This is a genomic window from Kitasatospora sp. SUK 42, from assembly GCF_015776785.2.
Classification (GTDB): Bacteria; Actinomycetota; Actinomycetes; order Streptomycetales; family Streptomycetaceae; genus Kitasatospora.
Genome location: NZ_LFMD02000003.1, coordinates 1,729,862 through 1,785,380, shown reverse-complemented (window position 1 = coordinate 1,785,380; position 55,519 = coordinate 1,729,862). Strand labels below are relative to the sequence as shown.

Annotated in this window: 53 protein-coding genes, 1 tRNA gene and 1 pseudogene (2 of these 55 cut by a window edge); 33 read left to right on the top strand and 22 right to left on the bottom strand. The window is 74.1% G+C overall.

Features of this window, described 5'->3' with window-relative positions; translation table 11 throughout:
• A protein-coding gene (locus tag RZ50_RS17760) for a LysR family transcriptional regulator (protein ID WP_196948824.1) crosses the window boundary here: on the top strand, positions 1-433 show its final stretch. It extends 554 nt beyond the left edge of the window; 433 of the gene's 987 nt are visible here — the last part of the coding sequence; its start codon lies off the left edge, out of view; its stop codon occupies positions 431-433.
• 123 nt (positions 434-556) lie between these two features.
• On the opposite strand, the gene RZ50_RS17755 is transcribed toward RZ50_RS17760, so the two are convergent.
• Positions 557-1,168 carry a YceI family protein gene (locus tag RZ50_RS17755; protein ID WP_196948823.1) on the bottom strand — a complete coding sequence of 204 codons (612 nt, stop codon included), beginning with the start codon at positions 1,166-1,168 and terminating at the stop codon, positions 557-559.
• Positions 1,169-1,351: 183 nt separating this feature from the next.
• Between RZ50_RS17755 and RZ50_RS17750 the strand changes: the two genes are divergently transcribed.
• The 8 genes from RZ50_RS17750 (at position 1,352) to RZ50_RS17715 (ending at position 8,521) form a co-directional block, all read left to right on the top strand.
• Entirely contained in the window at positions 1,352-4,528 is a 3,177-nt protein-coding gene (locus RZ50_RS17750; protein ID WP_217680601.1) for a DEAD/DEAH box helicase, read from the top strand.
• 13 nt (positions 4,529-4,541) lie between these two features.
• Entirely contained in the window at positions 4,542-4,769 is a 228-nt protein-coding gene (locus RZ50_RS17745) for a hypothetical protein (RefSeq protein ID WP_196951626.1), read from the top strand.
• A gap of 34 nt (positions 4,770-4,803) precedes the next feature.
• Positions 4,804-4,992 (top strand): hypothetical protein, encoded by a 189-nt coding sequence (locus tag RZ50_RS17740; RefSeq protein WP_196951625.1) that lies wholly within the window; start codon positions 4,804-4,806, stop codon positions 4,990-4,992.
• A gap of 34 nt (positions 4,993-5,026) precedes the next feature.
• Complete coding sequence (locus RZ50_RS17735) at positions 5,027-6,127, top strand: MerR family transcriptional regulator (protein WP_196951624.1); 1,101 nt, start codon at positions 5,027-5,029, stop codon at positions 6,125-6,127.
• A 58-nt stretch (positions 6,128-6,185) separates the two neighbouring features.
• The gene (locus RZ50_RS17730) at positions 6,186-6,998 is read left to right on the top strand and encodes an alpha/beta fold hydrolase (RefSeq protein ID WP_196951623.1); all 813 of its coding nucleotides are present in this window, start codon (positions 6,186-6,188) and stop codon (positions 6,996-6,998) included.
• An 81-nt stretch (positions 6,999-7,079) separates the two neighbouring features.
• The gene (locus RZ50_RS17725) at positions 7,080-7,487 is read left to right on the top strand and encodes a helix-turn-helix domain-containing protein (protein WP_196951622.1); all 408 of its coding nucleotides are present in this window, start codon (positions 7,080-7,082) and stop codon (positions 7,485-7,487) included.
• 2 nt (positions 7,488-7,489) lie between these two features.
• The gene (locus RZ50_RS17720) at positions 7,490-8,038 is read left to right on the top strand and encodes a hypothetical protein (protein WP_196951621.1); all 549 of its coding nucleotides are present in this window, start codon (positions 7,490-7,492) and stop codon (positions 8,036-8,038) included.
• Positions 8,039-8,170: 132 nt separating this feature from the next.
• On the top strand, positions 8,171-8,521 hold the full coding sequence (locus RZ50_RS17715; RefSeq protein ID WP_196951620.1) for a DUF2516 family protein: 351 nt from the start codon (positions 8,171-8,173) through the stop codon (positions 8,519-8,521).
• 81 nt (positions 8,522-8,602) lie between these two features.
• On the opposite strand, the gene RZ50_RS17710 is transcribed toward RZ50_RS17715, so the two are convergent.
• Positions 8,603-10,123, bottom strand: a complete 1,521-nt coding sequence (locus RZ50_RS17710) for a PP2C family protein-serine/threonine phosphatase (RefSeq protein WP_196951619.1) — start codon at positions 10,121-10,123, stop codon at positions 8,603-8,605.
• A 235-nt stretch (positions 10,124-10,358) separates the two neighbouring features.
• Between RZ50_RS17710 and RZ50_RS17705 the strand changes: the two genes are divergently transcribed.
• A complete protein-coding gene (locus RZ50_RS17705) occupies positions 10,359-10,922 on the top strand; it encodes an O-acetyl-ADP-ribose deacetylase (protein WP_196951618.1) in 564 nt (187 codons plus the stop codon).
• Between the two features lie 216 nt (positions 10,923-11,138).
• Here RZ50_RS17705 and RZ50_RS17700 read toward each other — a convergent pair whose 3' ends face one another.
• Positions 11,139-11,972, bottom strand: a complete 834-nt coding sequence (locus RZ50_RS17700; protein WP_196951617.1) for a class I SAM-dependent methyltransferase — start codon at positions 11,970-11,972, stop codon at positions 11,139-11,141.
• A 262-nt stretch (positions 11,973-12,234) separates the two neighbouring features.
• Between RZ50_RS17700 and mshA the strand changes: the two genes are divergently transcribed.
• Together mshA and RZ50_RS17690 are read left to right on the top strand one after the other, a co-directional pair.
• On the top strand, positions 12,235-13,602 hold the full coding sequence (mshA, locus tag RZ50_RS17695; RefSeq protein ID WP_374199938.1) for a D-inositol-3-phosphate glycosyltransferase: 1,368 nt from the start codon (positions 12,235-12,237) through the stop codon (positions 13,600-13,602).
• Between the two features lie 91 nt (positions 13,603-13,693).
• Positions 13,694-14,239, top strand: coding sequence for a YbjN domain-containing protein (locus RZ50_RS17690; RefSeq protein ID WP_196951616.1), 546 nt, complete (start codon positions 13,694-13,696; stop codon positions 14,237-14,239).
• Positions 14,240-14,249: 10 nt separating this feature from the next.
• On the opposite strand, the gene RZ50_RS17685 is transcribed toward RZ50_RS17690, so the two are convergent.
• Positions 14,250-15,563, bottom strand: a complete 1,314-nt coding sequence (locus tag RZ50_RS17685) for an MFS transporter (RefSeq protein WP_196951615.1) — start codon at positions 15,561-15,563, stop codon at positions 14,250-14,252.
• Between the two features lie 149 nt (positions 15,564-15,712).
• On the opposite strand from RZ50_RS17685, the gene RZ50_RS17680 reads away from it, so the two are divergent.
• A complete protein-coding gene (locus RZ50_RS17680) occupies positions 15,713-16,471 on the top strand; it encodes a phosphoglyceromutase (protein ID WP_196951614.1) in 759 nt (252 codons plus the stop codon).
• Between the two features lie 81 nt (positions 16,472-16,552).
• On the opposite strand, the pseudogene RZ50_RS17675 reads toward RZ50_RS17680, so the two are convergent.
• A pseudogene (locus RZ50_RS17675) lies at positions 16,553-17,792 on the bottom strand (tyrosine-type recombinase/integrase).
• A gap of 1,221 nt (positions 17,793-19,013) precedes the next feature.
• Positions 19,014-19,172, bottom strand: coding sequence for a hypothetical protein (locus tag RZ50_RS17670; RefSeq protein WP_196951613.1), 159 nt, complete (start codon positions 19,170-19,172; stop codon positions 19,014-19,016).
• Positions 19,173-19,217: 45 nt separating this feature from the next.
• On the opposite strand from RZ50_RS17670, the gene RZ50_RS17665 reads away from it, so the two are divergent.
• The gene (locus RZ50_RS17665; RefSeq protein WP_308271708.1) at positions 19,218-20,081 is read left to right on the top strand and encodes a protein phosphatase 2C domain-containing protein; all 864 of its coding nucleotides are present in this window, start codon (positions 19,218-19,220) and stop codon (positions 20,079-20,081) included.
• Positions 20,082-20,254: 173 nt separating this feature from the next.
• Here the strand turns inward: RZ50_RS17665 and RZ50_RS17660 are convergent, their stop codons facing one another.
• A complete protein-coding gene (locus tag RZ50_RS17660; protein WP_196951612.1) occupies positions 20,255-20,572 on the bottom strand; it encodes a hypothetical protein in 318 nt (105 codons plus the stop codon).
• Between the two features lie 529 nt (positions 20,573-21,101).
• Here RZ50_RS17660 and RZ50_RS17655 point away from each other — a divergent pair.
• Positions 21,102-21,698: a lytic polysaccharide monooxygenase gene (locus RZ50_RS17655; protein WP_196951611.1), complete on the top strand. Its 597-nt coding sequence runs from the start codon at positions 21,102-21,104 to the stop codon at positions 21,696-21,698.
• 110 nt (positions 21,699-21,808) lie between these two features.
• Here RZ50_RS17655 and RZ50_RS17650 read toward each other — a convergent pair whose 3' ends face one another.
• Both RZ50_RS17650 and phoU read right to left on the bottom strand, forming a co-directional pair.
• A complete protein-coding gene (locus RZ50_RS17650) occupies positions 21,809-21,988 on the bottom strand; it encodes a hypothetical protein (RefSeq protein ID WP_196951610.1) in 180 nt (59 codons plus the stop codon).
• A 172-nt stretch (positions 21,989-22,160) separates the two neighbouring features.
• The gene (gene phoU / locus RZ50_RS17645) at positions 22,161-22,850 is read right to left on the bottom strand and encodes a phosphate signaling complex protein PhoU (RefSeq protein ID WP_196951609.1); all 690 of its coding nucleotides are present in this window, start codon (positions 22,848-22,850) and stop codon (positions 22,161-22,163) included.
• A gap of 306 nt (positions 22,851-23,156) precedes the next feature.
• Between phoU and RZ50_RS17640 the strand changes: the two genes are divergently transcribed.
• Positions 23,157-24,545, top strand: coding sequence for a cell wall metabolism sensor histidine kinase WalK (locus RZ50_RS17640; protein ID WP_196951608.1), 1,389 nt, complete (start codon positions 23,157-23,159; stop codon positions 24,543-24,545).
• Between the two features lie 2 nt (positions 24,546-24,547).
• On the top strand, positions 24,548-25,243 hold the full coding sequence (locus RZ50_RS17635; RefSeq protein WP_030061050.1) for a response regulator transcription factor: 696 nt from the start codon (positions 24,548-24,550) through the stop codon (positions 25,241-25,243).
• 90 nt (positions 25,244-25,333) lie between these two features.
• On the opposite strand, the gene RZ50_RS17630 is transcribed toward RZ50_RS17635, so the two are convergent.
• Positions 25,334-26,023, bottom strand: a complete 690-nt coding sequence (locus RZ50_RS17630) for a DUF461 domain-containing protein (RefSeq protein ID WP_196951607.1) — start codon at positions 26,021-26,023, stop codon at positions 25,334-25,336.
• Between the two features lie 427 nt (positions 26,024-26,450).
• Between RZ50_RS17630 and RZ50_RS17625 the strand changes: the two genes are divergently transcribed.
• From RZ50_RS17625 to RZ50_RS30160, 7 genes are all read left to right on the top strand, one after another.
• Positions 26,451-26,933: a CarD family transcriptional regulator gene (locus RZ50_RS17625; protein ID WP_030244332.1), complete on the top strand. Its 483-nt coding sequence runs from the start codon at positions 26,451-26,453 to the stop codon at positions 26,931-26,933.
• 258 nt (positions 26,934-27,191) lie between these two features.
• Positions 27,192-27,947: a 2-C-methyl-D-erythritol 4-phosphate cytidylyltransferase gene (gene ispD, locus RZ50_RS17620; protein ID WP_254802824.1), complete on the top strand. Its 756-nt coding sequence runs from the start codon at positions 27,192-27,194 to the stop codon at positions 27,945-27,947.
• 19 nt (positions 27,948-27,966) lie between these two features.
• Entirely contained in the window at positions 27,967-28,497 is a 531-nt protein-coding gene (ispF, locus tag RZ50_RS17615) for a 2-C-methyl-D-erythritol 2,4-cyclodiphosphate synthase (RefSeq protein WP_196951629.1), read from the top strand.
• Between the two features lie 145 nt (positions 28,498-28,642).
• Positions 28,643-29,041 (top strand): PPOX class F420-dependent oxidoreductase, encoded by a 399-nt coding sequence (locus RZ50_RS17610; protein WP_196951605.1) that lies wholly within the window; start codon positions 28,643-28,645, stop codon positions 29,039-29,041.
• Positions 29,042-29,135: 94 nt separating this feature from the next.
• Complete coding sequence (cysS, locus tag RZ50_RS17605; RefSeq protein ID WP_196951604.1) at positions 29,136-30,530, top strand: cysteine--tRNA ligase; 1,395 nt, start codon at positions 29,136-29,138, stop codon at positions 30,528-30,530.
• A 135-nt stretch (positions 30,531-30,665) separates the two neighbouring features.
• Positions 30,666-31,655: a 23S rRNA (guanosine(2251)-2'-O)-methyltransferase RlmB gene (gene rlmB / locus RZ50_RS17600; RefSeq protein WP_196951603.1), complete on the top strand. Its 990-nt coding sequence runs from the start codon at positions 30,666-30,668 to the stop codon at positions 31,653-31,655.
• A gap of 252 nt (positions 31,656-31,907) precedes the next feature.
• Positions 31,908-33,500, top strand: coding sequence for a DoxX family membrane protein (locus tag RZ50_RS30160; RefSeq protein WP_217680599.1), 1,593 nt, complete (start codon positions 31,908-31,910; stop codon positions 33,498-33,500).
• Between the two features lie 115 nt (positions 33,501-33,615).
• On the opposite strand, the gene RZ50_RS17590 is transcribed toward RZ50_RS30160, so the two are convergent.
• The 3 genes from RZ50_RS17590 to RZ50_RS17580 all read right to left on the bottom strand — a co-directional run bounded on the left by RZ50_RS17590 (position 33,616) and on the right by RZ50_RS17580 (position 36,160).
• Entirely contained in the window at positions 33,616-34,395 is a 780-nt protein-coding gene (locus RZ50_RS17590; protein ID WP_196950420.1) for a nucleotidyltransferase family protein, read from the bottom strand.
• 49 nt (positions 34,396-34,444) lie between these two features.
• The gene (locus tag RZ50_RS17585; RefSeq protein WP_196950419.1) at positions 34,445-34,891 is read right to left on the bottom strand and encodes a hypothetical protein; all 447 of its coding nucleotides are present in this window, start codon (positions 34,889-34,891) and stop codon (positions 34,445-34,447) included.
• A 177-nt stretch (positions 34,892-35,068) separates the two neighbouring features.
• Complete coding sequence (locus RZ50_RS17580) at positions 35,069-36,160, bottom strand: ABC transporter ATP-binding protein (protein WP_196950418.1); 1,092 nt, start codon at positions 36,158-36,160, stop codon at positions 35,069-35,071.
• A 283-nt stretch (positions 36,161-36,443) separates the two neighbouring features.
• On the opposite strand from RZ50_RS17580, the gene RZ50_RS17575 reads away from it, so the two are divergent.
• Positions 36,444-36,517: transfer RNA gene (locus RZ50_RS17575), tRNA-Thr, on the top strand.
• Between the two features lie 65 nt (positions 36,518-36,582).
• Here RZ50_RS17575 and RZ50_RS17570 read toward each other — a convergent pair.
• From RZ50_RS17570 to RZ50_RS17545, 6 genes are all read right to left on the bottom strand, one after another.
• The gene (locus RZ50_RS17570) at positions 36,583-37,788 is read right to left on the bottom strand and encodes a HAMP domain-containing sensor histidine kinase (protein WP_196950417.1); all 1,206 of its coding nucleotides are present in this window, start codon (positions 37,786-37,788) and stop codon (positions 36,583-36,585) included.
• The gene (locus RZ50_RS17565) at positions 37,785-38,570 is read right to left on the bottom strand and encodes a response regulator transcription factor (RefSeq protein WP_196950416.1); all 786 of its coding nucleotides are present in this window, start codon (positions 38,568-38,570) and stop codon (positions 37,785-37,787) included. Before RZ50_RS17565 ends, RZ50_RS17570 begins: the two co-directional genes overlap by 4 nt.
• On the bottom strand, positions 38,567-39,439 hold the full coding sequence (locus RZ50_RS29910; protein WP_305853037.1) for a hypothetical protein: 873 nt from the start codon (positions 39,437-39,439) through the stop codon (positions 38,567-38,569). The genes RZ50_RS17565 and RZ50_RS29910 overlap by 4 nt, the downstream gene beginning before the upstream one ends.
• 155 nt (positions 39,440-39,594) lie before the next feature.
• Positions 39,595-40,176: a class F sortase gene (locus RZ50_RS17555; RefSeq protein ID WP_308271702.1), complete on the bottom strand. Its 582-nt coding sequence runs from the start codon at positions 40,174-40,176 to the stop codon at positions 39,595-39,597.
• Positions 40,177-40,438: 262 nt separating this feature from the next.
• Complete coding sequence (locus RZ50_RS17550; protein WP_217680597.1) at positions 40,439-40,912, bottom strand: hypothetical protein; 474 nt, start codon at positions 40,910-40,912, stop codon at positions 40,439-40,441.
• A 347-nt stretch (positions 40,913-41,259) separates the two neighbouring features.
• Complete coding sequence (locus tag RZ50_RS17545; protein WP_196948498.1) at positions 41,260-42,075, bottom strand: hypothetical protein; 816 nt, start codon at positions 42,073-42,075, stop codon at positions 41,260-41,262.
• Positions 42,076-42,276: 201 nt separating this feature from the next.
• Between RZ50_RS17545 and RZ50_RS17540 the strand changes: the two genes are divergently transcribed.
• From RZ50_RS17540 to RZ50_RS17530, 3 genes are all read left to right on the top strand, one after another.
• Positions 42,277-43,548, top strand: coding sequence for an MFS transporter (locus tag RZ50_RS17540; protein ID WP_196948497.1), 1,272 nt, complete (start codon positions 42,277-42,279; stop codon positions 43,546-43,548).
• A gap of 183 nt (positions 43,549-43,731) precedes the next feature.
• Entirely contained in the window at positions 43,732-43,965 is a 234-nt protein-coding gene (locus RZ50_RS17535; protein ID WP_196948496.1) for a hypothetical protein, read from the top strand.
• 335 nt (positions 43,966-44,300) lie between these two features.
• Positions 44,301-44,846, top strand: a complete 546-nt coding sequence (locus tag RZ50_RS17530) for a methylated-DNA--[protein]-cysteine S-methyltransferase (protein WP_308271699.1) — start codon at positions 44,301-44,303, stop codon at positions 44,844-44,846.
• A gap of 8 nt (positions 44,847-44,854) precedes the next feature.
• Here the strand turns inward: RZ50_RS17530 and RZ50_RS17525 are convergent, their stop codons facing one another.
• Positions 44,855-45,916: an ATP-grasp domain-containing protein gene (locus tag RZ50_RS17525; RefSeq protein WP_254802519.1), complete on the bottom strand. Its 1,062-nt coding sequence runs from the start codon at positions 45,914-45,916 to the stop codon at positions 44,855-44,857.
• A 329-nt stretch (positions 45,917-46,245) separates the two neighbouring features.
• Between RZ50_RS17525 and RZ50_RS17520 the strand changes: the two genes are divergently transcribed.
• Positions 46,246-47,667 carry a family 2B encapsulin nanocompartment shell protein gene (locus tag RZ50_RS17520; RefSeq protein WP_196948495.1) on the top strand — a complete coding sequence of 474 codons (1,422 nt, stop codon included), beginning with the start codon at positions 46,246-46,248 and terminating at the stop codon, positions 47,665-47,667.
• Between the two features lie 181 nt (positions 47,668-47,848).
• A complete protein-coding gene (locus RZ50_RS17515; protein ID WP_196948494.1) occupies positions 47,849-48,898 on the top strand; it encodes a family 2 encapsulin nanocompartment cargo protein polyprenyl transferase in 1,050 nt (349 codons plus the stop codon).
• A 61-nt stretch (positions 48,899-48,959) separates the two neighbouring features.
• Here RZ50_RS17515 and RZ50_RS17510 read toward each other — a convergent pair whose 3' ends face one another.
• The gene (locus RZ50_RS17510; RefSeq protein WP_196948493.1) at positions 48,960-50,000 is read right to left on the bottom strand and encodes an NAD-dependent epimerase/dehydratase family protein; all 1,041 of its coding nucleotides are present in this window, start codon (positions 49,998-50,000) and stop codon (positions 48,960-48,962) included.
• Between the two features lie 248 nt (positions 50,001-50,248).
• Here RZ50_RS17510 and RZ50_RS17505 point away from each other — a divergent pair, with 248 nt between their 5' ends.
• Together RZ50_RS17505 and RZ50_RS17500 are read left to right on the top strand one after the other, a co-directional pair.
• On the top strand, positions 50,249-51,586 hold the full coding sequence (locus tag RZ50_RS17505; protein WP_196948492.1) for a DUF1254 domain-containing protein: 1,338 nt from the start codon (positions 50,249-50,251) through the stop codon (positions 51,584-51,586).
• Positions 51,587-51,661: 75 nt separating this feature from the next.
• Positions 51,662-52,999: a DUF1254 domain-containing protein gene (locus RZ50_RS17500; RefSeq protein WP_196948491.1), complete on the top strand. Its 1,338-nt coding sequence runs from the start codon at positions 51,662-51,664 to the stop codon at positions 52,997-52,999.
• A gap of 137 nt (positions 53,000-53,136) precedes the next feature.
• On the opposite strand, the gene RZ50_RS30155 is transcribed toward RZ50_RS17500, so the two are convergent.
• Positions 53,137-54,981 carry a hypothetical protein gene (locus RZ50_RS30155; protein ID WP_217680595.1) on the bottom strand — a complete coding sequence of 615 codons (1,845 nt, stop codon included), beginning with the start codon at positions 54,979-54,981 and terminating at the stop codon, positions 53,137-53,139.
• Positions 54,982-55,122: 141 nt separating this feature from the next.
• Here RZ50_RS30155 and radA point away from each other — a divergent pair, with 141 nt between their 5' ends.
• Positions 55,123-55,519 carry the 5' end (the start) of a DNA repair protein RadA gene (gene radA, locus RZ50_RS17490; protein WP_196946990.1) on the top strand. The gene runs 1,115 nt beyond the window's last position, so 397 of the gene's 1,512 nt are visible here — the first part of the coding sequence; its start codon is at positions 55,123-55,125; its stop codon lies off the right edge, out of view.

Sequence of the window (55,519 nt, the reverse complement as noted above, 5' to 3'; positions counted from 1 at the left end):
GCTGGCCGGCCGCCCGGTGCTGAGGCTCGCCGAACTGGCCGGGCACCCCGTCGACATCTGCGCGGGCAACCCGGCCACCACCGAGTGGACGGACCTCGGTGCCGGGCTGCTGCGCGAGCACGGCCTGACCGCCGCCGCGCCGTACGTGCCGCCGGTCGGCGTGGACGAGACCGCCCGCTACCTCGCCCGGCACGGCGATCCGATGCTGACCACGGTCGGCGGGCCGAGGATCCCGGGGGCGGTGAACGTGCCGCTGGTGGAGCCGGTGCCGCTGAGCCTGGTCAGCCTGGTGCACCGGCCCGGCGAGCGCCACCCGGGCCTGCGGGCGCTGGCCGGTGCGGCGGGCGGGCTCGGCGCGGCCGAGGGCTGGCTGCGCCGCCCGCCGGGCAGCTGGCTGCCGTCGGCGGACGCCGAACTGCTCGTCGGGCCGTAGGGCTCACGGCTCGAACCGCCGGAGCGGAGGAGTGGAACACACCGCCCCTGCCTCGGGGGGATCGGCAGGGGCGGTGGGTCGGGGGTCCGGCGGCACGGGCCGCCGGGGCCGTGGACGGCCGGGTCAGGCCGCCTTGACGGCGGAGATGTCGAAGCTGAGCTTGACCTTCTCGCCGATCAGCACGCCGCCGGTCTCCAGCGCCGCGTTGTAGGTCAGGCCGAAGTCGGTGCGGTCCACGACGGCCTTGCCCTCGAAGCCGACCCGCTCCGCGCCGTAGGCGTCGGTGGCGCTGCCGGTGTACTCCAGGTCCAGGATGACCGGGCGGGTGGTGCCCTTGATGGTGAGGTCGCCGTGCATCCGGTAGGCGTGGTCGCCGAGCGCCTGGGCGGAGGTGCTGCGGAAGTGGATCTCCGGGTGGGTCTCGACGGCGAAGAAGTCGCTGGTGCGCAGGTGCTCGTCGCGCTGGGCCTGGTTGGTGTCGATGCTGCCGACCTTGATCACCAGGTCGGCCGAGGAGTTGGTCGGCGTGGCGCCGTCCAGGTGCAGCTTGCCCTCGTACTCGGCGAAGCGGCCCTTCACGTTGGTCACCATGGCGTGGCGCACCGAGAAGCCGATCTCGCTGTGGGTGTTGTCGATGTTCCAGTCGCCGGTCAGGTGCGACAGGTCCGGGCCGGCCGGGGTCTGGACGGCGGCGGGGGTGGTGACGGCGTTCTTGGTGCGGTTGAACAGGCCCATGGCTTCTCCTCGGGTTCGAAGCCGTTTGTTTAGGCTTCAACTTGTTGGCTCCACCATAGGACGACTTCGTTCAATTTTCAACCACGAGTGTCGAGCACCCCCCGAACGGCTCAGCGGACCGGCCCTGTCGGACCGCCCGGCTAGGCTGCGAAGGACGGTTCCACCCGCCCCCGAGAGGCCCCCATGTTCGTCCTGCACGCACTCTGGCGGGCGGACGGACGGCTGGCGCTCTGGGCCGAGGACGCCCGCGCCCACCCCGGCGCCACCGAGCCCCACCCCGACCGGCCCGCCCCGCGCGCCCACCCCTACGCCTGCCCCGCCGCCGAACTGGCCGCCGTCCTCGGCGGCATCGGCCCCGGCCTCGGCTGGCTCGCCGGGCAGGCCCCCGAGCGCTGGGCCACCCTGCGGCTTCCCACCGTCGGCGCCCTGCCCGCCCCCTCGCCCGACCTGCCGGTCACCCCGCCGCGCGGCGGCGCCGTACTCACCCCCTGGCGGGTCCCCGCGCTGCTCTTCGACGCCGGGGCCGCCGCCCAACTGCTCGGCGAGGTCCACGACCCGCACTGGGCCGTCACCGACACCGACCTGCCCGGCACCGGCCGGGTCGAGGTGGTGTACGGCCCCTCGCTGCGCTGGCTCACCGGCGTGCACGACCTCGCCTGGCGGGCGGTCGGCCGGGGCCGGCTGCTGCCGCTGCCCGTCCTCGCCGACGGCCGCCCGCAGGCCCGCTGGCGGCCCGACCTCACCCCGGCCGGCCGCCGCGAGGCCGCCGAACTGGCGGCGGGCTGCCCGCCCGTCCTGCTGGGGGAGTGGCCCACCGGCGCCGGTACCGGCGAGGCCCTGCTGGACGCCGCCCTCGGCACCCTGGTGGACGCCGAGGCCCGCGCCGCACTGGCCGACCCGCCCCTCCCGGCGCCCTCCCCGGCCTCCGGCACGGCCGCCGCCGACCGCTGGCTGCATGCCCTCGCCACCCCCTCCGGCGAACTCGGCGACGTCCCGCCCGAGGAGTTCGCCGAACTGCGCCACCGGATCGCCGCCTGGTACGCCGCCGCCGAGCCCTCCGAGCCCGCGCTGCGCCTCTGCTTCCGCCTGCTCGAACCGCTCGGCCCCGACCAGGACGACCCCGAGGGCCGCCCCTCCGACGACGCCTGGCGGCTGGAGTTCCTGCTCCAGGCCGTCGACGAGCCCTCCCTGCTGGTCCGCGCCGCCGACCTGCACGAGGGCGGCGCCGGGTACGCCACCCTCGCCCGCAAGGCCGCCGACCCGGTCGGCGCGCTGGTCGCCGAACTCGCCCGCGCCGCCCACCGCTGGCCCGCCCTGGACGGGCTGCGCCACCGCTCCCGCCCGTCCGCCCTGCCGCTCGACCGGGCCGGTGCGCTGGACTTCCTGCGTACCGCCGCGCCCGCCCTCGCCGAGAGCGGCTTCGGTGTGCTGCTGCCCGCCTGGTGGCGCCGCCGCCCCCGCCTCGGCCTCGCTCTGAGGGCCACCACCCCGCCCGCGCCCGGCTCGCTCGCGGTCGGCAGCCAGGTCGACCGGGACACCGTGATCGCCTTCCGCTGGCAGGCCGCGCTCGGCCCGGACGGCACCCCGCTCACCGAGCAGGAACTGGCCGAACTCGCCGCAGCCAAGCAGGGGTTGGTGCGGGTCCGGGGCACCTGGCTGGAGGCCGACCCGGAGCAGATCGCCGCCGCGCTCGCCTTCCTCACCGACCGCCGCGACGGCGTGCTGGCCGCCGCCGACCTGCTGCGGCTCGCCCTCGACCCCGAGGCGACGGTCGCCGGACTGCCGGTCACCTCCGTCCGTGCCGACGGCCCGCTGGGCGAACTGCTCGCCGGGCGGGCCGAAGCCGCCCCCGCGCCGGCCCTGCCGCCCGACTTCCGCGCCGAGCTGCGCCCGTACCAGGAGCGTGGACTGGCCTGGCTGCGGACGATGTCCGGGCTCGGCCTCGGCGCCGTCCTGGCCGACGACATGGGCCTCGGCAAGACCGTCCAGACCCTCGCCCTGCTGGCCGCCGAGCGGGCCGAGCAGGCCGAGCAGGCTGAGCAGGCCGACGGCGCCGATGGTGCCGACGGCCCCACCCTGCTGGTCTGTCCGATGTCCCTGGTCGGCAACTGGCAGCGCGAGGCCGAACGCTTCGCCCCCGGCCTGCGGCGGTACGTCCACCACGGTTCCGGCCGCCTCGGCGCGGAGCGGCTCGCCGAAGCCGTGCGCGGCGTGGACCTGGTCATCACCACCTACGGGCTGGTCCAGCGCGACCTCGCCGCGCTGCGGACGATCCGCTGGCGCCGGGTGGTCGCCGACGAGGCGCAGCACATCAAGAACGCCGGCACCGCGCAGTCCCGGGCGATCCGCGCGCTGCCCGTCACCCGGCACCGGATCGCCCTGACCGGCACCCCGGTGGAGAACCGGCTCGCCGAGCTGCACGCCGTGCTCGACTTCGCCAACCCGGGCCTGCTCGGCCCGGCCGAGCGCTTCAAGGAGCGCTACGCGATCCCGGTCGAACTGCACCGCAACCCCGAGCGCACCGCCGAACTCCGGCGCCGCACCGCCCCGTTCGTGCTGCGCCGGCTCAAGTCCGACCCGGCGGTGGCGGCCGACCTGCCCGCCAAGCAGGAGATGACCGTCTGGTGCAACCTCACCGCCGAGCAGGCCGGCCTCTACCAGGCCGTGGTCGCCGACCTGCTGCGGCGGGTCGAAGGCGTCCGGGGTGTGGAGCGGCGCGGCACGGTGCTGGCCGCGATCGGAAAGCTCAAGCAGGTGTGCAACCACCCGGCCCAACTGCTGCACGACGGCTCGCCGTTGGGCGAGCGCTCGGGCAAGGTGGCCCGGCTGGCCGAGCTGCTGGAGGAGGCGCTGGCCGAGGGCGACCGGACGCTGGTCTTCACCCAGTACGCCGAGTTCGGCACGATGCTCCGCCCGTACCTGGAGCGCCGGCTCGGCGAGGAGGTGCTCCACCTGCACGGCGGCGTCCCGCGTGCCCGCCGCGAGGAGCTGGTCCGGCGCTTCCAGTCCCCGGACGGGCCAGGGGTGTTCCTGCTCTCGCTGCGGGCCGGCGGCACCGGCCTCAACCTGACCGCCGCCAACCAGGTGATCCACCTGGACCGTTGGTGGAACCCGGCGGTCGAGGAGCAGGCCACCGACCGCGCCTTCCGGATCGGCCAGCGCCGCGACGTCCAGGTCCGCCGACTGGTCTGCGTCGGCACCGTCGAGGAGCGGATCGACGAACTCCTCGCCGCCAAGCGCTCGTTGGCGGAGACCGTGGTGGGCGAGGGGGAGCACTGGCTCACCGACCTGTCGGCCGGGGCACTGCGCGAACTGGTCGCCCTCACCCGCGAGGACGCCGTCGCCGAGGAGGACGCATGACGAAGGAGGACGGATGACAACGGAACCAGCCGACCGAGGAGGGCACGCGACCGGGCAGCCCAAGGCCCCGGTGGTCAACGTCGCCGCCTACTGGCGCGGCGACTTCACCCTGCGGCCCGCCCCGCCGCAGGAGGACCCGGACGAACCCTCGCTGCGCCGCCTCGGCCGCTCCGGCATCACCGTGCACGGCCGCGACCTCGCCACCCTGCTCGCCCCCGCGTACGACGCCTTCCGCGGCTGAACCCGGCCGCGTACCGTGCGGTAGCGTCCCGAGGGTGACCGACACCCCCGACACCCGGCTCGCCGACTTCGAACAGCACCGCCGGCTGGTCACCGTGGACGGCGCGGTCGCCTCCGTCCCGGTGCTGGACTTCGTCGAGGGGCCGGACGGCGGGCCGCTGGTCTCCGCGGTCCGCGCCGTCCGCAACCCGCACAAACTCGCCCACCTCGCCGGCCCGGCTTGACCCTCGACCAGGTCGAGCCCGCAGAGTCACCGGAATGGAGAGCGAGCTGCACAGCATCGGCGAGCTGGCCCGCGCCAGCGGCCTGGGCGTCGGCACCCTGCGTTACTACGACGGCGCCGAGGTGCTCACCCCCGCCTGGGTCGACCCGCAGACCGGCTACCGCTGGTACCGGCCCGCCCAACTCGCCGACGCCCGGCTGCTGGCCCGGCTGCGCCGGGTCGGCCTGCCGCTGGCCGGCATCCGCGCCGTGCTCGCCGCGGCCCCCGGCAGCGGCGAGGCCCGGCAGGTCCTCGACGCGCACCTGCGCCGGCTGGAGGACGGCCTGGCCGACGCCCGCCGCGAGCTCTCCCTGATCCGCACGATGATCGAGCAGAGGGAGCAGTCGATGACCACCACCCCCGCCGAACTCCGCCTCACCCTCCCCGCCGACGGCCTGGCCGCCGCCCTGGACGCGGTCCGCTTCGCGGTCGGCGGGGACCCGGAACCGCCCTCCCTCGCCGGGGTGCTGTTCGAACCGGACGGCCCGGTGCTGCGCCTGGTCGCCACCGACCGCTACCGGATGGCCCTCGCCGAGGTGCCCGCCACCGGTGCGCCGGAGCAGCCGGCCCCCGGCACGGTCGTCCCGACCGCGCTGGTGGACGCCCTGCGCGCCCTGCTCTCCGGCGGCCCGGCCGAGGCCGTGCTCACCCTGGGCGGCGGTACGTTCCGCGCCGAGACCGGCGGGCACCGGATCGAGGGCGCCGCACTGGACTTCGACTACCCCGACCACCGCGCCGTCACCCGGCTCGACCCCCGGCACCGGATCACCCTGACCGCCGCCGAGCTGCGCGCCGCCGTCGAGACCGGCGCCACCCGCACCCTCCCCTCCGGCCCGCAGGGCGCCGAGTGCCAGGTCACCGTCCTGACCCTCACCGCGGACGGCCGCCTCGCCGTCGCCGACGACCTCGCCCCCGGGGACTTCCGGGTGGCCGTCAACCGCGACTACCTCCTCGACGCCCTCGGCGCCGGTCGGCCCGGACAGCTCCTGCTCGAACTCGGCGGCCCGATCGCCCCGCTCGCCTTCCGCACCCCCGACCGCGCGGGCACCTTCTCCGTCCTCATGCCCATCCGCCTCCCCGACGCCGACCCCGCGTGACCCCTGACCCCGTGCTGTGAGCCGAGCCGGCACCGGCCGGTCTGGAAGGATCGTCCGCATGAGCACCGATCCGGCTCCCGCGTACGAACTCCAGGTCCCCGCCCCCGGCGGCGGCCGGCTCTGGGCCGAGCGCCGCGGCACCGGCAGCCCGGTGGTGCTGCTGCACGGCTCCGGCATGGACTCCCGGCTCTGGGACGCCGTCGTTCCGGAGCTGTCCCGCCACCACGAGGTGATCCGCTACGACGCCCGCGGCCTCGGCCGCTCCGCGCCGCCGGACCGGACCTTCGACGACCTCGACGACCTGCGCGCCGTGCTGGACCACCTCGGCCTGCACCGCGCCGCGCTGGTCGGCCTGAGCATGGGCGGGGAGACCGCGCTGGACCTCGCCCTCGCCCACCCGGAGCGGGTCGGCGCCCTGGCCCTGGTCGGCGCCTCGGTCAGCGGCCACGACTGGCCGTCCTCCCCGGAGACCACCGCCTACGCCGAGGCCCGCCGCCGGGGCGACGCGGCGGCGCTGGCGGAGCTGGAGCTGTCCGTCTGGGCCGCGATGGGCCGCACCGCGCCCGGGGGAGAGCTGATCCGGGCGATGGTGGAGCAGAATGCGGCCCGCCGGATCATCAGCGAGCGGCACCTCGCGGGCGCCCCGGTCCGGGACGCCGAGTCGCAGCTCGACCGGGTCGCCGCCCCCACCCTGGTCGTCCACGGCGACCGCGACCACCCCGAGATCGCCGCGATCGCCGAGCGGCTCGCCGCCGACATCCCCGGCGCCCGCGCCCACCGCCTCCCCGACGCCGACCACTACCTCCCCCTGCGCACCCCCGAACGCCTCACCGGGCTGCTGCTGACCCACCTGTCGGCCCACCCGGGCTGACCCGCCTGCCACACGGGCACCGTGTTTGCAACCGCTAGCATTCCGCTTGCAAATGCAAGCGCGGTGTTGCAGGCTGATCACATGGCCTCACTGAACGTCGGCTCGCTGGGCGAGTACATCCGGGAGCAGCGGCGCAACGCGCAGTACTCGCTGCGCCAGTTGGCGGAGGCCGCCGGCGTGTCCAACCCCTACCTCAGCCAGATCGAGCGAGGGTTGCGCAAGCCGAGCGCGGAGATCCTGCAGCAGATCGCGAAGGCGCTGAGGATCTCGGCGGAGACGCTGTACGTCCAGGCCGGGATCCTGGAGGAGCGGCGGGGTGAGGGCCTGGAGCTGCGGGCTTCGATCCTGGCCGATCCGCTGATCAACGAGCAGCAGAAGCAGGCGCTGCTCGCGGTCTACGACGCCTTCCTCAAGGAGAACGCCGCTTCGGCCTCCGGTCCGACGACCGACGGCGCAGCCACCCAGAACACTCACCGGGAGGACCGGTAGCCATGCCCATCACCGACGAGATCAAGAAGACCCTCACCGACCCGACCCCGCTGTACGCCCTGGCCGGCGCCGGGGACCTCGCCTACGAGAAGCTGCGCGAGGTGCCGGGCCGGGTCGAGGCGCTGGCGGCGGACCGCAAGGGCGCCCAGGAGAAGGCCACCGCGCGGCTGCACGAGGCGCAGACGCTGCTGGCCGGGGCTCCGGCCAAGGTCACCGAGGCCGTCACCACCCTCCCCACCGACCTGAAGGCCCTGCAGGAGCGGGCCCAGGGCTTCGCCCTGCAGCAGGTGGCCCGTGCGGTCGAGCTGGCGGTGAAGGCCAAGGAGACCTACGACGAACTGGCCGAGCGCGGCAAGGTCGTGGTGGACAAGACCCGCCCGCAGGACGGGGCCGGCGAGCCTGCCGTCGAGTCGTCCCACACCGAGTCGTCCTACGCCGAGCCGGTCCCGGCCGAGCCGGTCGAGGCCGAGCTGGTGGAGGACAACGGCTCCGAGCCGGAGCCGAAGAAGTCCGCCCGGGCCCGGAAGGGCGGCTCCGACCGCGCGGAGTGACCGCGGGGCCGCCCGGCCGCGCCCCCTGGGCACAACCGGTGACGGCGGGACGTTGACACGATGCGGAGGGCCGCCGTGCCAGGATGGGCGGCGGCCGGGCGCGGCAAGCCGAGAGAGACGTAGGAGAGCGCGATGACCGGAGTGTTCCAGATCCTGGCCTTTTCCTACCTGAACCCGTTCTGGTGGATGGCCGTCGCCATCCTGGGCTACAAGTTCTTCGCGCTGGTCGACGCGGCCACCCGCCGGGAGGACGCCTACCGGGCGGCGGACAAGAAGACCAAGGGGTTCTGGCTGGCGGTCCTCGGCATCAGCTTCGGCTGGGACCTGCTGTTCGGGGCCAACTTCCTCGGCAGCATCGGCACCCTGGCCGGCCTGGTCGCCTCGATCGTCTACGTGGTGGACGTCCGCCCCGCGATCCGGGCACTGACCGGCGGCAACGGGCGGGGCGGCCGGAGCAACACCGGCCCGTACGGCCCCTGGTAGCCCGAGGGCACGCAACGGGGACAGGCAACACCGCAGCCCGGGACGGGAGTTCACCCGCCCGGGCTGCTTCGTGCGTGCCGCTCAGCCGAGGATCAGCTGTACCGGGTTGCGTTCCAGCAGCAGCACCGCGACGTCGTCGGTCAGCGCCCCGCCGTTCAGCTCCTCGACCTCGGCGATCGCGCTGTCGACCAGCCGGCCCCGGGTCAGTCCGGCGGACTGGTGATCGGCGATCAGATCGGCGAGCCCGTCCTGGCCGAGGCGGCGGGAACCGGCCCCGACCCGGCCCTCGATCAGTCCGTCGGTGTAGAGCAACAGCCGCCAGCCGGGCTGGAGTTCGACCTCGTGGGCGGGCCAGGCGGCCTGCCCGTCGTGGCAGGGCAGCAGGCCGAGCGCGGGCCCGGCGAGGTCGGCGGGCAGGGTGAGCGGGGCGTGGTCGCGGCCGAGCAGCAGCGGCGCCGGGTGCCCGGCGAGGTAGAGCCGGACCCGCTCACCGGCACCGAGCGAGTCGAGGCCGGTGTCGCCGCCGCCGGGCTCGATGACCAGCATGCAGAGCGTCGCGAAGATCTCGTCGCTGCGCCGCTCGTGCTCCAGCACGTGCTGGAGGGTGGTGAGCAGGGCTTCGCCGGTGAGGCCCGCGAAGACCAGGGTGCGCCACGCTATCCGGAGCGCGACGCCGAGCGCGGCCTCGTCCGGGCCGTGGCCGCAGACGTCGCCGATCACGACGTGGACGGCGCCGTCGTCGGTGCGCACGGCGTCGTAGAAGTCGCCGCCGAGCAGGGCGCGGCGACGGCCGGGGCGGTAGCGGCGGGTGAAGGACAGCCCGGCGCCGTCCAGCAGCGGGGTGGGCAGCAGGTGGCGCTGGAGACGGGCGTTCTCCTGGCCGCGCAGCTCGGCCTCGACCAGGCGGCGCTGGGACTCGTCGGCGCGCTTGCGCTCGACGGCGTAGCGCAGCGCGCGGGCCAGCAGCGGGCCGTCCGTCTCGTGCTTGATCAGGAAGTCCTGGGCGCCCGCGGCGACGGCGGCCGCGCCGAGTTCGGCCCCGGCGGCGTCGGTGAGCACCACGACCGGGGTGTGCGGGGCCCGGCGGAGCAGTTCGTGCAGGCCCTCCAGGCCGTCCGACGGGTCGGAGGGGTGCGGCAGGTCGGCCGGGGAGGCCAGGTCGAGCAGCACGCAGCCGAACTCGGAGCCGCGGGAGCGCCCGCGCCGGGTGGCGGAGGAGGGCGGGGCCAGCAGCCGGGTGGCCTGGTCGAGGCCGCGGACCCAGTGGATCTCGATCGAGGTGCCGCTGTCGGCGACCGCGGCCTTGATCAGTTGGGCGTCCGAGGCGTCGTCCTCGATGACCAGCAGCCGCAGCGGCGCGGTGCCGCCGTCGGCGGGCGCCTCGCCGGCCGACGGGAGGTTGCCGGCCTCGGCCACGTGCGAGGGGTGGTGCGGTCCGTGCCCGGCCCGGGCCGCCTGCGACCGGGGGTGGGGTATCGGGGGAGCGGCCGTCGCCGGACCGGTCGTGACCGGGCGCTTACGGGCATGGCCGACGGGGGCGCCGTCATGGGCGCCCGGCAGGTCCGCGGCACCAGGTGCCCGCCCGTCTCCCGTTGCGGGCATCGGTGGTTCCTCCCTTTCCCCGACTGCGTAACGGCCGACGTCCGTCCGCAGTGCCCGCCTGGCACCGTGCGTCAGGGAACTTCTCGCGACCATAACGTGATCTCCGGGGATTTCTCTGGCCGACCGGCGCCGTTGTGGTTATTGCCACGCCGGTGGCGGTGTGGTGGTTTGACTCGAACGGGAAACGGGAGCCTGCTCCGGCGGCTGCCGGGCAGGTCGAGGAAGGGGGTCGACGATGGTGACGCGCATCACCCTGGTCGAGGGTGACATCACGGAACAGCGGGTGGACGCGGTGGTGAACGCCGCCAACACGTCCCTGCTGGGCGGTGGCGGGGTGGACGGCGCGATCCACCGCAGGGGCGGGCCGCAGATCCTGGAGGAGTGCCGCCGGCTGCGCGCCTCCCACTGGGGCAAGGGCCTGCCCGTCGGGCGGGCGGTGGCGACCACGGCCGGGCGGCTGCCGGCCCGCTGGGTGGTGCACACCGTCGGGCCGGTGTACCTGGCGGAGGAGTACGAGGAACGGGCTGGCCTGCTGGCCTCCTGCTATCGCGAGTCGCTGCGCACGGCGGCGGAGTTGGGCGCGCGCACGGTGGCCTTCCCGGCGGTGTCGGCCGGGATCTACGGCTGGCCGCCGGCGGACGCCGCCCGGATCGCGCTCGGCACCGTCGCGAGGGTGCTGGACGGCGGTGACGCGCGGGCGGGCGCGGAGCTGGCGGCGGTGCGGTTCGTGCTGTTCGGGGAGGAGATGTACGGGGTGTTCGAACGGGCCCGGAGGGAGCTGCTCGGGCAGGACGAGTGACGAACGGGTGGGCTGACGAACGGGTGGACCGGGCTGGGTGAGCGCCGAGTGGCGCGTGGTGTCGCCGACCGGTGGCCTCCATCGTGACGTGACGAGGCGTCAACACGCCAGAGATATTCGATAACTCGTTCGAGTGAATGTGTCGCTTCGCCCACCGGCTCCGGAGCGACGGAACGAGCGGTGCGCGGGCGCAGGGGAGCCCCCCGCGGGCGCGCCCTACGGTGCGAGCGCCGTCCAGGGCACCGTGACCTCGCCCTGCCGCCACCGCCCGCGCGCGTCCACCAGCGGCCAGCTGCCCGCCAGCGCCGTGCAGGCCGCCACCCAGCGCTGCCGCGCCCCGAACGCCCCGTAGGGCGCGGCCGCCGCCCAGGCCCGGTCGAAGTCGGCCAGGAAGGTGTGCACCGGCCGCCCGGGCACGTTGTGGTGGATCAGCGCCTTCGGCAGCCGCTCGGCCAGGTCGGAGGGCTGCTCCAGGCCGCCCAGCCGCGCCGCGAAGGTCACCGTCCGGGGGCCCTCCGGGCCGAGCGCGACCCAGACGTGCCGCCGCCCGATCTCGTCGCAGGTGCCCTCGACCAGCAGCCCGTCCGGGGCGAGCCGGGCACACAGCCGCTCCCACACCCCGGCCACCGCCGACTCCTCGTACTGCCGCAGCACGTTGGCCGCCCGGATCAGCTGGGCCGGCGCGCCGCCGTCCAGCGGCACCTCGAAGCCGCCGCGCCGGAAGGTGAGCAGCGGCGGCTCGGCGTACGGCAGCGCGGCCGCGACCCGCTCCGGCTCGATCTCGATCCCGACCACCCGGACGTCCGGCCGCACCGCGCGCAGCCGTCCGGCCAGCTCCACGGCCGTCCAGGGCGCCGCGCCGTAGCCGAGGTCGACCGCCACCGGGGGGCGCCCGGCGGCGCGCAGCGCACGGCCCAGGGTGTGCGCGATCCAGCGGTCCATCCGACGCAGCCGGTTGGTGTTGGTGGTGCCCCGGGTGACGGTCCCCACCGGCCGTCCGGTGCGCCCGCGGGCGGGCACGGCGGTGCTGGGGTCGAAGGAGGCGGCCATGCCCAGAAGGGTAGTCGGACCGCCGGAACGGCCACCCCGGCCGGTCGGTGCCGCCGCCCCGGCCGGGCGCCGCGGAGCCGCTGCGGAGCAGGTCGCAGGCCCGCCCGGCCGTCCCGCCCCTCGGACCGGGAATGCCGGACGACCGCCGTGGGGTTGGCACACTGGTGGTGATGTGTGCCCGGACGGGGCAGCGCACACCGGACATGGGGCGGCCCGTACGCGGACCGCCGAGACGGGCCGCACACGAGGAGGCTTCAGCCAGGTGATCCAGCACCCCGTCCGCTCGGTGCGCCGGGCCCAGTCCGCCGCGCCCGCGCGCGGCAGGCTCCAGTCGCTCGTCCCGGCCCGCCGCCGCCCGCGCCGGATAGCCATGCTGAGCGTGCACACCTCGCCGTTGCACCAGCCCGGCACCGGGGACGCCGGCGGTATGAACGTCTACATCGTCGAGCTGGCCAAGCGCCTGGCCGAGCTCGACATCGAGGTCGAGGTGTTCACCCGGGCGATCTGCTCGGACGACGCGCCGACGGTCGAGCTGGCCCCGGGCGTGCTGGTGCGTCACGTCACCGCCGGGCCGTACGAGGGCCTGGTCAAGGAGGACCTGCCGGCCCAGCTCTGCGCCTTCACCCACGGGGTGCTGCGGACGGAGGCGGGCCACCGCCCCGGCCACTACGACCTGGTGCACTCGCACTACTGGCTCTCCGGGCAGGTCGGCTGGCTGGCCGCGCAGCGCTGGGGGGTGCCGCTGGTGCACACCATGCACACCATGGCGAAGGTCAAGAACGCCGCGCTGGCCGAGGGCGACACGCCCGAGCCCGCGGCCCGGGTGATCGGCGAGACCCAGGTGGTCGAGGCGGCCGACCGGCTGATCGCCAACACCACCGAGGAGGCCGCCGAGCTGGCGCTGCACTACGGCGCCCGGCCGGACCAGCTGGCCGTCGTCCACCCCGGGGTCAACCTGGACGTCTTCCGCCCCGACGGCCCGCAGGCGGCGGTCGCCGCCAGGGCCCGGCTGGGTCTGCCGCAGGACGCCGCCGTGCTGCTGTTCGCCGGCCGGATCCAGCCGTTGAAGGCGCCGGACGTGCTGCTGCGCGCGGTCGCCGAGCTGCTGGCGCGCCGCCCGGGGCTGCGCGAGCGGCTGGTGGTGCCGGTGGTCGGCGGGCCGTCCGGCACCGGGCTGGCCCGGCCGGAGAGCCTGCACAAGCTCGCCGCCCAGCTGGGCATCGGCGACGTGGTGCGCTTCCGCCCGCCGGTCGGCCAGGCGCGGCTCGCGGATTGGTACCACGCGGCGACGGCCCTGGTGATGCCCTCGTACAGCGAGTCCTTCGGGCTGGTCGCGCTGGAGGCGCAGGCCTGCGGCACCCCGGTGGTGGCGGCCGCGGTCGGCGGCCTGCCGGTCGCGGTGCGGGACGGCGAGTCCGGCACGCTGGTGCGCGGCCACGACCCGGTGGAGTGGTCGTACGCGCTGGAGGCGTACGCCACCGACCCGGAGCTGGTGGCCCGGCGCGGCGCGGCGGCGGCCCGGCACGCGGCCGCCTTCGGCTGGGACACGGCGGCGGCGACCACCGCCGAGGTGTACGCCGGCAGCATGGCCCGCCCGTCCGGCCGGCTGGCCGTGGCCCGGCGCCGCTGACGGCGGACCGCTGACGGCCGACCGCCGCGCAGGGCGACCGCCGCGTCGGCCGGGCTGCGCTCCACGGGTACCGGCGAGTAACGTCACCCCCATGGCAACCCGCACCAAGGACGAGGCCCTGACCCTCCTGCGCACCGCCCTGGACGAGGCCGGGGTGGCGTGGGAGCCGGCCGCCACCGACCCGTACACCCTGGTGGCGGCCCTCCCGGGCACCCGGAAGCTGAGCACGACCTGCGCCCTGCGGGTCGGCGACCACACCCTGTCGGTGAACGCCTTCGTGATCCGCCGCCCGGACGAGAACCACGAGGGCGTCTACCGCTGGCTGCTGGAGCGCAACACCCGGCTGTACGGCGTCGCGTACGCGGTCGACCGGCTCGGCGACGTCTACCTGGCCGGCCGCCTGCCGCTGGAGGCGCTCACCCCGCAGACGGTGGACCGGCTGCTCGGGACGGTCCTGGAGAACGCCGACGAGCCGTTCAACACCCTGCTGGAGCTCGGCTTCGCCTCGGCGATCCGGCGCGAGTGGGAGTGGCGGACCAAGCGCGGGGAGTCCACCCGCAACCTGGCCGCCTTCGCCCACCTGGCCGCCCCGGCCGCCACCCCGGACACCCCGGAACCCGCCCCGGCCGCCGACTGACGGAGCCGGCTCAGGCGCCCGCGGGGGCCTTCGCGGCCTGCCCCGCCGGCTCCACCGCGGGCGCCGGGACCTCCGTCACGACGGGCCTGCGCCGCCCCGCCGCGCCGGTCCGGCGGGCCAGCACCACGTACCCGAGCGCGGTGACCGTGCCGACCGCCCCGCAGGCCGTCCAGAGCACCGCGGGTCCGGCGTGCTGGAGCAGCAGGCCGCCGCCCGCCGGGCCGACGAACGAGGCGAGCGACCAGGAGAGGGTGTGGACGCCCTGGTACCGGCCGCGCCCGTGGGTCGGCGCCAGCTCGGCGACCAGGCCCATCATCACCGGGGTGTTCAGGATCTCGCCGACCGTCCAGACCGCCACCGAGAGCGCGAACAGCCAGGCCGAGGAGCCGGCCAGCGCGGCCAGCCCGAAGCCCCAGCCGGTGAGCAGGCAGCTGGTGATCAGCAGTCCGGTCCGCGAGCGGCCCTCCATCCACCGGGTGAGCGGGATCTGCAGGACCACGATCAGCAGCCCGTTCAGGCCGATGACCAGTCCGTACTCGGTGGAGGTGATGCCGGAGGCGCCCATGTCCACGGCCAGCGTGGTGCTGCCCTGCTGGAAGACCAGCGCGAGCAGCAGGGTCAGCCCGACCAGCGCCATGAACGGGGCGTCCCGGAACACCGAGAGCAGGCTGACCTGGGGTTCGGCGGAGCCGTCCGCCCGCTCGGGGGAGGCCTGCGGCTTGGTCTCGGGGATGCGGACGAAGATCACCACCGCGCAGATCAGGGTGGAGAGCGAGTCCAGCAGGAAGAGCGTGAGGTAGCCGTGGGTGGCGATCAGGCCGGCCACCGCGGCGGAGAGGCCGAAGCCGATGTTGATCGCCCAGTAGTTCAGCGAGTACGCGCGGACCCGGTCCTCGGCCGGGACGAGGTCGGCGATGATCGCCGAGGTGGGCGGCCGGGTGGCGTTGTTGCACAGGCCCACCAGGAAGGCCACTGCGGCGATGGCCACCTGGCCGTCCGCGAAGCCGAGCACGGCGGTGAACAGCGCGGTGCCGAGCTGGGCGGCGACCAGCGTGGGGCGGCGGCCGATCCGGTCGGCCAGCACGCCCGCGAGGACCGCCGCGATCGCCGAACCGAGGCCGAACAGCGAGGCCACCAGGCCCGCGTAGGAGGCCGAGTACCCCCGGTCGACCGTCAGGTAAAGGGCCAGGAACGTCACCACGAACGCGCCGAGCTTGTTCACCAGCGTGCTCACCCAGAGCCACCAGAACTGCCGGGGCAGCCCGCCCACCGTCTCGCGTACCACTCTTCGGATCCGGGGGTTGGCGGCCAGGGCGACGAGCATGTGGGGGCTCCCGAGGGCAGGCGTCCGCTGAGCGGCGCGGGCAGGCCCGGTCAGCCGACGCGCGTAAGTGGCAGATGCGCGGTGCACACATTACACACGGGTCGAACCGCCCCACCAGGGGTTTTCCGCCCTCCACTAAGCTGGGGGCCATGGCTGACACGACGTACCGACTCATCCTGCTCCGCCACGGCGAGAGCGAGTGGAACCAGAAGAACCTGTTCACCGGTTGGGTTGATGTCGACCTCAACGAGAAGGGGGAGAAGGAGGCCGCCCGCGGTGGCGAGCTCCTGGCCGCCGAGGGTCTGCTCCCCGACGTGGTGCACACCTCGCTGCTGCGCCGCGCCATCCGCACCTCGCAGATCGCCCTGGACAAGGCCGACCGGCACTGGATCCCGGTCAGCCGCAGCTGGCGCCTGAACGAGCGCCACTACGGCGCGCTCCAGGGCAAGGACAAGGCCCGGACCCTGGCCGAGTTCGGCGAGGAGCAGTTCCAGCTGTGGCGCCGCTCCTACGACACCCCGCCGCCGGTGCTCGCCGACGACGACGAGTTCTCGCAGGCCGGTGACGCGCGCTACGCCGAGATCCCGAGCGAGATCCGTCCGCGCACCGAGTGCCTGAAGGACGTCGTCGAGCGGATGCTCCCGTACTGGTACGACGCCATCGTCCCGGACCTCGCCGCCGGCCGGACCGTCCTGGTCACCGCCCACGGCAACAGCCTGCGCGCGCTGGTCAAGCACCTCGACGGCATCTCCGACGCGGACATCGCCGGCCTGAACATCCCCACCGGCATCCCGCTGGTCTACGAGCTCGACGCCGACTTCAAGCCGGTCGTCAAGGGCGGCCGCTACCTCGACACGGAGGCCGCCGCGGCCGCCATCGAGGCGGTCAAGAACCAGGGCAAGAAGTAACCCACTTGCCGAAACGGCCCCTCACCTGCGCGTTTGGCGCTGGTGAGGGGCCGTCTTCATTCCCGGGCCGTCTGTGGGCCGTCAGCCTTCGTGATCTTGGGGCTTGAAGATGCCTTCGATCGCCTTCCGGGCCCGGTGTCGGCTGTCCGGCATGAGGTGGGCGTAGACCCGCAGGGTCAGCCCCCGGGTCGGCGTGGCCCAGGTACTCGCTCACGGCCTTGATGCTCTCCCCGGCGTCCAGCAGCACCGACGCGAAGAAGTGCCGGAGCGCGTGCATCCCGTGCTCCCGGGCGGACGCATAGGACTCGCCCTTGCCCGGCGTCGGGATGACCCCGGCGGCGGCCAGTGCAGGCTTCCAGTGGTCTTCGTTGAGCATGCCGCGCCAGACGATCGAGTCGGAGAGGCTGGTGAAGATCAGGTGCTTCGTGACCGGCGGTCCACCCACCTTCATCCACGGCAGCGTGATCTCCACCGCCGGGAACCGCTCCATGTGGGCCCTGAGCGCGTCGCCCACCGGCCGGGGCAGCGGCACGCTCCGCAACGTCCCGCCCTTCGGCGGCGCGAACACCGGCTTGCTCCGGCTCAGCTTGAGCTGCTGGGTGACGTGCATCGTGTTGGCGTCGAAGTCCAGCGCATCCACGGCCAGCCCCAGGATCTCCCCTTGCCGCAACCCGCAGCCGGCGCCCACGTCCACCGTGGCCCGGTACCGCTCCGTCATGGCTTCCCGGACGGCGAACACCCGCTCCGGCTCCCACGGGACGACCCGCCGGGCCCCGACGACCGGCGGGCGCACGGTTCGGGCGACGCACGGGTTCCGGGGCAGGATGCCGTCGTCCACGGCCGCGCTCAGCACGGCCCGGACGTTGGAGAAGATGACCCGGGCGTACGACCCCGACATGCCGGAGGTCTCCAGCTCCGCCACGAACTCCCGGATGTGGCTGGGCTGGAACGACGTGAGCGGCCGGGCCCCGATCCGGGGGAAGGCGTGCCGCCGAAGCTGCGACTGCATCGAGGCCTGCGTGTTGGGGTCGCTGGTCTGGCTCCTCAGCCAGTGCTCGGCAAACTCCTGGAAGGTGGTCTTCGCCGTCGCCGGGTCGAGGTACTGGCCGCGCGACATGTCCGCCTCGATCCGGGCCAGCCACTCCTCCGCCTGCCGCTTCTGGCGGTCGGGGAAGCTCTTGCTCTTCTCGGTGCCGTCCGGGGCGACGTAGCGGGCCCGGTAGCGCTTGCCGGTGCCGTAGCGGTCGGTGCGGACGCGCCGCGGCTTGCCGTCGGGGCCGTGCTCGGTCTTGTACCAGCGGTCTTGGATGTGGCCGGCCATGGGGCCGCTCCTTTGTAGTCGGGGCTGTAGTCGGCGTGTAGTCGAGGTGTAGTCGGGCCTGTAGTCGAGGCGTTTCCGCAGGTCACGCGGAGGGTGTAGTCGAGGGGGCGGGCGCCCGGCGGTCCTTGGGGGAGGGGCCCGGGGCGGCCCGGTGGACGATGGCCGGTGCGGCCTCGGGCAGGGCGTCCGGGGCCGCACCGGCGGGGGTCGGGGCGGCGCCCGGTCGGGTGGGGGCTTCGTGCCCACCGGCACCGGCGCGGTGGAGGGTGGTGGGGGCCGCCCGGTGGGGTCTCGGGGCGGGGTGCGGTGGGGCAGGGAGGGAGGTGCCCGGCGCCGGGAGAGGGCCGTCTTTGGGGTGTCCGGCGGGGACGCGACGGTTGGCCATGGGCCTCTCCTGTGGGTGAGGGCGGGGTGTCAGACCAGGTGTCAGGCGCGGTGTCGGGGAGGGCTGGAGGAGGCGCCGGGGACTTGAACAGCCTTGCGGGGTGTAACGGAGGGTGATCTCCCACCCACCCCCCACCCGCCCCGAGAACGGCCCCCCAGCCTCCTGAGTAGGTGGGGGAGAGGCTTTTCCGGTTGGGGGTGGGTGGGGGGAGGTTACGGACCGTTGCGGAGGTCGACGCGCGGGCTGCTCGGCAGGCGGGTCCGGCGGGCGTCTGGCGCGGCTTGAAGAGGCCACCTGCCGGGCGGGCGCCGGGGCCGTCTCACGCCCCCGGCCGGGTCGACCGACTTTTGATCGACATCCGCTCTCGGGGCGGCGGTAAATGGGGCGGTAAAGGTAAACGGTTAACCGGTGACCTGCGGGTTTACCGTCTACCTGGTGGCGGTGCGGGTGGCGGGGGAGGGGTTCCGAGAGGGGTCTCCCCCGGCTTGCTGGTCCTGGTCCTCGGTCGGGTCGGGCACGTGGTGGGGAGCGGGCCCGGGGCTCCGTGGTGGCCGGTGGGGCGTCCGGTCGTGTGGCCGGTCGGGCGGTTCGGATGGTGGTCGGGCGGGTCATGGGGTGGTCTCCGTTCGGGCCGGGGGTGGTCCGGAAAGGCCGGAAAGGCTGGAAAGGGGTCTGAGCTGGGGCTTTGTGTGGCGGAAAGTGGTCCGGAAAGGGGCCGGGAAGGCGGGCGGCCGGGGTTCGCGGACCCCTTCGCGGACCATTCCGGACCACTTTCCGCCAGGTGTTTTCGCTGGTCAGATGGCCTTACGGCCTTTCCGGCCTTTCCGGACCGCTCCTCAGTTGGGCGGGGCGTAGAGGTAGACGGTCTGGTGGCGTCCGCCGGTGGAGAGCTGGGCGGCGGCGAAGCCGGGCAGCTGCACCAGGCGGGCGGTGACGTCGGCGCGCTGGGTGGCGTTGAGCCGCTTCAGGAGCACCTGCACCTGGCTCTGCGTCATGCCGGAGGGTCCGGCGGTCTTCACCGCGTTCAGGAGCTTGTCGAGGTGTGGGTCGCCGGTGCTGGCGGCGGCGGTCGGGCCGAGGATGTGGGCGGCGCTGGCGCGGGCGTACCGGACCAGGGCCCAGGCGGCGCGAACCCGAACGAAGACTGGGTGGCGGCCACGCCCACGCTCGCCGTCGTCCTGGACGGCCTGAGCACGGCCGGGCTCGACACCGGCTGTCGGCACGGCGTCCCGTGGTACGTCTCCCAGCTCGGTGGCCACCTGGTGGCCGCACTGGCAGAGCCCGGCCGGCCACTGACTGACGGGCTGGCTCAGGCCCTCGACCAGGTCGCCGCGCTCCACCCCGGGTGTGATCTCCGCAACCCCGGTACGCCATCGGCAACGGTCTCGATCCTGCGGGCCGGAGCCGACAGCTTCGACTACCTGGTTCTCGCCGACTCGCCGATCGTCTTCGAGCGGGCCGACGACTACCAGGTGGTCACCGACCTGCGCGTGGACACCGTGGTGCCCGAACTCCGCACCGAGACGGAACGCTTCGCCACCGGGACGCCCGAGCACACCGAGGCCGTCCGCCGGATGGTCGAGGCCCAGCGGCTCACCCGGAACACCGTGGACGGCTACTGGGTGGCCGCCTCGAACTCTGAAGCGGCAAGCCACGCGGTGGTGGGTGCGGCGCCGTTGGCCGATGTCAGTGCCGCAGCAGTTATGTCGGACGGCGTGTCGAGATTCGTCACAGAGTACCGCGCTGCGTCGTGGGCGGATGCGTTCACAACGCTTCGGGAGGGTGGCGCGGACGGGCTGATCTCGGCCGTTCGCAAGGTGGAAGCTACTGATCCAGACGGCCTTCGTTGGCCTCGATACAAGGTCAGCGATGATGCCGCCGTGGCGTTCTGTCAGCTTCCGTAGCCGGAGCCCGCCGGTGCTCGGTGTGTCTGACTTGGGTGGGCTCGGATTGTGAGCCTCGATCAACCGGTTCGAGCACTCTCGGACTGTGGTCACCCGCTACGGACAAGCGACGCGGCGTCTTCGCTTCCACAGCATGGCCATGGTGGCCTCGATCCGCTTGTGGCCCCGGCCGATCAGCCTGCTTCCTCGGGCGAGGCCAGACGATGCTTGTCGTAGAAGCTGTTGAGCCACCTGGCTGCAGCGACCTGCTTCTCGGTGGCGTCCGGTTGCATGGCGCCCGCGATCCAGAAGAGCTGGTCGAGCGGCGGTGTAACGCCGTCGACCCACGAAGCGAGTCTGTACAAGTCGCCACTGCTCAAGGCGACTACCGCTCGATGAACTCGGTCTGCTTCTTCCCCGTCGTAGGTGTCCAGGACCCGCAGGGCGGAATCGATCTCTTTGGGGGCGAACAATGCGATGCACATTGCTCGCACTTCATCGGACACGGCCATGTCGTCAGCATGCGGCTGGTGCCCCTCTGACACAAGGCCGCAACCGAGGATGCTTGTGATCCGCCAGGCATGCTTTGGGTGGAGGCCGGAGCACTTGCCGGGCGATAGTTGATGGTCAGACCTCCGGGCCGTCTGTGGGCCGTCCGACGTCGATCAAGGGCGGCCAATGATGACAACTGGCGACCGCTCAGCCCCAGGTCAGACGCCCTTGATCAGGCCCGAAAAACCGACAGGCCAGACCCAGGGCAAGAAGTAAGCCCACGGACGGTACGGCCCCGTCTCCCGGTTCGTCCGGGGGCGGGGCCTTCGTCGTTCAACGGGCCTGTGTGGAGGCGGAGTTGGCGGCCCGACCGGGGGTGTCTCAATAATGGTTCAGACCATTGACGGGTGGTGGCGGCGGCTCCTACCGTGAGGGCACCGGACTGCCGCAGGCATGCCAAGGGTCCTTCCCCGTCCCCGGCCGCCGCACCCCCACGCGCGCGCGTCTGCCGCCCGGCGCACTCTCCATCCACCCCCACGGAGGAGCACCATGCGCACACGCCATCTGGTCGGGGCGGCCGTCGCCGCGCTCGCCATCCCGCTCACCCTGGCCTTCCCGGCCCAGTCCCACGGGTACATCTCGACGCCGCCCAGCCGGGCCGCGCTCTGCGACGCCGGCACCAACGCCGTCCCGTGGGACTGCGGCGACATCCAGTGGGAGCCGCAGAGCGTCGAGGGCCCGAAGGGCTTCCCGGACGCGGGGCCCTCCGACGGCACCATCTGCGCCGGTGGCAACTCGCGCTTCGCCCAGCTGGACGACCCGCACGGCGGCGCCTGGCCGACCACCCCGGTGACGGCGGGCCAGCAGCTCACCTTCACCTGGACCTTCACGGCCCGGCACGCGACCACCGACTTCGAGTACTACATGACCAAGCCGGGCTACGACGCGAGCCAGCCGATCACCCGGGACAACCTGGACCTGACGCCCTTCCTGGTCGTCCCGTACGGCGGGGTGCAGGTGCCCAGCACGCTCAGCCACACCGCGACCATCCCGAGCGGTCGCACCGGGCACCAGGTGGTCGTCGCGGTCTGGACGATCGCCGACACCGGGAACGCCTTCTACTCCTGCACCGACGTCCAGTTCTGACGCCGGGAACAGCAGGGAACAGCCGGAAACAGCCGGAAACAGCCGGAACGAGCGACGAGGTGCACGGCCGTCGGCCGTGCACCTCGTGTGCCTCGTGCGGCCCGTGTACCTCAGTTCCCGCCGCAGCAGCCGCCGTGCGCGCCGCCGCACTGGCAGGGCGCGCCGGCCTGGCAGCCGCAGCCGCAGCCCGGGCTGCAACCGCAGCCGGCCGCGAGGACGGGCAGCAGCTTCGGGGTGGGTGGCTCGACGGGGTGGTGGGCGGGTGCCGGTCGGGTCGGGTTGGCCTTCATCGAGCTCTTCCCTCCTAGTGACGGGCACACTCCCGTGCACCCAACTTCGAGTGAAGCCGCCGATCGGCGGGAGCGTCAACGGGCGCGCAGTGGTGGAGCGCACGGGGGCCGTGCGCCCGCACCACCCTCGCCGCAGGTTTACTCACCCCTGGGGGTGAGCCGCGGTCGGCGGTCAGTCGACGGGCGAGGCCTCGGTCGCCTCCGTCGCGGCCACGAACTCGTCCACGTGCTCGCCCGTCACCAGGTACACCACGCGCTTGGCGATCGACACCGCGTGGTCCGCGAAGCGCTCGTAGTAGCGGCCGACCAGGGTGAGGTCGACGGCGGTCTCGATGCCGTGGTGCCAGCGCTCGTCGATCAGGTGCGACAGCAGCTCGCGGTGCAGGCTGTCGATCGCGTCGTCGTCCTGCTCCATCTCCAGGGCCTTGTCCACGTCCTTGGTGGCGATCACCAGGCCGGCCTTGGCCACCAGGCGCTGGGCGAGCTGGCCCATCTCCAGGACGGTGGAGTGCAGGTCGGCGGGGACGGCCGACTCGGGGTAGCGCATCCGCGCGACCTTGGCGACGTGCCGGGCGAGGTCCCCGCAGCGCTCCAGGTCGGCGCTCATCCGCAGCGAGGTGACCACGATGCGCAGGTCGGTCGCGACGGGCTGCTGCCGCGCGAGCAGGTCGATGGCGCGGTTCTCCAGCTCGTGGTGGAGCTCGTTGATCTTCTGGTCGGCGGCGATCACGCTCTCCGCCAGCGCAAGGTCCGCATCGAGGAGGGCGGTGGTGGCCCGGCCCAGGGCGGAGCCGACCAGCCGGGCCATCTCGACCAGGCTGTCGCCGATCCCGTCCAGTTCCTCGTGGTACGCGTCGCGCATGTTCTCTCCTCAGTAGCTGTGTCGGTGGCGGTGCCGACCGGTCAGCCCGTCCGACCATCGTTCCGGTGTCCGGGCGGCCGCTGCTGGTGGCGCGAATGGTACGCGCACACCCGAGACGGCGGCCGCTGTTCGGCACACCGTTCTCTCCCACACGGGCTGCGTGGCCAACTCTGTGCCGTTCGGGCGACGATGCACGGCCGGTGTGGTGAATCGGCAGCTACGTGAAGGTGAATTCTCGGCAACGCGTGGTCGATGCCTTGACCCAGACCTTGGGGAGTGGGCTGGCCGTGCGCTTACGCTGGCCACATGGACGTGAACGTGGCCGCTGCCGCTGCCTGCGCCATAGCCGGGCTCGGCGTCGGTCTCACCGCCTCCATCGCCTTCCGCTGGAGCGAGCGCGAGCAGGCCAAGGGCAGGTACAACACCGGCGGCAGGCACTACGGCCGGCACCAGGGACTGGGCGCCGGCACCACCGAGCCCCCGCTGCCGCCGGGGGTCGACACCGTGCTCTCCGTGCTCCGCTCCTGCGCGATCGTGCTGGGCGAGGGCGACGAGGTGGTCAAGGCCAGCTCGGCGGCGTACGCGATGGGCCTGGTGCGGGGCGGCGCGGTCGCCGTCGACCCGATGCTCGCGCTGGCCCGCTCCACCCGCCGGGACGGCGAGATCCGCCAGGTCGAGCTGGAGGTGCCACGCCCCGGCGCGGCCCGCGCGGCCGAGCCGCTCGCGGTGTCGGTCCGGGTCGCCCCGCTGGGCTCCCGGCTGGTGCTGGTGCTGGTCGAGGACCAGACCGAGCGTCGCAGGGTGGAGGCCGTCCGCCGGGACTTCGTGGCCAACGTCAGCCATGAGCTCAAGACCCCGGTCGGGGCCTTGTCGCTGCTCTCCGAGGCGGTCGCCGACGCGTCGGACGACCCGGAGGCGGTGCAGCGCTTCGCCGGCCGGATGCAGGTCGAGGCGACCCGGCTGGCCAGCCTGGTGCAGGAGATCATCGACCTCTCCCGGGTCCAGGACGACCGGCTGATGGTCGACCCGGAGCCGGTCGCGGTGGACGAACTGATCGCCGAGGCGATCGACCGCTGCCGCCAGCAGGCCGCCGCCAAGCAGATCCTGATCGCGGCCGGCGGCATCGCCGGGCTCTACCTGCACGGCAACCGCGGCCAGCTCGCCGCCGCGCTCGGCAACCTGGTGGAGAACGCCGTCAACTACAGCCCGCCCCGCACCCGGGTGGCCATCGCCACCCGCCGGATCTCCAGCGCCGCGGCGCTCGGGGAGGCGGACGGCGAGCTGATCGAGATCTCGGTCACCGACCAGGGCATCGGCATCTCCGAGAAGGACCGCGAGCGGGTCTTCGAACGCTTCTACCGGGTCGACCCGGCCCGCTCCCGGGCTACCGGCGGGACCGGCCTCGGCCTGTCCATCGTCAAGCACGTGGCCGCCTCGCACGGCGGCACCGTCTCGGTGTGGAGCGTCGAGGGCCAGGGCTCCACCTTCACCATCCGCCTGCCCGCCGGGCAGGCGCCCGCCGAGGACGAGCCCGACGAGGACCCGGACGGCTTCGACGCCGGGGATCCCGTCGTGCGCGCCGCAGCACCCCGAACCCCCACCACGGGCCGCACCGACGGTACGGCCCGTTCGCTCCCCGCCGGGGAGCGGGCAGTACCCCTGACAAAGACAACCCAGCTTGCCCCGGAGGCCTGATCGTGACCCGAGTACTGGTGGTCGAGGACGAGGAGTCGTTCAGCGACGCCCTCTCGTACATGCTCCGCAAGGAGGGCTTCGAGGTGGCCGTCGCCGCCACCGGCCCCGACGCCCTGGAGCAGTTCGAACGCAACGGCGCCGACCTCGTCCTGCTCGACCTGATGCTGCCGGGCCTGCCGGGCACCGAGGTCTGCCGCCAGCTCCGGGTGCGCTCCAACGTCCCGGTGATCATGGTGACCGCCAAGGACAGCGAGATCGACAAGGTCGTCGGCCTGGAGATAGGTGCGGACGACTACGTCACCAAGCCGTACTCCACCCGGGAGCTGGTCGCCCGGATCCGCGCGGTGCTGCGCCGCCGCGGCGAGGACGGTGGCGCGGGCGAGAACGGCGGCGGCCCGGGCGCCCTGGAGGCCGGCCCGGTCCGGATGGACGTGGACCGGCACGTGGTGACCGTGGACGGCGCCAAGGTCGACCTGCCGCTCAAGGAGTTCGACCTGCTGGAGATGCTGCTGCGCAACGCCGGCCGGGTGCTCACCCGCATGCAGCTGATCGACCGGGTCTGGGGCGCGGACTACGTCGGCGACACCAAGACCCTGGACGTCCACGTGAAGCGCCTGCGGGCCAAGATCGAGCCCGACCCGGGCGCGCCGCGCTACCTGGTCACCGTCCGCGGCCTGGGCTACAAGTTCGAGCCGTAAACCGCGGGCGCCCCGACGCGGAAGGCCCCCGCCGGCAGTAGCCGGAGGGGGCCTTCGCGGTGTCCGCCCCCATGGGGGCGGCGCGGTGGGTCAGTGGGCGGCCGGGACGCCCGGGGTGGCGGCGCCGGACGGCGTGGCCGCACCGGTGGTCGGAGCGCCCGGGACGACCGGGGCACCCGGGGTGGTGGCACCGGCGACCGGAACGGTCGCGGCGGCCGTCGCGCCGGGGGTGGCCGGCTTGGCGGGCACGGCGGCCGCGGTCGGCGTCGGGCCGAAGCCCTTGTACAGGCTGGCGTCCGGGCTCACGGCGGCCTGGGTCTCGACCTTCTGGCCGTCCTTGAAGGTGAACACGGTCTTGGCGAAGCCGCCGATGTGGACGGACGCCGAGGCGGCGGTGGCGGACGGGTTGCCCTGGCCGCCGATCACCACCGAGCCGCCCGCGGGGACGACGATGGTGGACAGCGGGGCGCCCGCGGCGTCCTCGAAGGTGGCGGGGGCGGCGTTGTCGCCGACGGTGATGGACTGCAGCTCGGCCGGGGTGTTCGCGGTGTTGGCGATGTTCAGCACCACGTTGGCGGGGCCGGTGTGGTCGCCCGTGGTGCCAGCCCCGGTGACGATCACGATGTTGTTCAGTCGGAGGTTGGTGCCGATGGTCGCCGCCGCGTTGTCGGGCTTGATCTGCAGGGTGTCCGGCGTGTTGCCGGCGGCGCAGGACGACAGCGAGGCGATGGCGATGGCGGCGATGGCGGCGATGCTGCCGCGTCGAAGGCTGCGGCTCACGGCGGCGGCTTCTCCTAGGTCACGTGTCGATAGGTCAGGTCTCAGATTATCGACCTCGCTTATGCGCTCCTCACGGGGTGGTCCCCGTGTCGCACTCCCGAGGGCCCGCGGGGGCCGTCCGGCGGTACCGGTGGCGCGTCCGGGTCAATCCGAGGACAAGCTTCGACCAAGATCGAATAACGATCCGGCCACGACGCGGAAGAAGGTGAAAGCTCAAGATCCAATCATGGTTGCGGGGGTGTTGCGCAAGGGTTTCGTCGAGTGCCGGAACCGCCTCCGACCTGCGGGAAGCCCCTCTCGAACATCGGTCGCAGCACGTCATGGGGGTCCTTGTCAAGCCCCGAGACCGGCCCTGACCTGCGAAAACGCCCTTCGAGTGCGCCGCAAGCCGTGTTATTCTGGAAAGCCACGGAAGGGGTCCTGTCACATGACGTTCAAGGTTGGCGACACGGTGGTCTACCCCCATCACGGGGCCGCGCTGATCGAGGCCATCGAAATTCGCCAGATCAAAGGTGTGGACAAGACCTACCTGGTGCTCAAGGTGCAGCAGGGAGACCTGACGCTCCGCGTGCCCGCCGAGAACGCGGAGTTCGTCGGCGTGCGCGATGTGGTCGGCCAGGAGGGTCTGGACCGGGTCTTCGAGGTGCTCCGCGCACCGTACACCGAAGAGCCGACCAACTGGTCCCGTCGCTACAAGGCGAACCTGGAGAAGCTCGCCTCGGGCGACGTTATCAAGGTCGCCGAGGTCGTGCGCGATCTCTGGCGTCGCGAGCGCGAGCGCGGCCTCTCGGCCGGCGAGAAGCGGATGCTCGCGAAGGCGCGCCAGATCCTCGTCAGCGAGCTCGCGCTGGCGGAGAACACCAACGAGGACAAGGCGGAGACGCTGCTCGACGAGGTCCTCGCCTCGTAGTGCAGTCGGGCTGCCGCCCACCGCTCACAGCGCCCGGTGCCGGCGCGCCGCTCCCAGGACGGAACGTCCGGGAGTGGTGCAGTGGCACTTCGGGCGCTGAGGCGTGTCCGGACGACGCCTCCCGCCCGAGCCGGTCCAGGCCTGCAAGACCGTTTCTGCGGAGTCACGCGGCGGGCAGTGGACCGTGGATCTTCGGAAGGGGTCCGAGCGCCCGCCAGGCACGCCATGGCCATACCCACTTCGCCGAAGGAGTGAAACCTGAACGCCTCAGCAGCAGTCGCAGCAGCAGTGGTGCCCGCCGCCGGTCGCGGTGAGCGGCTGGGGCCCGGCGCCCCCAAGGCCCTGCGGGAACTGGGCGGCGTGCCGCTCCTGGTGCACGCCGTACGGGCGCTGGCCCGCAGCCGGGCGGTCGGCCTGGTCGTGGTCGCCGCGCCCGCCGACGGGGTGGCCGAGGTGGTCGCCCTGCTGGACAGCCACGGGCTGGACGACAAGGACATCCGGGTGGTGGCCGGCGGCGCGACCCGCCAGGAGTCGGTCCGGCTGGGCCTGGCCGCGATCCCGGACGACGTCGGGATCGTCCTGGTGCACGACGCGGCCCGCCCGCTCGTCCCGGTCGAGGTGGTGGACGCCGTCGCGGCCGCCGTCCGTGCCGGGGCCCCGGCGGTGGTGCCCGCGGTGCCGCTGGCCGACACCGTCAAGCGGGTCGAGCCCAACCCGGGCCACCCGGAGCCGGTGCTCGACACGCCCGAGCGGGCCACCCTGCGCGCGGTGCAGACCCCGCAGGGCTTCGACCGGGCCACCCTGGTCGAGGTGCACGCCAAGGCGCTGGCCGAGGAGGCCGCGGGCGGCGCCGACGCCGTGCCCGTCACCGACGACGCCGGCCTGGTCGAGCGCTACGGCGGCACGGTCGTCGTGGTGCCCGGCCACGAGGAGGCGTTCAAGGTCACCCGTCCGTTGGACCTCGTGCTCGCCGAGGCCGTACTCGCCCGCCGGAGGGCCGCCGATGCCTACTGATCCGATGCCCGCTGCTCCGATGCCCCCGGAGTCCGCGCCCTCGACCGCCGCGCCCGCCGTGTCGCAGGCCCCGGTGATCCCCCGGGTCGGGATCGGCACCGACGTGCACGCCTTCGAGGCCGGCCGCCCGCTCTGGGTGGCCGGACTGGAGTGGCCGGGCGCCGAGTCCGGGCTCTCCGGGCACTCGGACGCCGACGTCGCCGCCCACGCCGCCTGCGACGCGCTGTTCTCGGCCGCCGGGATCGGGGACCTGGGCGCCCACTTCGGCACCGACCGCCCGGAGTGGGCCGGCGCCTCCGGGGTGAAGCTGCTCGGCGAGGCGGCCCGGCTGGTCCGCGCGGCGGGCTTCGAGATCGGCAACATCGCGATCCAGGTGGTCGGCGTGCGGCCGAAGATCGGCAAGCGGCGGGCGGAGGCGCAGGCCGCGCTGTCCGGGGCGGCCGGCGCGCCGGTCTCGGTCTCCGGCACCACCACCGACGGCCTGGGCCTGACGGGCCGGGCCGAGGGGCTGGCCGCGATCGCCACCGCCCTGGTGTACGAACGGCGTTGAACCGGCTCCGGTCGGCGGGCGGGAACAATCCGCTGCTGACGGGTGTTCAACGGGTGCTGCGGGGGCCCGAGTCGATAATGTCGGGTTCGGGCTCGCGCGGGGCTTTCGCTCGGGCCGTACCGCCGCCGACGAGAAGAGGTTCTCGATGAGCTCCGCCCAACTCTCCGACCGCGCCAAGGCGTTGATCGACGGCAAGAGCTTCGCCGTGGTCTCGACGATCCAGCCCGACGGCAGCCCCCAGTCCTCGGTGGTCTGGGTCAAGCGGGACGGCGAGGACATCCTGTTCTCGACCGTCGAGGGCCGCCGCAAGCACCTCAACCTGGTGCGGGACCCGCGGATCTCGCTCGTGATCAACCCGCCGGAGGAGCCGTACGAGTACCTGGAGGTGCGCGGCGAGGTCACGCTGACCACCGAGGGCGGCCGGGAGCTGATCGACGAGCTGGGCTTCAAGTACCGCGGCGAGGAGAAGTACACCTACGACGGTCCGGACGACGTCCGGGTGATCGTCCGGCTCACCCCGCGCAAGGTGGTCGGCAGGATCTGACCACCGCTCGCGACCTGCCGTTCCCCGGGAGCGCGGCCTGCCATTCCCGGGGAATGTCGCGGGGCACCCCCCGCTGCCCACTACGCTTGACGCTGTGAGCATTCGTCTGTACGACACCAGCACCCGCCAGGTACGCGACTTCGTCCCGCTTGTACCGGGCTGTGTCTCGATCTACCTGTGCGGCGCTACCGTCCAGTCGGCGCCTCACATCGGGCACATCCGGTCAGGCCTCAACTTCGACATCATGCAGCGGTGGTTCGCCTACCGCGGCTACCAGGTGACCTTCGTCCGGAACGTCACCGACATCGACGACAAGATCATCGCCAAGGAGCGCGAGCTCGGCACGCCGTGGTGGCAGATCGGCTACGCGAACGAGCGCGCCTTCAACGACGGCTACGACGCGCTGGGCTGCCTGCCGCCGACCGTCGAGCCGCGGGCCACCGGGCACGTCCCCGAGATGGTCGAGATGATGCAGGTCCTCATCGCGAAGGGCCACGCCTACGCGGCCGAGGGCAACGTCTACTTCGACGTCCACTCGTACCCGGACTACCTCTCGCTCTCCAACCAGAAGCTGGCCGACCTGCGCCCGGCCGTCGGCGACGCCGAGACCGGCAAGCGGAACCCGGCCGACTTCGCGCTGTGGAAGGCCGCGAAGCCGGGCGAGCCGAGCTGGGAGACCCCGTGGGGGCGCGGGCGCCCGGGCTGGCACCTGGAGTGCTCGGCGATGGCCCACAAGTACCTCGGCACCGCCTTCGACGTCCACGGCGGCGGGCTGGACCTGATCTTCCCGCACCACGAGAACGAGATCGCCCAGTCCAAGGCCTACGGCGACGACTTCGCCAACTTCTGGGCGCACAACGCCTGGGTCACCATGGCCGGCGAGAAGATGAGCAAGTCGCTGGGCAACTCGGTGCTGGTCTCCGAGATGGTCCAGCGCTGGCGCCCGATCGTGCTCCGCTACTACCTGGGCTCCCCGCACTACCGCTCGATGATCGAGTACAGCGAGGAGTCGCTGCGCGAGGCCGAGGCCGGCTTCGGCCGGATCGAGGGCTTCATCCAGCGTGCCGTCGAGCGCTGCGGCACGGTCGACGCGGCGCCCGAGGTGCCGCCGGCCTTCGCCGAGGCGATGGACGACGACTTCGGCGTGCCGCAGGCGCTGGCCGTCGTGCACACCGCCGTCCGCCAGGGCAACAGCGCCCTGAACGCGGACGACAAGGAGAGCGTGGTGGCGCGTCTCGGCGAGGTCCGTGCGATGCTCGGAGTGCTGGGCCTCGACCCGCTCGACCCGCACTGGGCCGGGGCGGAGCGCGGCGAGGACCTCCACGGCGTGGTCGACTCGCTGGTCCGTCTGGTCCTGGACCAGCGGCAGGCCGCGCGTCAGCGCAAGGACTTCGCCACCGCGGACGCCATCCGCGACCAGCTCGGCCTGGCCGGGCTGGTGATCGAGGACACCCCGTCCGGCCCGCGCTGGACGATCAACAGCCAGTAACCCCGTCCGACGATCGGGGTGATGGGTGGGCCGTACCGGACCGGTGCGGCCCTCCCGCATGAGGTAGCGCATGCCGCGGCCGCCACCGCACCGAGCGGGGCGGCCGGGCATGCCGGACAGACAGGAAGTACAGCCATGGCCGGCAACAGCCAGCGCAGGAACCGCCGCAACCCCGGATCGAAGAAGGGCGCGTCTGTCGGTACCGGCGGGCACAGCCGGAAGGCGCTCCAGGGCAAGGGCCCGACGCCGCCCGGTGAGGAGCGCAAGGGCCACCCCAAGCAGCGGGCCGCCAACGCCGCGATCAAGCGCGAGCGGGACGCCAAGGCCCGGGCCGGCATGCGCCGGGCCGGCACCGCCCGGGGCGGCCGCGGAGGTGCGGGCAGCGCCGAGCTGGTCTTCGGCCGCAACTCGGTGGTCGAGGCCCTGCAGGGCGGTGTCCCGGCCAACGCGCTGTACGTCCAGCAGTTCATCGACAGCGACGACCGGGTGCGCGAGGCCTTCCAGGCCGCCAACGACCGCGGTATCCCGCTGATGGAGGCCCCGCGCCCGCAGCTGGACCAGATGACCGGCGGGCTCAACCACCAGGGCCTGGTGCTCCAGGTCCCGCCGTACGAGTACGCGCACCCCGAGGACCTGCTGGTCGAGGCCTCGGACGCCGGTCAGGACGCGCTGATCATCGCGCTGGACGGGGTCACCGACTCCCGCAACCTGGGCGCCGTGGTCCGCTCCGCCGCCGCCTTCGGCGCGCACGGCGTGGTCATCCCCGAGCGCCGCGCGGCCGGGATGACCGCCGGTGCGTGGAAGACCTCCTCCGGCGCCGCGGCCCGGCTGCCCGTCGCCCGCGCCACCAACCTGACCCGCACCCTGGAGGCCTACCAGAAGGCCGGTCTGATGGTGGTCGGCCTGGCCGCGGACGGCGAGGCCGAGCTGGGCGACCTGGAGCTGCTGACCGGTCCGGTGGTGATCGTCGCGGGCAGCGAGGGCAAGGGCCTGTCCCGGCTGGTCTCGGAGACCTGTGACATGCGGGTGCGGATCCCGATGTCCGGGCTGACCGAGTCGCTGAACGCCGGTGTCGCGGCGGGCATCGTGCTGTACGAGGCCGCGCGGCTGCGCGCCAAGCGCTGACCACGGGCGGTCCTCCGTCCGCAGCGGATCTCCTGAATTCTCCGCAAACCGAGTGGAAAGCGATCGGGCCCGACCGGGTCCGATCGCTTTTCGCATGATCATTTCAAGCATGCGCCGGACGTCCACCCGGGAGAGTGTCCTAAGCGGCCGTCACCCGGTTAGACGGGCGTGGACACCAGAACACCTCGGCGCCCCCTGTTCGGCGGCGGCAGCACCGGGATAGACGCGGGCCCAGGGCTCGACACCGTCAAGGTGCCGTCGGACCCCTCGCGCCTCAGCAGCACCCAGGCGAGCTTCCGGCTCCGGCTCGGCACCCCGGTGGCGCCGCTGATCGAGGCCCCGGTCGGACTGCTCTCCACCGGCGCCGCGTTCGGCGACCCCTACGCCAACCAGGGCCTGATCCGCCGTCCGCTGGTCACCCCGCAGGTCGTCGTGCCCGCCTCCGCCGTACCGGCACTGGCCGGGGCGGGCGCCGGGGGCGGTGGCGCACCGCGCCGCAAGGGCCGGGTCACCGCCGTCACCTGGACCGGCCAGGCACCCCCCGGGGACCTCGCGGCCACCCGGCTGCTGGAGGCGGTGCGGCTGAACGGCCCCGGAGGCGGCGTCGGCCTCGCCGAGGCGGACACCCAGGTGCTCCCCGCCTACGCGGGCGCCCGCACCCTCCCGCGCCAGCCGCGCGAGGGCACCGGCACCGCCACCCACGCGGGCGTCGGCCCGGTCGGCGAGCCGCACGGCTGGACCCCGAGCGGCGAACTGCCCGAGGTCTCCGCCGTCGACGCCGAGGGCCGGCAGCCCTGGTACCCCGGCCGACGGGTCGACCTCGGCCTGGTGCTGCTGCCGCTGCGCGCGGTGCTCGGCTCGCTCTCGGTCTACGCCGGGTTCAGCAAGCTCTGCGACCCGGTGTACTTCGACGGCGGCGAGCGCGGCTCGATGATGCGCTGGCTCTCCTCGCTGCACCCGTGGAAGGTCGCCGAGCCGCTGCTCGCCTTCGCCATGGCGCACCCGGTCGGCTCCGGCCTGGTGGTGTCGTTCACCGAGATCGTGGTCGGCGTGCTGACCATCCTCGGCCTCTGGCAGCGGTTCGCGGCCGGGGCGGCGATGGTGCTCTCCGCCGTGCTGCTGTTCACCGTCAGCTGGCGGGCCGTACCGGTCTACGACACGCCGGACCTGATCTTCCTCGCCGCCTGGAGCCCGCTGCTGATCGCCGGGGCGCCGTTCGCCTCGCTGGACGGGCGGCTCAACCTGGAGGCCTGGCGCCGGTACGGCCCGGACGCCCCGGGCGCGCTGCGCCGCCGGGTGCTGCGCCGGGGCACGGTCGTCACCACCGTCGTGGTCGGCCTGACCCTGCTGCTCGGCTCGATGCTGGGCGCGGCCGTCCGCACCGGAGCCCGGCCGCACCAGGCTCCGGCCCGCCCGGCCACCGACTACGGCACTCCGGTCTGGCCGTCGGGCGGCCCGTCCGGCGCCCCGGGCGGCCAGGGCACGTCCACCACGCCCCCGCCCGCGGCCCCGCGCCCGGCCGCCCCGACGCCGAGCGCGACCGCCTCGACCACCGCCCCCTCCGCCAAGCCCTCCGGCAGCCCCTCGCCGAGCGGCAGGCACAGCGGCAGGGCGGAGGGCGGGAACGGCGCCTCCCCGGCACCGGGCGCGTCGTCCGGGGCGCCCTCGGCGGGCTCCGCCCCGGCCCAGCGCAGCAGCCCGGCCGCGGGCTCCGGCACGGCGCCCAAGCCCAGCCAGAGCAGCAGTCCCGGACTGCTCGGCGGGGTGCTGGGCAGCGGGCCGCTGGCCGAGCTGTCGGGCGGCCGTCCGGCCGCCACCAGCCCGGGGGTGGCGACCGCGACCTGACGGCGGCGGCGACGACTTCGGCCGGGGGCTCCGTGGGGGAGCGCCCGGCCGATTCGTCGTGTCCGGGGGCGGCCTGCCGTCCGCCGGCTACTGTCCACCGTCCACCGTCCACCGCCTACCGGGAGTTGTCGCGGTGCGCGGCGAGCTCCTTGGCCGCCTCGGTGAGGTCCTTGGCCGTGTCGATGGCGCGCCAGTACACGCCCTGCGGCAGCTGGTAGCCCGCGAGCCGCTTGCTGCGGGCGAGTTGGGGGAAGGTGGTGCGCTCGTGGTCGCCCACGTCCGGCAGCAGCTCGGCGAACTCCGGGCTGAACACGTACAGGCCGGCGTTGATCAGGAAGGGCGAGGGCGGCGCCTCGATGAAGTCCAGCACGTTGCCGAACTGGTCGGTCTCCACCGCGCCCCACGGGATCCGCGGCCGGGCCAGCGCGAGCGTCGCGACGGCGTCCCGCTCGTGGTGGAAGGCGGCCATCTCGCACAGGCTGAAGCGGGTCCAGATGTCGCCGTTGGTGGCGTACCAGGGCTCGTCCGGCCGGGGCAGCGCCTTGGCCGCGTACTTGAGGCCGCCGCCGCGCCCGAGCGGCTCGGCCTCGACCACCGTGCGGACCCGCAGCGGCAGGTCCGCCCCGTCGAGCCACTCCTCCAGCACGTCGGAGAGGTGCCCGCAGGACACCACGACATCGGCGACGCCCTCGGAGGCGAGCCAGGCCAGCTGGTGGCCGAGGATCGGCGTGCCCGTCCCCGGGATCTCGACCAGCGGCTTGGGGCGGTCGTCCGTGTACGGGCGCAGCCGGGAGCCCTGGCCGCCGGCCAGGATGACGGCCTGGGTGACGGGCGTCGTGGTCGGCCGGGGCTGCGGGGACGCGAGGTCGGCGGTGGGGCTGGAGTCAGCGGTCATGCCTGAACAATAGGGCGCCCGCCAACAGGGCGCCCACCGCAGGGAGTTGTCAGCCGGTGACGCCCGCCGCGAAGGAACCGTCGCAGACCGGGCGGGCGAAGGAACGGGCCCGCTGGACGTCGCCCTGGTACTTGTGCACCGCGGCCTTGCCCAACTCGGTGGCCAGCGAGGTGCAGTACGGCGTCAGCGAGGGCTGCTCGCGCATCGAGCGCTCCAGCAGGTCCAGCGCGGCCGACGGGTTCTTGGCCCGCAGCTCGTCCAACAGGGCCACCCGCAGCGACTCCTGCGGGGCGAGCCCGTCCGGCGCCTTCCCGGCGGTGGCGGTGGACCGCCCGATCCCGGCGCCGTCGCCGCTGGAGGCCGCCACGACCTGCTGGTCGAGCCCGGTCGGCGGGGCCCACGGGACCCTGGTCACGGCGAGGGTGCCGGTGGTCACCAGGACGACCGGCAGGGTCAGGGCGACGGTCTGGCCGATACGGCGCACAAGCTGCTTCACCCTCAGGAGAGTAGCGGTGGGTACGGGCAGGATCGCCCTCCGTTACACCATCGAGTGAAGCGGTGTCCGGGTTCGTCCCTGCACCGGGTTGACGCGGGGGTGTACGCACGGAACCCGCCGGACCGGAGGGGCCCGACGGGTTCCGTGCGATGGCCGGCCCCTGCGAGGGGCCCGCCGTCAGCTGCTCAGGCGGACGCCGGAGGAGGAGGCGAACACGTGGGTCTCCTCGGCGATCGGCACGACGTGGATCGTCTCGCCGCGGGTCGGGATCTGGCGGCCCGGGACGCGGACGACCAGCTCCTTGTCCTCGCCGCCGATCCGGGTGGTGCCGTAGACGAAGCCGTCCGAGCCGAGCTCCTCGACCACGTTCACGGTCACCGCGACGCCCTCCAGGCCGCCGGCGTCGACGATCTGGAAGTGCTCGGGGCGGATGCCGACGGTCACCGTCTTGTCGGTGCCGGCGCCGGCCAGGTCCTCGCGGGAGATGTTGACCACCGAGCCGCCGAACTTCACGCCGCCGTCCACCAGCGGCACCTCGACCAGGTTCATGGCCGGCGAGCCGATGAAGCCGGCCACGAAGAGGTTGGCGGGCTTGTCGTACATGTTGCGCGGGGTGTCGACCTGCTGCAGCAGACCGTCCTTGAGCACCGCGACCCGGTCGCCCATGGTGAGCGCCTCGGTCTGGTCGTGGGTGACGTACACGGTGGTGATGCCCAGGCGGCGCTGCAGGCCGGCGATCTGGGTACGGGTCGAGACGCGGAGCTTGGCGTCGAGGTTCGACAGCGGCTCGTCCATCAGGAAGACCTGCGGCTGGCGGACGATCGCGCGGCCCATCGCGACGCGCTGGCGCTGACCACCGGAGAGCGCCTTCGGCTTGCGGTCCAGGAAGTCGGTGAGGTCGAGGATCTTCGCCGCCTCCTCGACCTTGGTGCGGATCTCCGCCTTGTTGACGCCGGCGATCTTGAGCGCGAAGCCCATGTTGTCGGCGACGCTCATGTGCGGGTAGAGCGCGTAGTTCTGGAACACCATGGCGATGTCCCGGTCCTTCGGCGGCAGGTGGGTGACGTCCCGGTCGCCGATCCGGATCGCGCCGGCGTTGACGTCCTCCAGGCCGGCCAGCATCCGCAGGCTGGTCGACTTGCCGCAGCCGGACGGGCCGACCAGGACGAGGAACTCGCCGTCCGCGATCTGCAGGTCCAGCTCGTTCACCGAGGGCTTGTCCGCCCCCGGGTAAATGCGGGTCGCCTTGTCGTACGTGACAGAAGCCATGGTCGTTCTTCTCCTTCACCGGCAGGAACGTGCCGGACGATCCGAGTAAAGGGGGTCGGTGCATCTCCGCCGACCGCCACTGGTCTGAACCACTGTTCGAGCCGACTTCCGGCGACGCTACCTGCGCGTCCGCCGCTTGTCAGCCCCCCTCAGACCCGTTTTCGGCATCGGTTCCATCACGCCCGCCCCACCCCGCCAACCCTCGGATATCCCCCCACCCCGCCACCCGGGCCCGGTAGACTGCCCCCCGGTGCCGCCGTGATCCATCGCGGACGGCCACCGTGCCTCCTTAGCTCAGCTGGCCAGAGCACCGCTCTTGTAAAGCGGGGGTCGTCGGTTCGAACCCGACAGGGGGCTCGTGTACGTGTGGAGGGCCGGCTCGGTGGGATCGAGCCGGCCCTCCGTGTGTTTCGGGGGTGGGGTCAGTCCGGGGGGAGGACGAGGGTGGCGAGGGCGCCGCCGGTGGGGTGGTTGGTGAAGGTGAGGGTGGCGTCGATGACGCGGGCGTGACCGGTGGCGATGGTGAGGCCGAGGCCGTGGCCGCGGCCGCGTTCGGGGGCGTTGGTGCGGAAGCGCTGCGGGCCGTGCTGGAGGAGGTCGTCGGGGTAGCCGGGGCCGTGGTCGCGGACGGTGATGCGGCGGCCGTCGACGTGGAGGAGGACCGGGGCGGCGCCGTGGCGGTGGGCGTTGAGGAGCAGGTTGCCGAGGATGCGGTCCAGGCGGCGGAGGTCGGTGCGGACCTGCTCGTCGGTGGCGACCTCGACGGTGACGTCCAGGCCGGTGAGGGTGACGGTGCGGCGCACCGCGCGTTCCAGCGGGACGGCGGAGAGGTCGGGTGACTCGGCGTCGGCGTCCAGGCGGGAGACCTCCAGCAGGTCCTCGACCAGGGCGCGCAGTGCCTGGACCCGGTTCTGGACCAGCTGGGTGGGGCGGCCGGGCGGCAGCAGTTCGGCGGCGGTGACCAGGCCGGTGAGCGGGGTGCGCAGCTCGTGGGCCACGTCGGCGGTGAAGCGCTGTTCGTCCTCCAGACGGCGGTGCAGGGTGCGGGACATCAGGTCGACGGCGGCGGCGAGGTCGGCGACCTCGTCCCGGCCGTCGACGAGTTCGCCGATCCGGGTGTCCGTCCCGCCGGCGGCGATGCCCCGGGCGGCGGTGGCCGCGGTGCGCAGGCGGCGGCTGATCCGGTCCGCGACCAGGACGCCGGCCAGCACGGTGGTGAAGACGGCGGCGACGACGGTGAGCAGGATGATCCGGTCCAGGTCGGCGATGGACCGGCGGTCCTGGGTGAAGTCCACCCGGACGGAGAACGCCCCGTCCCGGACCGGCCCGGCCGCCCACATCGACTCGCCCTGCCCGTCGGCCGCGAGCACCGTGCCCTGCCGGCCGCCGGCGGAGAGGGTGCGCAGCCGGCCGGGCAGGGCCGGGTCGTTCAGGGCCGCGCCCCGGCCGGTGACGTCGCCACTGCGCTTGTACTCGGCCAGCGACGAGTCGAGGACGGTGAGCGCGGCGGTGCGCGCCTGGTCGACGTGCTGACGGATCATCGCCCGGTGGACCAGCAGGCCGACCGCCACCGCGACCAGGACGGAGATGGCGGCGACGGCGGTGGCGATCTGGCGACGCAGCGTCATGCCGGGCGCCGCAGCTTGTAGCCGAACCCGCGGACGGTCTCGATCCGGCCGGAGCCGATCTTGGCGCGCAGCCGCTGCACGTGGACGTCCACGACCCGGGTGTCGGCGCCCCACTCGTAGTCCCAGACGCGTTCGAGGAGGGTGGTGCGCTCCAGCACGATGCCGGGCGCGGCGGTGAACTCCAGCAGCAGTCGCAGTTCGGTGGGGGTGAGCGGGACGAGACGGCCGTCCACCCGCACCTCCATGCTGTCGGTGTCCACCTGTAGGCCGTCGAAGCTGCGCAGGGTGACGGGGGAGGGCGGGGTCTCCGGAGTCGGTGGGGTTTCCGGGGCCCGTTGGGTCTCCGGAACGAGCGGGGCGCCCGGAGACGGCGGCGTGTCGGGAGGCCCCGGGACGATGCGGACGCGGCGCAGCACCGTACGGATCCGGGCGACCAGGACGGCGCTCTCGAAGGGCTTGACGACGTAGTCGTCCGCGCCCGCCTCCAGGCCGGAGACCACGTCCACCGGGTCGGTGCGCGCCGACATCATCAGGATCGGCAGCTGGCTCTCCTCGCGGATCCGGCGGCAGAGGCCGACCCCGTCGAGCAGCGGCAGCATGACGTCCAGCAGCAGCAGGTCGGGGCGGACGGCGTGGAAGGCCTCCAGCCCCTCCAGGCCGTCGGCGGCCGTGGTGACCGGGAAGCCGTAGCGCTCCAGCGCCATCCGGGTGGCCTCGCGGATCACCTCGTCGTCCTCGACCAGGAGGATGTGCGGCTGGGCGGGGGTGGCTGCGGGGGTCATCGCTTCGCTTCCGGGAGCACGGCAGGGGCGGAGGGGGCGGAGGGGGCGGTTGGCGCAGGGGTCGGCACAGCGGTCGGCGCAGCGGTCGGGCGAGCGGTCGGCCGGAAGGTCGGGTGGCCGGGGTACGGGGACGGGACGGCCGCGCCGGGGGCTGTTCCCGGTGCGACGGGGGAGGGACCGGCCGTCGGCTCGGCGGTCGAGCCGGTGGGCGGGATCAGGCTGACGCCCTCCTGCCGCCGCTCCTGCAGCGAGAGCCGGACCCCGTCCCAGTGGTAGTAGCTGCTGGTCCGGACGTTGGCGCTGGTCAGCTCGTACAGCTTCAGGTCGGAGCCGACGGTCTCGGCGCTGAAGTTGTGCTGGACCGACACCTGGAGGATGGGCAGGACGCGGTCCTCGGCGAGGGTGTAGACGTGCAGCACGATCGGCCCGGGGGTGGTGACGGCGGTGATCAGCGACTGCCGGCCGTCCCCGGTGAGGTCGCGGAACTCCGGGCTGCGGACCTCGCACTCGGTGCAGGAGTCGAGCGAGCGCCGCTCCTCCGGGCCCACCGCAGGGTCCTTGCCGAGGAGGGCACGGACGTCGACGGTGGTGAGGTCACGGCCGGGGACGGTCAGGCCGGGGATCGGCTTCGGCGGCTCCTGGGTGACGGAGGCGGCGGGTGGAGCCGGTGTCGGGGTGGCCAGGCCGGGCCAGAGCGGCACGGACTTCGGGGGCGGGGTGACGGCCTGGGCCGGCCCGTGGTCGCTCAGCCCGCCGGGGGTGGACCGGCCGAGGACCAGGGCGGCGAGGACGAGGAGGGCGGCCAGGCCGGTGAGGACGGCCACCGGCAGGGCGGCCGTCCGGCGGCGGGGTCGGGGTATCGCTGCCACGGTCGGTGCTCGTCCTCCTGGTCTGCGGCGTCCCTGGGTGCTAGGTCGCACGGACGGCGGCCTGCGGTTCCGACCGCGACCGCGACCCTAACCGGGCCCGGTCGCGGTCGGGTCGGGCAGAGGTCAGGCCCGGTCGCGGTCGGGTCGGGCCGCGGTCAGGCCGGGTCCGCCAGCACGATGATGTTGTCGGTCCAGTGGCCGTCCTGGCCGATCCGCCCGCCGCAGGTGATCAGCCGGAGGGCGGGCGCCGGGGTGTCGCCGTAGACCTCCTGGGTGGGGAAGTGGTCCTTGGCGGCCTGGAGCAGCGTACGGACCTTGAAGTCGACGGTGCCGCCGTCCGCCCGTCGCACCTGGATCAGGTCGCCGGGGCGCAGTTTCGGCAGGTTCCGGAAGACCGCCGGGCCGTGCACGGTGTCGTAGTGCCCGATGAGGACGGCCGGGCCGGTCTCGCCGGGGGTGGGGCCGTTGCGGTACCAGCCGACCTCGTCGCCCCGGTCGGCCGTCGGCACCTGGACCGTCCCGTCCGGGTTCAGGCCGAGGTCGGCCACCGGCGCGTCCACGCCGGCGGCGGGGACCAGCAGGCGGGTCGGCGGGGAGGGCGCGACGGGCTTCGGCGCGGTGGTGGCCCGGGCCGGGGCCGGGGCCGGCGGGGTGTTCACGGTGCTGTGCCCGGAGGTCTCCACCCGCACCACCGGGGTCTCCGCCCGGCCGGACAGCGCCAGCGTGGTGCCGAGCACCAGGCAGAGCAGGCCCGCCGTGCCGAAGGCCGTACGGCGCAGGGCGCTCGGGCCGGGCCGCCCGGCGCGGCGCCGCCCGCGACCCCGTCCGCGCCCGTGACCGTGACTGCGACCGGGTCCTTGACCGTGCTTGCGACCGGGTCCTTGACCGCGCCTGCGACTGGGCCCGGTCCCGTCCGTCGGGGCGGCCCCGGCGCCGCTTCCCCCACCGGCCGGGTACGGGGGAAGGGCGCCGGGGTGCCCGGCGGGCTCGGGACCGGTGTCAGCCGCGCGCACCGGAGCGGCGGCGCAGGACGGCGAAGCCCAGCGCGCCGGCGCCGACGGCCGCGACGGCGCCGCCGCCCGCCAGCATCAGGCCGGAGCCGTCGGAGGCGCTGGAGCCGTCCCCGGCCTGTGCGGCACCCTTCGGCACCTCGCGGACCTGCGAGCCGGTGCCGCCGGGCACCGGCGACGGGACGGCGGCGGGGGTGGCGGTGGGAGCGGCGCGGCCCGGGGCGGCCGGGGTCGGGGTGGCGGTGGGAGCGGCGCCGCCCGGGGCGGCCGGGGTCGGGGTGGCGGCGGGGCGGGAGACGGCGGGCGCGGGGACGGCGCCGCCCGGCGCGGCCGGGGTGGGCTTCGGCGCGCCGTCGGCCCAGGCCTGCCCGCCGGTGAGGGTGGTCAGCAGCGCGGCGCCGGTCATGGCGCAGACCGCCAGGACGCGGCGGGCGGGCGAGCGGTCGGTACGGATCCTGCTCATGCGGTGGATCTCCTCGTGAAGTTGCTGCGTCGGTCTTCGGTACGGGGCACGTCACGCGGTCGCGCACGTGGGGCGGCACTGCTCGCGTGACGGCCGCGGTCGCGGACGTCCGTCGTCGGCGCCGGACGCGTCCGTCCTCGTCGCGGACGCCCTGTGGCCCGTACGGCCGGGGCGTCGACAGCGAAGGTATGAGCGCCGTGTCGCGGTCCTCGGCCGGTCGTGTCACGGCCACCCATCGGCTTCGTAACGGCGGCGGTCGGCTCCTTCGCGACAGAAATCGGCTGACTCCCAGACGCGTTGAGGCGGTGGTCCCGGTCCGGGACCACCGCCTCGTTGCCGTCCGGCCCCTACCGTCCGGCGCGCAGCTGCCGGAGCGTCCAGCCGGGGCCCGGCGGGTCGGACAGCGGGCGGGTGTGGGCGGTGAAGAGTTCGGCGGCGCGGCGGTAGGAGAGGCGGGCGCGGCCGGTGTGCGGGCAGCGGTCGGCGGTGGGGGTGCCGGCCGGGGCGCGGCGGTCGGTGAGGAGGAGCGGACCGGTGGCGCGGCCGGCGATGAGGAGGGGGAGCAGCCGGGCGGTGCCGGGCCGCCAGGTGACGGGGGTGCGGCCGGGCCGGGGGTGGGTGCGGCGGTGGGGGAGGTCGAGCTGGTCGGTGTTCAGTGCGAGCACGGTCTCGATGGCGGCGCCGGATTCGTGCAGCAGGTGCCACAGCGTCTGCTCGCGCAGCGGCGCGCGCAGGGCGAACAGGGTGCGCAGCTCGTCGGGGGTCAATGGTCCCGCGGTTGCGGCCGGTTCGGGCAGCGGGTGCGGGCGTAGGTCGGCGGTCGGGTCGCCGTCGGTCCAGCCCTGGGCGCGCCACCAGGCGACGGCCGCGCGCAGGGTGGAGAGCTCGCGGTTGAGCGTGCGCGGGTCGGTGGTGGCGCCGCGCAGGGCGACGGCGGTGCGCAGCCGTTCGGCGGCGTCCGGGTGGTCGAGCAGGGCGAGCGGGAGTACGGGCGGCCGGGCGCGCCGCCGTTCGGGGCCGGTCGGGGCGGGCCGGTCGGCGAGCGCCCAGGCCCAGGTGCCGAGTGCGATCCGGTAGATCCGCCGGGAGCCCTCGGCGAGCCCGGAGGCGGCCAGGTAGCGCTCGACGGCGAGGCCGTACTCGACCGGGGGAAGCTCTGTCACGATCGCCTTCTTCCGCAGTAAATGCTCGTCGAGGGAATGCTCGGGGATTGCCGACATTCGCAGTAAACAGCACCTCAGGAGCGTTATCCAGAGCTATTTACTGCGGCACTGTCCATGGCTCGGTAAATTGATGCGAAAAGGCTCAAGTTTTTCGCCGGAACCCCTTGAACCGCCTCCCCGGGTGATCGCAGACTGCTGCCCATGGCAGTGGAAACCGAACGGATCCCGGCCCGCCGAAAGCGGCTGGGAGACCGTCTCGCCGTGCTGGGCGAGCGCGACTTCACCCTCTTCTTCATCGGGTACACGACCTCCCTCCTCGGCTCCTCGATGGCCCCGGTCGCGGTGGCCTTCGCGGTCCTCGACGAGGGCGGCGGCGGTACCGAGGTCGGCTGGGTGATGGCCGCCCGGATCCTCCCGGTGGTCCTGGTGCTGCTGGCCGGCGGGGTGATCGCCGACCGGTTCGGCAGCCGCCGCCTGATCCTGGGCTCGGATGTCCTGCGCGGCCTCGTCCAGGCGCTGTTCGCCGTGCTGCTGGCGGTGGGGCACGCGCCGCTCTGGGCGATGGTGGCCCTGGTCGCGGTGTGGGGGGTCGGCGAGGGGCTGTTCATGCCGGCCTTCGGCGCGGTCCTGCCCGACCTGGTGCGCCGCAAGGAGTTGCTGGCGGACGGCAACACCCTGCTGGGGCTGTCCCGTTCGGTGTCCACGGTGGCCGGCCCCGCGCTGGCCGGACTGCTGACAGCGGCCCAGGGCCCGGCGGCGGTGCTGCTGATCGACGCGGTGACGTACGGCGTCGGCGCCGTCGCGCTGGCCGCGACCAGGCTGCCGGAGCGTCCGGCGGCGGACGGTGACCGGTCCTCGATGGTCCGCGAACTGCGCGTCGGCTGGTCGGAGTTCGCCGCCCGCCCGTGGCTGTGGATCACCACCGCGTGGATGGGCCTGTTCAACCTGCTGGTCTGGGCGCCGTTCCTGGTGCTCGGCCCGCTCACCGCGCAGCGGGAGCTCGGCGGCGCCCGTGCCTGGGGCCTGGTGATGGGCGTGTACGGCGCCGGTGCGGTGCTGGGCGGCCTGCTGATGCTCGGCCGCCGGCCCGGCCGCCCGCTCGCGGTGGCCACCGCGGCCGGCCTGGGCTGGGCGCTGCCCTCGGCGGCGCTGGGGGCCGGGGCGTCGCTGCCCTGGGTGGCCGCGGGGGCGCTGGTGGCGGGGGCCGGCTCGGCGGTCTGCGGGACGCTGTTCACCACCACGACGCAGGCGTGGGTCCCGGCGGAGCTGCTCGGCCGGCTGACCTCCTTCGGGGTGCTCGGGGCCTTCGTCCTGGGCCCGCTCGGGCTGGCGGCGGCCGGTCCGCTGGCGGACCGGCTCGGTACTGGCACCGTGTTGTTGTCCGGGTCGGCCTGGCAAGTGGTGGCCGGGGTCGTAGTGTTGGCCGTACCGGCCGTTCGGAATCGGCGTTGGGAGGAGGGCCCGGGACACTGACCCACCCCTCGGACGGCTCCGGGGCGCACCCTCGGCCGCCGGTGCGGCCCACCGCGCACCGTACCGGCCGGCCCCGGAGTGCAGCCCGCCGCTCCGCCCACGCGTGCGTGCCTCCGCGGCGGGCGGGGTGGCCGGGCCGGTCGTACCGTGGAGGGTGCGGGGGGTCGACGGAGGAGATCGATCATGCCCGGTTCGCTCACCATCAGCCACCACGAGTCCGCGGTCACCATGGACCACGGGGACGCGGCGCGGCTGGCCACCGTACTGTCCGAGCTGGCGTACCTGCTGGAGATCCCGGGGCCGAACCGGATCAACGACGCGCAGCTCGCCGCGCTGTGCGAGGGGCGCGCCCCGGACCGTGCCGAACTGTCGCACTGGTCCCAGGCGCTGGCCGCCGAGCTGAAGGGGCGGCTCTGACCCCGGCCGTGCCGCCCGGAGGCGCCGTCCCGCCCGGAGGCGCCGTCCCGCCCGGAGACGCCGTGACGCCCGAGGACCCCACCCCGGCGGTACCGCCCGAGGGCCCCACCCCGGCCGTACCGCCCGAGGGCCCCACCCCGGCCGTACCGCCCGAGGGCCCCACCCCGGCCGTACCGTCCGGAGGCCCCGTCCACGTCGTCGGAGGCGCCACCCGCGCTGCCGGACGCCCCGCCCGCCCCGCCTCAGGCCCGCCGTACGATGGCGCGCGGGGCGACCGCGCCCCCCGGGTGCCGGGTCGGCCGGCGACCGGTCCGGCGGAGGGTGGGGGCCCGAGCGTGCCGCAGTCCTGGTCGATGTCCTGGCTGACGGTGGAGACGCCGCTGCCCAGCGGCCCGATGCACGTCGCGGTGACACCGCTGGGCGTGGCGGCGGCCGGTTACGGCGGCCGGGACGGCGAGGCGCCGCCGTGCACCGACCGGGCGAAGATCACCACCGTCACCGAGCGGATCGGCGCCTACCTGTCGGGCCGCACCCGCGAGTTGGGCCTGCCGATCGACTGGAGCCTCAGCTCCGGACCGCACCGCGCGGTGCTGCAGACCCTCTGGCGGCAGGTGCCGTACGGCCGGACCATCACCTACGGTGAACTGGCCGCCCGCAGCGGGGTGTTCGAGGACGTCGCCGAGCCCGGCCTGGCCGCCCGGACGGTCGGGCAGATGATGGCCGCCAACCCGGTCCCCCTGCTGGTGCCCTGTCACCGGGTGGTGGCGTCGGACGGGATCGGCGGTTTCGGCGGCGGCCGGGTCGGGATCGAGGTGAAGCGCTGGCTGCTCACCCTGGAGGGGGTGCTGGAGCCGACGCTGGACTGGAACGGCCCGCTGTAGCCGGGCGCTCAGCGACGCAGCGCGTGGACCAGTGAGACCCGGCGCGGCCGCACCGGCTGGATCCCGGACACCAGCGTGTACTCGATGCCGCGCAGGTCCGGCAGCCGGACGCCCGCCACCGGCTCCCCGAGTGCCAGCCGGACCGCGTCCCACGGCAGGTTGAGCCCGCACAGCCGGGTCTGGTGGAGCCCGGCGGCCGGGCGGGTGTTGACGTCGATGACCACCGGCCGCCCCTCCCACCGGCGGAACTGCACGTTGCACAGGTACGCCATCGCGCTCGCCGAGACGAGCCGCCGTACCGGGTCGAGGTAGCGCTCCTCGGTGGTGAAGCCGCGGCGGCGGCCGTCCTTGGTGCGTCCGACCACGGTGAGCGGGCGGCCGTCCCGGTCGGCGAGGCAGTCCACCGAGACCTCCGGCCCGTCCAGGTGGGGCATGACCAGCAGGTCGACCGGCTCGCCGCCGGGCCGGTCCGGCTCGGCCAGGGCCGCGGCCACCTGTTCGACCTGGACCCGGTGGTCCCAGCCCCGCAACCGCGCCGCGCCGTACGGCTTCCGGGTGAGGACGCGGAAGCCCGCGCCGCCCGCGCCGGTGGTCGGCTTGAGGCAGGCGGTGTGTCCGGCGTCCTCGATCCGGTCGACGGCGTCGAGCAGCTCCTCGGGGGTGCGGACCCGCCACCAGGGCGGGGTGGGCAGGCCGGCGGCGGCGATCGCGGTGTAGCCGTCGGCCTTGCTCGCATGGGTGGCGATCGCGGTGGCGGGCGGGCAGAGCAGGGTGGTGCCGATCGCCTCGAACTCCGGCCGGGCCAGGGCGATGGCGAGCTGGTGCAGTTGGGGGAGGAAGACGTCTATCGAGTGCCGGACGCAGTAGTCCAGCGCGTAGCCGACGTAGGCGTCGACGGGCAGGTCGGCGGGCTCCGGAGTGCCGTGGTCGGCGGCGGCGAGCACCGGGGAGTCCGGGTCGGCGTGCGTCGCGTGGACCACCACCGGGCGTGTGGCGGTGCGCAGTTGCTCGATGAAGAAGACGTTCTCGGAGTAGGTGCGGTTGAGCCAGACACGTACGGGTGAGCCCATGTGTCCTCCCCATGGCCTGAATTGACGAAGAGTCAGAGGACTCTAGCGGCTTGTTCGACGGCTTCGAACGGCGGGGTCGACGCGTGGGGGAGGTGTCGGGGGGCGGTTCGGGTGGGCCTGTCGATGGGAGAAGATGGGGTGCGGGATTCCGGCGGTTTCGAATGGGGAATCGAACAAATATCGATCAGGTGATCTATTCGTACTATTTGTTCGGATATTCAGAACCACTCGAATGAGTGATTGCGAGCCGCCTCCGAACGGGCCCACCATGAAGCTGCAACGTGAATGTGCAGGCGACGCTCCATTCGGGCATGCGAAGGGCTCCCCATATGTCGACCGAAACGAATGCCGGTATTCCCGCGCCCGAGGCGCAGTCGGAGATCCGGCAGCAGCAGAGTCTGAGCACGGCGGGCGCGCGGAACCTCGCCACGACCACCAAGTCCGCGCCCCAGATGCAGGGCATCAGCCCGCGCTGGCTGCTCAGGACGCTGCCCTGGGTGCAGGTGTCCGGCGGCACCTACCGGGTGAACCGTCGCCTGCGCCACAAGGTCGGCCGCGGTCGGGTGAGCTTCGTCAAGACCGGCTCCGAGGTGCGGGTCGTCCCGCAGACGCTGTCCGAGGTGCCGGTGCTGCGCGGCTTCGAGGACGAGGCGGTGCTGACGGAGCTGGCCGGGCGCTTCGTGCAGCGGCAGTTCAACCCGGGCGACGTCCTGGTCTCGGCCGGGGCGCCGATCACCGAGGTCTTCCTCATCGCGCACGGCAAGCTCGACCGGATCGGCACCGGCAAGTACGGCGAGGAGACGGTGATCGGCATCCTCGCCGACGGCGACCACCTCGGCGACGAGGCGCTCCAACAGGAGGACGGCACCTGGCCGTACACCGTCCGCGCCGCGACCTCCGGCACCGTGATGGCGCTCTCCTGGCCCTCCTTCCAGGAGCTGCACGACCGCTCCGAGGCGCTCCAGCTCCAGATCATCGAGTACCTGAACGGCTTCCAGCAGGCGCAGAACAAGCACGGCGAGGCCGCGATCGACCTCTCCTCCGGCCACGAGGGCGAGTACGAGCTGCCCGGCGCCTTCGTCGACTACGAGCTCAAACCGCGCGAGTACGAGCTGAGCGTCGCGCAGACCATCCTCAAGGTCCACACCCGCGTCGCCGACCTCTACAACCAGCCGATGAACCAGACCGAGCACCAGCTCCGGCTGACCATCGAGGCCCTGCGCGAGCGCCAGGAGCACGAGCTCATCAACAACCCCGAGTTCGGCCTGCTGGAGAGCGCCGAGTACGACCAGCGGATCCAGACCCACTCCGGCCCGCCCACCCCGGACGACATGGACGAGCTGCTCAGCCGCCGCCGCGGCACCAGGATGTTCCTGGCCCACCCCAAGGCCATCGCCGCCTTCGGCCGGGAGTGCAGCAAGCGCGGCCTCTACCCGGGCACGGTCGAGGTCGAGGGCAAGCAGATCAACGCCTGGCGCGGGGTGCCGATCTTCCCGTGCAACAAGATCCCGATCGTCGGCGGGAGCACCAGCTCGATCATCGGGATGCGCGTCGGCGAGGACAACCAGGGCGTCATCGGCCTGCACCAGACCGGAATTCCGGATGAATACCAGCCAAGCCTTTCGGTGCGTTTCATGGGAATCGACGAGAAGGCCATCATTTCCTACCTGGTGAGCGCCTACTACTCGGCCGCGATCCTGGTTCCGGACGCCATCGGCGTCCTGGAGAACGTGGACATCGCACAGCGCTGACGGCCATCGGGGCGGCAGCAGGACAGGCCCCGACCCCGAAACGCGCCGCCCGGCCGGGGGAACCACCCGGCGGGGCGGCGCGCCGCGGCGCGTACGGCCACCGGCCCGGCGCCCGACGCAATCCGGCCGCCCCGTTCCGGCAGGCCACCCCATGACACGCGCCCTACAGGGGGAGAGATCCATGACGAGCTCCACGCTGGAGCGGGACCACAAGGAGGGGCACGAGGCGGCGGACATCCTCGCCCGTGCCCGCGGGCTGGTCGACCCGGTCCTGCGGGCCGCCGTCGACTCGCTGCCCGGCGCGATGCGCAAGGTGGCCGGCTACCACTTCGGCTGGTGGGAGGCGGACGGCGCACCCGTCGAGGCCCCCTCCGGCAAGGCCATCCGGCCGGCCCTGGTCCTCGCCGCCGCCCAGGCCCTCGGCGGAACCCCCGGAACGGCCGTCGCCGCGGCCGCCGCGGTGGAACTGGTGCACAACTTCACCCTGCTCCACGACGACGTCATCGACCGGGACGAGACCCGCCGCCACCGGCCCACCGCCTGGCGGGTGTTCGGCACCACCGAGGCCATCCTGGCCGGCGACGCCATGCACTCCCTCGCACTGCGCCTGCTCGCCGAGGACGCCCATCCGGCCGCCCGCGGCTCGATCCGCCGGCTCACCGACTGCGTGGTCGAGCTCTGCGAGGGCCAGCAGATCGACTGCGCCTTCGAGCAGCGCAACGACGTCCTGCTCCCCGAGTGCATGGCGATGGCCGAGGCGAAGACCGGCGCCCTGCTCGGTGCGGCCTGCGCGATGGGCGCGTTGTACGGAGGCGGCTCCGAGGAGGCGGCGCAGGCGATGGACGGCTTCGGCCGCGAGATCGGTCTGGCCTTCCAGCTGATCGACGACCTGATCGGCATCTGGGGGGACCCTGCGGTCACCGGCAAGCCGGTCGGCGCGGACCTGGTCGCCCGGAAGAAGTCGCTGCCGGTGGTCGCGGCGCTGGGCTCCAACACCCCCGAGGGCGCCCGGCTCGCCGAGCTGTACGCCGTCGAACGGCCGCTCAGCCCCGAGGAGTTGGCGGAGTGTGCGGCCGCCGTCGACGGGGCCGGCGGGCGGGGCTGGGCGCAGGGCGAGTCCTGCGAGCGGATGGCCGCGGCGATGGCGCAGCTGGCGGCGGCCGTACCGGATCCGTCCTCGACGGACGAACTGCTGGCGCTGGCCGAGCTGGTGACGCGCCGCACCCACTGATGCCGCGGAGTGGGAGGTCGGCCGGGCCGGCCTCCCACTCCGGTGGCTCACCTGAGCCGGCTCATCCGTGTGCGGCCAGCAGCCGCTGTTCCTTGGCCGGTTCGATGCCCTGCCGGAACGTCGACTCCGGCACCGGCTTGCGCCCGTCGGCCTCGGTGTCCTCGGACGACTCCCGGGTGCGCAGCCACTCCCAGGTGTCCCGCGCGGTCTCGGCGAACGGTCGGCAGCGCAGCCCGGCCGCCCGGGCGCGGCCGCTGTCGACCTGCCAGATGTTCGCCCAGTCCGGCAGGTCCGGCGCCCAGAAGGGCAGTTCGAGCCAGGGGTCGACCTGGTCCGGCCCCTCGGCGAGCAGCCGGGCGTCCTCGACCCAGACCAGTTCGGTGTCCGCCGCGCCCGCGACCTCCCGGCAGGTCTCCAGCCACTCCCCGAAGGTGAGCACCCCGGGCGGCGCCGTGGTGAGGAAGCGCCCCGCCGTCCCGGCCGTCAGCCGGTCGAGCCCGAACGCGGCGAAGTCCCGGACGTCGATCACCTGCATGGTCCGCCCCGGATCGCCGGGGGCGAGCACCCGCCCGCCGCGCGCCATCCGCTCCAGCCACCAGGGCAGCCGGCCGCCGATCTCGTGCGGTCCGATCAGCAGCCCGCTGCTGAGGATCAGCGAGCGTTCGGCGCCGAAGCCCTCCAGCACCGCGCGCTCGCAGCCGGCCTTCAGCTCGCGGCCGAACGGCTGGCCGGGCGGGGTGTCGGCGGGGCAGGGGAGCAGCGGGGAGTCCTCGGTGATCACCTGGCCGGCCCAGTCGGCGTAGGCGTGCACCGAGGAGACGAAGCTGTAGTGGCCGGCCCGCTCGCGCAGCAGCCGGGCCGAGAGCGCGGCCTGTGCGGGCTGTCGGGCGGAGGTGTCGACGACGGCGTCCCAGCCGCGGCCGTCGACCAGTCGGGCGAGGTCCTCGGCGCTGTCGCGGTCGCCCCGGACGGCCTCGACCCCGGGAAGATCGGCGGCGCTGCGGCCGCGGTTGAAGGTGGTCACCTGGTGGCCGCGGGCGAGGGCCTCGGCGGCGTAGGCCCGTCCGAGGAAGGACGAGCCTCCGAGCAGAAGGATCTTCATACCGGCCAGCCTCTCCCCGCCGCCCCGCGGCTACGCCCGACTTCGCGCTGAGCAGAGCACCGTCCGACCTCGCGCCGAGGGGAGCACCGTCGACCCCGCGCTGAGCGGAGCACCGCCCGGGGCGCGCCGACGGACCCGTGCGGGCACGGACCACCCGACATGCCGCCCCACCCCGCCCCACTTAGCATCCGATGTGTACCGATCTGTCCTGCGAATCCGATCTTCACCGGCAGTGGGAGAGCGACAGCATGGTCAACCCGGCACTCGTGGACCCGGCCACCGTCCGCGCGACCGCCGCCGAGGCCTGGATCCGCGCCTATCCGATCCTGCGGAACTACCGCACCCTCTACGCCCAGGCGCTGGACGACGCGGACCCCGGCTACGTCGGCGGCTTCGGCGTCTTCCGCCACCACCCACGGCCCTTCACCCCCGCCGACACCGACCTCGTCGCCCCCGACAACGACACCCCCCGCTCCTGGGCCTGGCTGGACCTGCGGGCCGAGCCCTGGGTGGTCTCCGTCCCCGCCGAGGACCGCTACTACGTCCTCCCGGTGCACGACCTCGACACCGTCCACGCCGGGTTCATCGGCGCCCTGACCACCGGCCAGGAGGCCGGCGACCACCTGGTGGCCGGCCCCGACTGGCAGGGCGAGCCCCCGCCCGGCGTCAAGAGCGTCATCCGCACCGCCAGCCGGCTGGTCGGCATCGTCGGCCGCACCGGCCGGACCGGGAACACCCCCGCCGACCTGGCCGAACTGAAGGCCCTCCAGGAGCAGTACCGGCTGCGCCCGCTGCACGAGTACGCCGGGACGCCCGCGCCGCCGCCCGCCCCCGAGCCGGTCTGGCCGGTCTGGCGCGACGAGGTGGTGGACACCGTCGAGTGCCTCGGCCTCCTCGACTTCCTGCTCGGCTTCTTCCCGCTGACCAGCGCGCTGCCGCCCGCCGAGGCCGACCTGCGCGGCCGTCTGGCGGACCTCGGCATCGACGGCCGGGGCGAGTTCGAGCCCGCCGCCCTGCCCCTGGAGGTCCGCGCCGAGATCGAGCGCGGCATCGCCGACGGCCGGGTGCGGCTGGAGCGCGGCACCGCCGAACTCCCCGCCGAGGCGGCCCTCTTCGGCACCCGCGAACGGATCGGCGCCGACTTCCTCCGCCAGGCGCTCGGTGCGCGGCTCGACCTCTACGGGCTGCCCGCCGAGGAGGTCTGGCGCGGCGGCTGGACGGCGGACAGCGCCGGCCGTCGCCCGCCCAACGCCAGCGACCGCGACCACCTCATCCGCTTCGGCCCGGGCGGCCTGCCCCCGGCCCGGTTCTCCTGGTCCGCCACCATGTACGCCCTCCCCGGCGGCCGGCTGGTCGACAACACCCTGGACCGCTACTCGATCGGCGACCGCACCCCCGGCCTGGTCCGCGACCCGGACGGCGGACTCACCCTCTACGTCCAGCACAAGCGGCCCGCCGACGCCCAGCACTCCGCCAACTGGCTGCCCGCCCCCGACGGCCCGTTCACCGTCGTGATCCGGCTCTACGGACCGGACCCGTCCGTCCTGGACGGACGCTGGCGGCCCCCGCCGCTCGACCCGCGCTGACCCCGGCCCGCGCCGACCCCGACCGCGCGCTGTTCCGGCCCGCGCCGACCACCCCTACCGGACGAAGGACCCCCGATGAACCAGCCCGAGCTGGAGGCCCTGGCCGCCGACGCCTACGTCTACGGCTACCCGCTGGTCGCCGGCCTCACCATGGTCCAGCGCTTCGCCGACGGCGGCCTGGGCACCCTCCCGGCGGCGCCGTACAACCACTTCAGCCACGCCACCCGGCTGGCCGGACCGGGCGATCCGTTCGTCTCCGTCAACAACGACACGATCTACTCGATCGCCCAGCTCGACCTCTCCGAGGGCCCGCAGGTGCTGCACGTCCCGGACACCGCGGACGCCTACTACGTGCTGCAGTTCATCGGCGCCTGGACGGACAACGTCGCCTACCTCGGCCGCCGGGCCACCGGCACCGGCGCACAGACCTGGCTGATCGTCCCACCGGACTGGCACGGCACCCCGCCGGACCCGAACCGGGTGATCGAAATGCCGACCACCGTCGGCACCGTGGTCGGCCGCTTCGCCTGCACCGGCCCGGGCGACCTGTCCCGGGTCCGGGCCCTGCAGGAGGGCCTGCGGCTGGAGCCGCTGGAGCGCGGCGGCCTGGTCGCCGGACTGCCCGAGCCCGACCCGGACGTCCCCGAGCGGCTGGCCTTCTTCGAGCGCCTGCGGGTGTGGATGCAGGCCTTCCCGCCGGCCACCCCCGACATCGAGTACCAGCGCCGCTTCGCCCCGCTCGGCCTGCTGGACGACGGGGTCTCGCCGTACCGCGCGGCCGCCCCGGAGTGGACCCTCGCGCTCGCCAAGGGCCTGGCCGCCGGGCGCGAGCGGGTCGACGCCGCCACCCGCCCGCCCGAGGACCACCCGCCCGGCGAGTGGCGCTCCACACTCCACCTCTTCGACTACAGCATCGACCACCTCGGCCCCGGCACCCTGGACGACCCCGAGTGGCGCATCCCCGACCGCCGCGCCGCCTACCTCAGCCGAGCGGCCGCCGCCCGGGCCGGGCTGTGGGGCAACCACTCCTACGAGGCCTCGTACGCGATGACCTACGACGACTCCGACGGCCACCCGCTCAACGGCGCCCACGCCTACACCCTCCGCTTCGACCAGCCGCCGCCGGTCGAGGCCTTCTGGTCCGTCACGATGTACTCCGTCCCGGACTACTACCTGGTGGAGAACCCGATCGACCGCTACTCGATCGGCGACCGCACCCCCGGCCTGGTCCACGCCGAGGACGGCTCACTGACCCTGACCCTCCAGCACGACCAGCCCGAGGACCCCGTCGCCGCCGCCAACTGGCTCCCCACCCCGCCCGGCGAGTTCCGCCCGATCATCCGGCTCTACCAGCCGAAGGCACCGGTGCTGGACGGCAGCTACCAGCTCCCCCCGATCCAGCGCGTGGACTAGGGCCGGTCCGGCGGATCCTTGCCGGGCCCGCGACGTGCCCCCAGCCTTCGGCCGGGAGGTGCTCCCGCCTGCGCCTTGCGACGCACGCACTCGGGCGCCGTGGTCTGATCCGACACGATCCGCCGGACAGGCCCTGACTAGTGCCCCGACGGGTCCGCCGTCGCCGTGCCCGTCGGGTGCGGTGACGCCGTGCCGGTCTCCGAGGGCGTCGGTGTGCCGCTCGGCGAGGCCGATCCGGAGGGCGAGGGCGCCGAGGAGGGCGTGCCCGACGGGGTGCCCGACGGCCCGCTCGGCGTCGGCGTCGGCGTCGTCGGCCCCGCCGTCGGGGTGGCTGTCGCCGTCCCGCCCGCTCCCGGCGGCGGCTCCGCCGGGGAGGACGCCGAGCCGCCCCGGTTCTGCGGCCCGCCCTCCAGGGTGACCACCGCCTGCGAGGGCGGCAGCGCGATCCGGGCGGTCCAGTGCGTGGTGGGCGCGCGGTCCTGGTCCACCGTGACGATCACGGTGATCCGCTGCCCGGGCGCCAGCGCCCCCGAGTCGCGGCTGAGCCGCAGCCAGTCGGCGTCCGTCACGGCGTGCCAACGGATCTCCGTCGTACCGGAGTTGGTGAGGGTGATCACTGTCCGGTTGCCGTACTCGCTGGCCTCGACGGTGAGCAGCCCGGCCGGGGCTCGGTCGACCGGGTCCGGTCCGGGGGCGGAGGCCCGCTCGACCGCGAGGGCGGGGGCGGCGACCAGGGCCGGGCTGTCGAGCCGCGTCGTGTCCCGGGCCGGCACCGGGACCAGCGGCCCTTGGAAGACGAGCCGAGCGAAGCCCGGAAGCAACGTTTCTGCACCGCCCGAGCCCACCCCGCCCGAACCACGTACCCCCGCACCCGCCAGCTCCATCCCCGGCATCCCCTGCGCCCCCTGCGCCCCCTGCATTCCGGGGCCGCCGGCCGCGCCCGCCGCCTCCCCCGCCGCCGACGGCGGTTGCGGCGGCCGCTGCCCGCCCTGCCGTCCGGCCCCGTCGACCCGCACCGCCGAGACCGCGGCCGGCGACCCCGCCCCGCCATCGCCCCGGTGCCCGGCCCAGAGCGCGACCACCGGCGCCGCCAGCACGGCCGCGAGCACCCCGGTGGTCACCACCCGCCGCCGGACCGCCAGCCCCCGGCCCGTGTCCGGCGCGCGGTGCCGGGGGAAGCCGCCGTGGTCGAACCGCAACCCCGCCCCGCCCGCCCCGCCCGCCGACGGCGGACACGCCACCACCCCGTCCGCCACCGGCACGGGCGCGGTCAGCAGCCGCAGCCCCGCCCGCCCCGGCGGGCCCTCCGCCGCCTCCCCGGCGGCCACCCGCTCCGCCGTCCCCCGGCAGGTCGGGCAGTCCACCACGTGCTGCACCAGCTCCCGCCGCAGCGCCGGGCCGAGCACCCAGTCCCGCCAGGACTCCGCCCCGGCGCCGCCGAGCCGGTCCAGCTCCGGGCAGTTGCCCACCCCGAGCACCAGCAGCGCCGTCCTGGTCCGGGCGACCTCGGCCTCGGCGGCGGCGAGCAGTTCGCGGGTCCGTTCGAACGGCAGGCCCAGGACCGCCGCGACCTCCAGCGGGGTCAGCCGGTGCCGGACGGACAGTTCCAGCGCCTCGCGCTGCTCCGGGTCCGTACCGGCCGCCTCCGGCCAGGCGAGCGAGGCCAGCTCGCGCCGCCGCCGGGCCGCCTCGGCCTCGGCCGGCTCCGCCCCGGGTTCCCGCCCGGTCCCGTCCGCCAGCCGCCGCAGGCAGCAGTAGCGGGCCAGCGAGAACAGCCACGCCCGCACCAGCCCGGGCTCGGCCAGCCGGGTGCCGTGCCGCCGCGCCAGCTCGCGGACCTCGCGCAGCGCCGCGGCGGCCGCGTCGTGCTCGCACAGCACCGAGAGGCAGTAGGTGAACAGGGCGTCCGCCTGCCGGTCGTACGCCGCGAGCACCGCGGCGGCCCGCGTCCCGGCCCCGGGTCCAACAGTTCGCGTTGTCACCCGTACGACGGTAGGCACGAAGGGCCGACCGGCCCCGTCGTTCGCCGTGTATGTACTTCTTTCGGGTAACAACATCGCCCATCTGTGTGGGCCGTGCCACGGGACCGGGCGCTGTCGTACCCAGGCGCTACGGTGGGCCGCATGCCTCCGCGTTCCAAGACCACCGCCAAGCCGCGCCCGGCCTACCGCTGCACCGAGTGCGGCAACCAGCTGCCCAAGTGGGTCGGCCGCTGCCCGGAGTGCAACGCCTGGGGCACGGTCGAGGAGTACGGCGCGGTGCCGATCCGCACCACCGCGGCCGGCCCGGTCAGTGCGCCCGCCCGCCCGATCGCCCAGGTGGACGGCCAGGTCGCGACGGCCCGCTCGACGGGCGTGCCGGAGCTGGACCGGGTGCTCGGCGGCGGGCTGGTCCCCGGCGCGGTGGTGCTGCTGGCCGGCGAGCCCGGCGTCGGCAAGTCCACCCTGCTGCTGGACGTCGCCGCCAAGGCGGCCACCGGGCAGCACCGCACGCTCTACGTCACCGGCGAGGAGTCGGCGA

Bases quoted from the DNA above. Each gene is read 5' to 3' on its own strand.
- RZ50_RS17755 (WP_196948823.1), bottom strand. From the start codon at position 1,168: ATGGGCCTGTTCAACCGCACCAAGAACGCCGTCACCACCCCCGCCGCC.
- RZ50_RS17750 (WP_217680601.1), top strand. From the start codon at position 1,352: ATGTTCGTCCTGCACGCACTCTGGCGGGCGGACGGACGGCTGGCGCTC.
- RZ50_RS17745 (WP_196951626.1), top strand. From the start codon at position 4,542: ATGACAACGGAACCAGCCGACCGAGGAGGGCACGCGACCGGGCAGCCC.
- RZ50_RS17735 (WP_196951624.1), top strand. From the start codon at position 5,027: ATGGAGAGCGAGCTGCACAGCATCGGCGAGCTGGCCCGCGCCAGCGGC.
- RZ50_RS17730 (WP_196951623.1), top strand. From the start codon at position 6,186: ATGAGCACCGATCCGGCTCCCGCGTACGAACTCCAGGTCCCCGCCCCC.
- RZ50_RS17725 (WP_196951622.1), top strand. From the start codon at position 7,080: ATGGCCTCACTGAACGTCGGCTCGCTGGGCGAGTACATCCGGGAGCAG.
- RZ50_RS17720 (WP_196951621.1), top strand. From the start codon at position 7,490: ATGCCCATCACCGACGAGATCAAGAAGACCCTCACCGACCCGACCCCG.
- RZ50_RS17715 (WP_196951620.1), top strand. From the start codon at position 8,171: ATGACCGGAGTGTTCCAGATCCTGGCCTTTTCCTACCTGAACCCGTTC.
- RZ50_RS17710 (WP_196951619.1), bottom strand. From the start codon at position 10,123: ATGCCCGCAACGGGAGACGGGCGGGCACCTGGTGCCGCGGACCTGCCG.
- RZ50_RS17705 (WP_196951618.1), top strand. From the start codon at position 10,359: ATGGTGACGCGCATCACCCTGGTCGAGGGTGACATCACGGAACAGCGG.
- RZ50_RS17700 (WP_196951617.1), bottom strand. From the start codon at position 11,972: ATGGCCGCCTCCTTCGACCCCAGCACCGCCGTGCCCGCCCGCGGGCGC.
- RZ50_RS17690 (WP_196951616.1), top strand. From the start codon at position 13,694: ATGGCAACCCGCACCAAGGACGAGGCCCTGACCCTCCTGCGCACCGCC.
- RZ50_RS17685 (WP_196951615.1), bottom strand. From the start codon at position 15,563: ATGCTCGTCGCCCTGGCCGCCAACCCCCGGATCCGAAGAGTGGTACGC.
- RZ50_RS17680 (WP_196951614.1), top strand. From the start codon at position 15,713: ATGGCTGACACGACGTACCGACTCATCCTGCTCCGCCACGGCGAGAGC.
- RZ50_RS17670 (WP_196951613.1), bottom strand. From the start codon at position 19,172: ATGACGCAGAGCCAGGTGCAGGTGCTCCTGAAGCGGCTCAACGCCACC.
- RZ50_RS17660 (WP_196951612.1), bottom strand. From the start codon at position 20,572: ATGGCCGTGTCCGATGAAGTGCGAGCAATGTGCATCGCATTGTTCGCC.
- RZ50_RS17655 (WP_196951611.1), top strand. From the start codon at position 21,102: ATGCGCACACGCCATCTGGTCGGGGCGGCCGTCGCCGCGCTCGCCATC.
- RZ50_RS17650 (WP_196951610.1), bottom strand. From the start codon at position 21,988: ATGAAGGCCAACCCGACCCGACCGGCACCCGCCCACCACCCCGTCGAG.
- phoU (WP_196951609.1), bottom strand. From the start codon at position 22,850: ATGCGCGACGCGTACCACGAGGAACTGGACGGGATCGGCGACAGCCTG.
- RZ50_RS17640 (WP_196951608.1), top strand. From the start codon at position 23,157: ATGGACGTGAACGTGGCCGCTGCCGCTGCCTGCGCCATAGCCGGGCTC.
- RZ50_RS17625 (WP_030244332.1), top strand. From the start codon at position 26,451: ATGACGTTCAAGGTTGGCGACACGGTGGTCTACCCCCATCACGGGGCC.
- ispF (WP_196951629.1), top strand. From the start codon at position 27,967: ATGCCCCCGGAGTCCGCGCCCTCGACCGCCGCGCCCGCCGTGTCGCAG.
- RZ50_RS17610 (WP_196951605.1), top strand. From the start codon at position 28,643: ATGAGCTCCGCCCAACTCTCCGACCGCGCCAAGGCGTTGATCGACGGC.
- rlmB (WP_196951603.1), top strand. From the start codon at position 30,666: ATGGCCGGCAACAGCCAGCGCAGGAACCGCCGCAACCCCGGATCGAAG.
- RZ50_RS17590 (WP_196950420.1), bottom strand. From the start codon at position 34,395: ATGACCGCTGACTCCAGCCCCACCGCCGACCTCGCGTCCCCGCAGCCC.
- RZ50_RS17580 (WP_196950418.1), bottom strand. From the start codon at position 36,160: ATGGCTTCTGTCACGTACGACAAGGCGACCCGCATTTACCCGGGGGCG.
- RZ50_RS17570 (WP_196950417.1), bottom strand. From the start codon at position 37,788: ATGACGCTGCGTCGCCAGATCGCCACCGCCGTCGCCGCCATCTCCGTC.
- RZ50_RS17565 (WP_196950416.1), bottom strand. From the start codon at position 38,570: ATGACCCCCGCAGCCACCCCCGCCCAGCCGCACATCCTCCTGGTCGAG.
- RZ50_RS17550 (WP_217680597.1), bottom strand. From the start codon at position 40,912: ATGAGCAGGATCCGTACCGACCGCTCGCCCGCCCGCCGCGTCCTGGCG.
- RZ50_RS17540 (WP_196948497.1), top strand. From the start codon at position 42,277: ATGGCAGTGGAAACCGAACGGATCCCGGCCCGCCGAAAGCGGCTGGGA.
- RZ50_RS17535 (WP_196948496.1), top strand. From the start codon at position 43,732: ATGCCCGGTTCGCTCACCATCAGCCACCACGAGTCCGCGGTCACCATG.
- RZ50_RS17525 (WP_254802519.1), bottom strand. From the start codon at position 45,916: ATGGGCTCACCCGTACGTGTCTGGCTCAACCGCACCTACTCCGAGAAC.
- RZ50_RS17520 (WP_196948495.1), top strand. From the start codon at position 46,246: ATGTCGACCGAAACGAATGCCGGTATTCCCGCGCCCGAGGCGCAGTCG.
- RZ50_RS17515 (WP_196948494.1), top strand. From the start codon at position 47,849: ATGACGAGCTCCACGCTGGAGCGGGACCACAAGGAGGGGCACGAGGCG.
- RZ50_RS17510 (WP_196948493.1), bottom strand. From the start codon at position 50,000: ATGAAGATCCTTCTGCTCGGAGGCTCGTCCTTCCTCGGACGGGCCTAC.
- RZ50_RS17505 (WP_196948492.1), top strand. From the start codon at position 50,249: ATGGTCAACCCGGCACTCGTGGACCCGGCCACCGTCCGCGCGACCGCC.
- RZ50_RS17500 (WP_196948491.1), top strand. From the start codon at position 51,662: ATGAACCAGCCCGAGCTGGAGGCCCTGGCCGCCGACGCCTACGTCTAC.